Origin of the sequence: Paenibacillus foliorum (assembly GCF_013141765.1) — a bacterium.
Classification (GTDB): Bacteria; Bacillota; Bacilli; order Paenibacillales; family NBRC-103111; genus Paenibacillus_S; species Paenibacillus_S foliorum.
Genome location: NZ_WHOD01000020.1, coordinates 1 through 57671, shown reverse-complemented (window position 1 = coordinate 57671; position 57671 = coordinate 1). Strand labels below are relative to the sequence as shown.

Sequence of the window (57671 nt, the reverse complement as noted above, 5' to 3'; positions counted from 1 at the left end):
TTATGATCCAAATAACGTTGCCAAGTACCACTATGCCACTATGTTGGATTCGGAAGCAAGAGTTCAAGAAGTAAAGGAGATCGCACACTCATCCGCTACAGTATCAGGGCGCAATATCAAGCCTATTGTAACGGAATACGGTCAGCACGATGCTGAGTTTAAGACATATCAGGAAAATGGAGTAACCAAAACCGCCCTTTTATATGAGGGGTCTTTGGGAGCAACCCTGCAAACCGCCAATATGCTCATGCATTTCATCGATATGGATTTGGAATACGCGTTGAGGCATTCTCTAATTGACAGATGGTTCGAGAACAAATCGGCCGTACCTATGGCACTATTTGACACGTACACCTTCTTGCCGTCAGCTTCCGCTTACATGTACAAAATGTTTACGCATATGAGCGGTGCGAACGAAGTGAAGTCCACCATCAATAATAATCCGGTAAGAACCGTAAACATTGACAACAAAGATCAAAATATTAACAAATTGATGACGGTAGCTTCCAGAACCGATAATGATCTGTACATGATTGTACTGAATCAAGACGCAACCGATGCAGTAACCTCCGCTGTGGAACTGTCGGGCTATAAAGCACAATCAGCCGAGGTATGGACCTTGAACTCAGATAAGCTGGAAGACATCAATACCAATGAAAAGCCGAATACAGTGGACATTGATACGAGTGAGCTTACTATCAACTCCAGTACTTTTAACTACACGTATCCTGCTCATTCAATCACCGCATTTAAGTTTACACCTGCAAAATCCATCAGCTCAAATTCATCCTCACATCGAGGTGGCGGCGCATCCGTGTCTACGCAAGCTTCAAACAGTGTATCGATTGCTGCGGGAGGTTCCGGGAAAGTCAGCTTAGGGGATGAAGTATCCGTTGTGATTCCTGAGGGAGCTCTGAATGAAGCAGCTCAAATCAGCATTCAAAAGATTGAACTAACGGAAAGCTTGAAAACCGATAAAATGAAGCTAATTAGTCCGATTTTCGAAATCTCAAAGAATATCAATGGTAATTTTAAAAATCCGGTTACTCTTACGCTCCAGTTAGATACTGCTTTACTAGGAGACAATAAGGCGTCCATCTTCTATTATGACGAATCGGCAAAGAAATGGATGGAAGTAGGCGGTACTGTTAGCGGCACTACCATTACGGCAACCGTAGACCACTTTACTAAATTTGCAGTTTTTGCAACGAGCAAAGAAGCTTCCAAGCCTAAAGATATGTCGAAGCCATCCGAAAGTATGGCTTGGAAGGATATTAAAGGGCATTGGGCACAGGTACAGATTGAGGATGGTGCAAGCAAGGGAATCATTAACGGGTACAACGATGGAACCTTCCTTCCGGATCGCACGATTACCCGATCGGAGTTTACGTTAATGATGTCCAGAGCCTTGCATTTGCAAGGAAAGGCAGAAGATCTGACTTTCTCTGATGCGAATCGGATTCCAAGCTGGGCATTAGAGGGCGTCAGCAGTGCTGTTAACGCGGGTTGGATCACTGGCTATGAAGATAACACCTTCCGCCCCGACCAGCCGATCTCCCGAGCCGAGATAGTTACCATGATAGGTCGGGCATTGAAGCTGTCAGATAAAAATCTGACTAAACCAAGCTTTGCGGATGATGCTGACATTCCTTCATGGGCCAAAGGCTATGTAGCTGCCGCAGCAGCAAAAGGAATCGTTAATGGACGAAGCTCTGATCTCTTCGCACCTAACGAAAGAGCGACTAGAGCAGAGGTTGTCGTCACTGTGCTTAGAATGCTTCAAGCCGCTCCACAGTAGCGGTAAGTGGAAATAAACGATGAAATGAGAAAAGAGGAGTCGAAGAAATTCGACTCCTCTTTTCCATGCCTTCCGCAGGGCTTCATTATTTATTGTACAATTTGCTATACTCGGAAGGCTTCATGCCGACTACTTTTTTGAATACTTGACCGAAGTAGCTCGGATTTGAATAACCGATCGCTTGGCAAACCGTATAAATGTTAGAGTTGGACTTCCTCAGCAGTGCTTTGGCTTCATCGATTCGCAGGTTTATCAAGTAATTATTGAGAGTTTCTCCCGTCTGCAATTTAAATAACTGGCTTAGATAGCTTTTGTTAAGGTGGAAGTGAAGCGCGATAGATTGCAGAGAAATATCTTCGCTGTAATGCTGTTGAATGAAATGGATAATGGATTTCACCGTAGGATTGTAATTCCCATTCCGGCTGTCCTTCAAGGACGTTTCGATTTCGCTCAATATATGCTCAAGCACCTGTAAACAGTCTGCCACATTCCCAGTATTCTCGATCAATTTGAAAAAAGTAATTTTCCGCTTATGAAGCTCGTCAATCTCTAATCCCATCTCATCAAGTCTATGGATAATATAGTAGCATACTTCAATAAATCCATTCCGAATGGCATAGGGATCTATATAATGCCTATTTTGAATGCTATCTGTAATGATGTGCTGCACCTGTTTGTAAAGTCCAAGGAAGTCTTGTTTATCGATGTAATCGTTAAAGTTTTTAAATGGCAAATCCAGGCTGGTTTTCAGCTCTGTAAGCTCAGCTTCATTTATTACAGAACCCGAATTTATGTAAAACCGATACGGGGAGAGGGCTAGTTGTCGTTGATGAACTGCCGGAATATCGCTAAATTCGGAAAAAGGTTCACTCACGCACAGCCAGTACTGCACATCGTAGGATGCAAGGACAGGGGCAATCTGATCTCTATATGTGTCTTCTGACGTGTTCATAATGACGATAAGCTGCAGTGGACTAACAGCAAAGCAGCAGCCATTCTGATGCTGCTGCAGCATGGCTTGCAGTTCGTTAACTATAGTATTTGTGAGCTCTCCCTCTTGGGAAGCCTCCGAAGCAGAATCGGTTTCCGGAAGCTCAAGTTGAATCCATATTAAACGCATAAGACCTGGCTGCAGCGGTAGACTAAAAGCAGAAATTTGATCCAGGATCGCTTCATCGGATTGATTAGGCTCACACAGGAGGCTTCTAAAGAAGCCTAACAGGGACTTTTTCCTTTGTTCGCTTTGAGTGTCCTTAGCCAACTCCTGATGCTGTTTGTTCGATTTGGCTTTTTCCATGGCGTTCACCAAGTCGGTATATTGCATGGTAGGCTTCAAAATATAGTCTAGCGCTCCTAACTGCAAAGTTTCCTTCACATATTCAAAATCGTTATAGCTGCTTAACACAATGACCTGAATGTCCTTATATCTTTGCTTAAGGATTCGAGTCAATTCAATCCCGTCCATTCCAGGCATGCGAATATCCGTTACAACAATGTCAGGCTGATAACGTTCTACAAGCTCTAAGGCTTCAATTCCGTTGGATGCGTCACCAACGATTTCAAAGCCATTTACGGACCAGTCCGTCATATGGATAAAGCCTTGGCGTAAAAGCTTTTCATCATCTACAATGATGACCTTATACATGTGCTTGCACCTCTTTTAATATCATTGTACTTTAGGTAGTGTTAGGGTAACCGATGTCCCCATTCCAGGCTGGCTATTTATCGTTAAACCATATTGTAATCCGAAATTCAACTTCAATCGTTCATCGACATTACGAATTCCTATTCCACTGAAGCGTGAAGATGATTGGTTACCTGTTTCGTTAAAAATGCGATCGATATCTTCCTCGCTCATTCCAATGCCGTTGTCGATAATTTCAATTTTTATGCCGCCTCTGTATTGAGATCCATACACAGAAATGGTGCCCGTTGTCTTATTCGGTTCGATCCCGTGGAAAATTGCATTTTCAATGATGGGCTGTAAGAGCAGTTTTGGTAGCTTGTATGGCATTAGCTGTTCATCAATTTTGTAATTCATCGTGATCGTATGGGACGTTCGTATTTGTTGAATATAGATATAGTGATCGATATTATCGATTTCATCTTGGATGCTGATAAGCTCATCACTACGATTAATCGTTTGTTCGAGCAAATTGACGAGCGCGTTGATGGTAGGTTCGATTAGATGCGTTTTTTGAACCCAAACCAAGCATTTAATAGAATTCAGTGTATTGTACAAAAAATGTGGATTAATCTGCATTTGTAGAGCCTGTAGTTCAGCCACCCGCTTCTCTTCCTGATTTTTTACTAAATCGCCAATTGTCCGATCAAGTTTATTGATCATGTTATCGTACTCGGTGGTCAACAAATTAATCTCATTTACCGAAGATGGCGATTTGATGGATTGGGTATTTCCTTTCAGCAAATAGGTTTGAATCCGTCTGGATAATTTCCCAAGCGGCATGGCGATCGTTCGGGAGATGAACAAAGCAGCTGCCAAGGACAGCAGGATACAAATAAAGGCAATAAGAAAAACTCTCGATTTTAACACATCGATGTCTTTGTAAATAGCGGACATCGGGATCTTCTCGACAATGTACCAATCCACTCGGCTTATTTTTTTATATAAAGTAAGGTATTTCTCATTGTTGATCGTGGAGATTTTGTAGCTTTCATCGTTATCGGATAACCATTGTACATAAGGCTCGCCTTCCATCTTTCCGCCAACCCGTTCCCTATTGCTGTGTGAGATGATGTTCAAGTTGGAATCCAGTATGAAGATTTCCTTCCCATTGTTCAGCAGGTTCTTATAAATATTATATAGATTATCTTCTTTGACGCTTAAGACGAATACCCCATAAGACTTGTTCGTATTAGCTGTCTGTAACAATTTGGATGCTGTAAATACATTGGTTCCTTCATTGTTTTTCAAGAAGCTTTTGTGGGTACTAAGCCAAGTGATTCTATCAGGCATATGAGACAGATAATCATCCCACTGATAGCTTAACAGACGGTCAGGATCTACGATATTGTTCTGGTAATTTTGTGTATAGATAAGCCCATTTTGACCGATGAGAAAGGATTGGAAATTAAGCCAATCAAAAGCAAATGAGTAGCGCAGCATACTGTTCTCCACTTTGGCCTGATCTAGAAGCTGGTCGTAGATATTGCTATAAGATTTGGTTAGCATCGACTCGAGCTCATTATTCATATTGTAGATGTTGACGATTGCACTGACTTGATCGAGAAGTACACTTATATTTTTGTCGATTTGCTCTAGTGTATCAATATTTGATTTGCTTACCTGTGCATCCAGCAGCTTCTCAGAAACTTTAAAAGACACCAGACCAACTACGCTCATTGGGATAATACTTAATAGAATAAAAGTTGCCAGAAGTCTTCCAAAAATGCTCTTGTTGAATGCAAAAAGTTTCCCCATCATGTTCTCAATTCCTTTATTAAATGATAGCGATTTCAATGGATGGGAGTATTGTAGAACGAATCGCTGCATAACGCAAGCGTTTGCAGAAAGATACAACTCTGTAAGGGCAAGCCTCCTTAATAGCTAATTAACTCGCCCTACGATCAATCCCCTCCACAGTATATACGTATACTTTGGTGAGGAATACATCTCCGCAAGTAATCACTCTTTCCGGCCGCCAGCCGGGCAGCGCGAAGCAAATGCTGACAATCCGCGCATGCGGTGCCAACCTGTCACCGAGAATTACACTAAATCGCTTCATCGCACCGGGATATAAGTAGCACACGACAACATCGGCGGTTTCATAGGGATAGTCGTAGATATCACCGTGGATATATGTAATAGGGGCACCTGTAACTGCCGAATCTCCTGACCTTTTAAGAAAAGCCATCCTAGCCAATAATCGCGAAATCCACAACGGAATCGGCGAATTTTCAACCCCTATGATCCTCCAGCCCGGACAGTGTCGTAGTAGATGAAGCGCCAGCGTCCCCCAGCCTGAACCCGCTTCTACTATTGTACCTCTACCTGAGAACTGGTTGATCTCTTTCGCCACCGCGTGGCGCGTCGGAGCCGAAGAAGGCATCGGCGATATGCCATTCTTCCAGCTGGCATACACAATGGACAGCATCGCCAGAAACACGATTCCTGCCAACAAGAGAGATGCAGTGTTATAAATGTCGATGATTGCCGCCTCCTCTCTTTTTGCATTCCAAACTAATCTACCACCTCAACAAGAAAAACCCTTTTAGCAAAGCCGCCTCTTTCAGCTGCCTTCTTTATTCGCTTGGTCTCTGCACCTTCGATGCTTACTCCGTGAACGGCTGCATAAGCATGGATGACCTCTAGAACGTCCGCCAGTTCTTCAGTAGCCTCCTCCAAATTGCCTGCCTTCATATATTCTATGATTTCTTCATCTAATTTTTTGCGTAACTCTATTACATAATTATCATTATCTAAAATTTCGAAGACGCATGTTTCCCCTTTAGACTCGATTATTTGCGGAATTTTATCACGCACCAGCTTCTTATACAACGGCATTAGTCCACCTCATGATTACTTATGTATTTTATTTACATCTATGAGATTATCGGAACATGCATTCCCTTGTCAATGATCTTATTTACCCTGTCCATAAACCATACCCGTCCGCCTTGAATGGCGTGCTCGTTTGGCGAACTCCTACTTGCTTCCCACACACTTGACATTTAGTTAGGTTTGGTATATCTTTAATTCAAGACAATTATCTTCAGTTAAAGATATTTTAGATTAAGATAAATTAGACAATATGGATAAGCTGGAGAAAAAGCAATACCTGAAACGTATACCCTGTGACCAAGACCGTAGAGTGACTTATGCGGAGCTGATCGATAAAGGAAAACAATTGTTTGATGATATTTTCCCCCAGCATACAGCAAATATTCACCGAATGATGAACGGCTTGACACTAAGCCAGAAGCAAGAGGCCATTGATCTATTAAAAAAATTAGGCAAAGGAGCTCATTCCTATGACAACAACATTACGAACAATTGAAGGTATTTATAAAGGTGCTCCCTTTCACATGGTTGGAGACGGCTTTCGCGTATCGAATTATTTCCCATCTGGAACGAACTTCGGACAACGCTTCAGCCCATTTATTCTGATGGATTACAATGCACCGTTCGTCTTCCCGCCCAGTGAGCAAGTAAAAGGGGTAGGCGCGCATCCGCATCGGGGCTTCGAGACGGTAACGATTGATTATGAAGGCTACGTGGAGCATCATGATAACCATGGAAATCATGGAATTATAGGACCTGGGGACGTACAATGGATGACGGCTGGCTCTGGACTATTGCACAAGGAATATCATGAAAAGGAATTTTCCAAGCGCGGCGGTTTATTCCAAATGATTCAATTATGGGTGAATCTTCCCCGCGCCAACAAAATGCATGCACCCAAATACCAGGAGCTGCTCAGCGGCAATATGGGAAGAATAAAGCTGCCAGACGATGGAGGTGAGGTTCGCGTCATTGCTGGTGAATACAACGGCGTTCCAGGACCTGCACAAACGTTCACGCCGATTCACTTGTTCGATATTTCCTTCAAAGCTAATGGTCAAGCACAATTCGAGCTTCCTTCAACCTTCAACACTGCTGCGTTGGTTCTAAAGGGGACTGCCCAGCTGAACGGCACACAGCTTGCTCAATCCGGAGACTTCATTCTCTTTGACAATACCCCAGGGAACATTGTCATTGAAGGTCAAACCGATGATACACTTGTCATTATCCTGAGTGGAGAACCTATCGATGAACCAATTTATCAGCATGGACCATTCGTTATGAACAGCAAAGAAGAAATCATGGAAGCCTTTAAAGACTTTCAAGCCGGTAAAATGGGCCCTACAGACTTCTAAAAAAATCAGCAGCCCAACGCCATAAAAGGCGTTGGGCTGCTGATTTTCGGTTTCGAACAACCTTCCACTTCCATCTAGCATACCTCTACTCGCTGCTCTTATATTAGCTTTATGAACCATCAAATAGGCATCCGCATACGATAGAAATAGAAAACTCAAACAAATCGTAAACGGAGGTTCTTGCAATGAGCTGGCAATACCCAGGATACCAACAACAAATGTATAGACCGAATACTAACTCTAATAACCTGTTTGTATTGGACATGAAGCAAGCTGATGTAACTGGAGACGGAATCCTTGATAACGTGTACTTATATGGTAATAAACCTGATGGACAATCAGGATTGTTTGCAGATCATATAACCCTCGTCATCCAAGATGGATATTCCAAGAATCGAACAACAGTCAATCTTCCGAATAACGCTGGATATAATAGCAGACTGTTTCTTGGAGACTTTGATAAGGATACTATAGCGGATATATTAGTAACTATCGATTCAGGAGGAAGCGGAGGCTATATTAGCTCTTATATCTATTCGTTTAGAAATAAGGTTCTACGTAAATTATTCGATGTTGAACAATTTAATAGTCACTTTAAGTTCAATGTGAATTATGAAGACTATTACAAGGTAAGTGTGGGGAGCCCTCAGCTTGATGTGCTTTTTACCCTAGACATAAGCAATAAGGGCTATGATTATTTATCCCAGTATTACAATGAAGATGGAAAACTTAAAACTCCAACCAAGGGCGAGGTTCTTGCTCTGGGAGCGCTGTATCCAATTGTTACAGATGAAAAAAGCATGAGCTATGATTTACTTGCTTTGCAGCGAATCATCGGTACCTTTAATGCGGACACATTAGGATATGTCGAAAACCTTTTGACATGGGGCGGCACTCATTTTATTTCCAGCAGACTCTCGGTTTCCATACCTGCATCGAAGCTAATTGCGCTTTATTAGAGTTATTCCTCTGCAACTCCGAACCTCTTAGCAGATCTAGCGCGAGCACGTTCGATTTCGACCTCGCGGTTGCGAGGCTCAGCATTCGTTACTAATGAGTCTAACAAATTCTTAGCAACCGCAGCCACCTCCTGGATAGCGTGATTGAACGCCTCCTCGTTTGCCTTCGAGGGCTCGTTGAAGCCCGTGAGCTTTCTCACAAATTGGCGCGCTGCTGCCTGAATCTCATCATCGGTAGCATGAGGGTCAAAGTTGAATAGTGTCTTAATATTTCGGCACATAGCTTTCTCCTTTTGATTACCATTATGGTACCAATTTTACTACATTCTCCCCCTCCTCGCCAGCCAAGTGTTCTACGCTATTTGTAAGCTCTTGGCTTCTTATTTCTCATTTTTTTCTATGCTAAAAATACCTTATCACCAACGCTAACTTGTCCTACCTTGTTAACAGAAGCGTATACCCCGAAATTTAAGTTCATCTCCTCATTTACTTTCTTCAACAGAGATTTATCACGCTCCAAGGTGTCTGGATCGATTGTAATCATAGAACAACGCTCACAATACATAGTAACTTCTAATTCTGCACTCCCTATTATTAAACGTTTTCCTATCCAGTCACTCTCACTCAATGAGTTGTCGGCTACAGCTACCAGTAAGTTTGCTCTAAAACGGCGCTTATCCAACCTCTTTCCCCATATTTCCTCAAGCTTGCGTAACGAAGCATCTGTAATTATCAATATACTCCCTGTATCCATAGCCAGAAGGTCTTGGTTATTCGGTTTATAGCTAAGCATGGACATTTTTGTATTCGAATACGCCTGTAGCTCTCCTAATAAGTCTTCATCCCAATTCAAACTGCGCCCATTCGGTGCAACTACATTCACTTTAGGAAACTCTTGTGCAGAGCCCTCGCCAATGAACATTGCCTTGTAACTAAGCAGGTCAGGGATCTGTCTGGCCGTCATATAACTAGACCATCCTTCTTTGGTTTCATCAATAAATGCATGGCTGCGGTCACCGTATAACCCATAGGTCTCGATTCTGCTTGTCTCTAATCCCTCTCCAGCCAAAGACTTTACAGGATATCTATTAATATTCTTTATTTCCCCAATAGGTATCATGGCTAAATCCGTCCCTCTTCCCCCATAAGTTTGATTGAGATACATTCGCCATTCACCCTATTTTTTCCTTTTGCACAATCCTTTCTGTTAATTGATCTTAAGACAAAAAAAAGGGCAGCTGCCGCGGTGGCCTGCCCGTTGTCACTTATCTATCAGCAGCTAAAATAGGTTCTCTTTTTCTTATCTGGAGTTCGGGAAAATTCTATACACTATCTCATTAAACTGGTCTATAAAACCAGTAACAGGCCTTCCTTCTTTAACATCCATTACATAAGTATTGAAGCGGTTCACCAAATCCGGATTCGTTGAGACGTAAACATTCTGGATATTGGGGTCGGTTGCTCTAACTTGATTCGCAATTTTTTCTTCTACGTCTCGCGTTATTTGTTGGTTGTTATTTAGCACAGCTGCAACATAAGCTTTTCTTTTGGTTACCAATACATTAACTTGCTTTGCGATGCCCAGCTCAGTTATTTTAGCTGCGGCTTCATTCGCTATTTGGATACGACTCTCCGTATTTCCTGGTTGTTGCACCTGTTGCTGTTTTATTGGTGTGCTTTGCTGTTTCACATTATTGGCTTTAGGTGTCGAGCATCCTGATATCAATATCGACATGGCAGCTACAGTTACGATCAAAAATTTCTGTGAACCTTTGTTTATTACCATCTGAAATCATGCCCCTTATCTATGTTTGTGATTAGTATGCTTTACCAATCATTTTCATATTCGTTGAGGATCATTCTCTTTTGGTCATTTTAATTTTTTCCAGTTTTTTTTTATGGAGATGGGATATATTATGTTCGTTACTTCAAGAGGAGGTGAAACCAAATGACCGTAGCAGCCCAAGTAAAAACATGTCTGGCTTCTTTAAAAAGTGCCCAAGCAAATCTTGAACAATTTGCTTTGGATACTCAGAATGAACAAGCAAAAACCCTTTATACAAATGCTTCTCAGCAAACACAACAAATCCTAGCACAAGTAGAGGCCCGCGTTCAGCAATTAGAGAACGAAGAGCCTCAATATAAGGGATTCTAAAATTATTTATCCGGATGGGGGAAAATCAGATGGCACAACAAATCGATACAAACCTGTTAAAAAAAGCAGAAGCATCCTCGTCGATTGCCAAAGATATGATTGCTCAAGCGATCGAACAATCGGCTGCAAACCCAACATTATGTCAAGAAGCTTTAAAAGCAGCTTCTGCTGAAATAGCTCAGGCGCAAACGATGGTAAGCCAAGTGTATTCTTCACTTCAAACCGCCAGCCAACCATCTTAATAAGAACCCTTTTAAGGACTCCAGAAATGAGAAAAGGATGGCATATGCCATCCTTTTTCATTATTTACGCGAGCTCCATCCACGCCTCGAACAGCGCATTGAGCTGCTCCTGCAGCACTTCCCGCTCGCGCCACCGAGCCTCCAGCTGCGCCGTATCGCCGCCGCTGTCACCTAGCTGCTGCAGCTTCGCGTCCGCAGCGGCCAGCTCCGCCTCGAGCGCGGCGATCTGCCGCTCGAGCTGCTCGCGCCGCCGCTCAGCTGGCGCGGAAGATTGCGGCGCGGGAGCTCCCGCGCTTCCCTGCGCTCGCGCTGCTGCGCCAAAGCGGGCCGGCTTGCCTTCGGGCCGAGCTCCGGCAGCTTGCCTCGCACCGCCTGCGGCTGAGCCCCTGGAGCCAGAATCCGCCGCGTTCCTGGCGGAAGCCTCCTCCTGCTGCCGCTTCTTCGCCCGGTACTCGTCAAAATTACCGAGATAATTCGCAAGCTTGCCCTGCTCCAGCTCCCACACCCGCTGCGCCAACCGGTTAATGAAATACCGGTCATGCGATATGGCGAGCACAGTACCTGGAAATTCCTCCAGCGCTTCCTCCAGTGCCTCGCGCGAAGCGATATCCAGATGGTTGGTCGGCTCATCGAGCAATAGCAGGTTCGGCTTCTTTAGAACGAGCAGCGCAAGCCGTAATCGCGACCATTCGCCTCCAGATAGCATACTTACCGGCTTGAATACATCGGAGCCATAAAACAAGTATTTGGCGAGAATCCCCCTCGCTTCGCCCTCTTCTACGCCTCCCTCCAGTCGGAAGTATTCCAGTGCAGTCTGCTTGCGGTCTTGTATCCCCATCTGCTGTGCAAGGTATCCAACCTCGACACGTGCGCCCAGCTTTATTTCCCCCTTATCAGGTGTTTCTTCACCAAGCAGAAGCTTGAACAATGTTGTTTTGCCGGAACCATTATCGCCCAGCAGCATAACCTTTTCCCCGTATTGAAGGCTTCCGTCAGCACCGGACAGCACGCTTCGCTCACCATAAGCCTTAGAAATCCGTTCGAAGCCAACAACCCTGTTCCCCGAGCGATCAAGCGGCGAAAGCTCGAAGTCAGCGGTTCTAGGCTCCAGCACCGGCCTCTTCACCATCTGCATACGCTCCAGTGCTCTGCGGATAGACGCTGCCCGCTTGAAAAACTTCTCATTCCCTCCGATACGCCCCCATTCCTCGAGCTGCCGAATCGTCTCCTTCATTTTCTTAATGACCTTCTGCTGCTCTTGAAATTGCGCGAACTGCTGCAGCAGTCGTTCTTCCTTCTCTTTCATATATCCGCTGTAGTTGGTAGTATACGTATGAGCCTCCCCATCCTCTAGCTCAATCATTTTGGAGGCCACCTGATCAAGAAAATATCTGTCATGCGATACGATAACGTATGCGCCTGTGTAGCTCTGCAGAAACTGCTCCAGCCATTCAATGCCCTTAAGATCCAGGTGGTTCGTCGGCTCGTCGAGCAGCAGCAAGCCCGGGCATACAATCAGCTGCGAAGCTAAGGATACCCTCGTCTTCTCGCCTCCGGAGAGAGTGCTGAAGCTCTGTGCGTAAACGCTCTTTGAAATTTGCAGACCGCCGGCCACCTTATCTATATTCGCATCCATTTCATAACCGCCGCCACGTTCAAAGCGTTCCTGAACAGCTGCGTAAAATTTCAAGAGCCGTTCAAGCTTCTCGGGACTCGAGGCAACCTCGGGGTTAGACATTTCTTGCTCCAAATGGGACAATTCCTTCTGACATGCGATTAATTCCCAGTAACCGTAGGTAAGCACTTCGTAAACCGTAAGGCTTTCGAATTCGGCCGGAATTTGCGGCAAATACCCGACCTGCATATCCTTCTTCAGAGTCAGCATCCCCTCATCAACATGCATATGCTTGGAGATAAGCTGCAGCAGCGTCGATTTACCGCATCCATTGCGGCCGATCAGGCCAATCTTCTCTCCATCGTGAATTTCAAACGTAACCCCGTCCAGTACAAGATGGGCTCCCAAGTATTTTTTTATGTTTTGACCGTTAACAATTATCATGTAAAGATCCTCCTAAAGATGAAGATCCTATCCGCTATCCGAACGACAAAAAAGAGCCGCAGCAGCAAGCCGCGACCCTTCGAATGATACAACAATCCGTATCGGTTAAGGTAGGCATCTTCTCGCGAATGGTAACAACGTATAGGTACTAACGGACAGACTTCTCCCCTTGTATGAAAAAGCATGAACGAGGCCAGCCATAGCAATCGGCAGCTGGCTAATACGGTTGTTCACCATCTCGTGATTCACCTACCTCACCTCCTTGTAAATAATTACCTTAACTTTAGCATGAAACATAGGTCCTTTGCAATCTCCAACAGTATTTCACAAGGAATTGGTTTAGCTGTCAATCATTTTAAACACCGGGCTGCTGTCCGCCGTCAATAACAATTTCCGTACCTGTAATCGAAGGTACTCGATTGGAAACGAGCAGGAGCGCCATCGCCGCAATCTCAGCCGGATCTACCATGTGTCCGAGCGGAATAGCTGAATTCATCTCCGCTTTTTGGGTATCGATGGTAACTCCCTTAGCCTCTGCATGCTGCTCGGCCAACCTCTCCGCCCGCTCTGTAGCAGTCACCCCAGGTGAAATCGCGTTAATTCTTACATTAGATTTAGCTAATTCCTTCGAGACCCCTCTTGTGAAGTTGAGCAGAGCCGCGTTGGCCGTACTGCCTGCAAGGAACGTTGGGTTCGGTGTACGCCCTGCCCCACCAACAATGTTGACGATGCGGCCATCACGCTGTTGAATCATATGGGGCGCTGCTTCCTTTACCATACGAATGTATCCAAGCAGCTTCAAGCTCCATGCATCCATAAATGCTTCCTCCGGCAGCTCGAAAAACGAACCAGCCCTCGCTGACCCTGCATTATTAATTAATATATCAATGCGGCCAAAACGTTCCAACGCAGTGGATACCACTTGCTTAACCGTCTCCACCTCGCGCATATCGCCATTCACTGTGACGATACGTGAAGGATCCCCAGCAGGATATCCCTCACAAATTGCTGCAGCAGCTTGCTGCATGCGGTCAGCATCCCGCGCAACCATTACGACAGATGCCCCCTCCTCGAACAGTGCTTTAGAGCAGGCAAATCCAATCCCTGCACTTGCCCCTGTGACAATAGCTATTTTACCGGCAAGTCCTAAGTTCATTCAACTCTCCTCCTTTTAATGGTTAACATTTGGTTTGACCTTCTTGAATGCTTGCTCTTTCAACATATTCGAATAGAATAGGCTTTTTTCCTGTGCAATCGCCTTTACCGTTTCCAGATGCTTGATTTGCTGCTCCAATTGATCGACATGCTCGGCAAGCATATTGATTCTGTCCTGTAGCGAGCCGCTAATGTCTATATCCTGATCGTTAAGGGAGAGAATACAACCGTCCTTTGTAAAAGCTACAATGCTCTCCAAGCTCATCCCCGTCTGCTTTAGTCCGTGAATGAACCTAATAAATACGAGATCCTGATCGTCATAACGTCGTATTCCGTCTTGACGACTAGGCTCAGGAAGAACGCCTATCTTTTCGTAATATCTAAGAGTAAATGCCGTAATCCCCGTCAGCTTCGATGCTTCTCCGATTGAGTACATGAGGGATTCCTCCTTCCTTTTTATAAACCAATAAGAACAACCTTCCCAATAGATAACGATTTTTCAAGCAGCTGCTGCGCATATGCCGCTTCAGACAACGGAATTCGGTGAGAAATCGCTGGATTTATTTTCCCTTGCTCCAACAACGAGAAGAGTAGACCCACATCCTCCCTGAACCAATCTGGATTCTCTTTTCTTAAAGCTGTAATACTATATAAAAAAGCAGGGTTTCCTTTATCCGTTTGTTTAGTCTCCGATAAAACAGACCAATCGTTCACCCAATTATCGCGATTCGCATTTCCCAAAACAGAGGTGTAGCCGTAACCGACAAACCGCCCCTTCTTACCTAAGGTTTGAAAGGATCGCTGCCAATTCGCTCCCCCTACTGGATCAAACACTGCATCCATTCCTTCAGGCACCAAACGATCGAGCACTTGGACAAAATCGTCATTTCGATAGTCGATCGGCGTTGCTCCAAATTGTGAAACGCTAGAGTGCTTGCCTAAGGAGGCTGTGCCGAACATATTTACATTTGCCAGCTTTCCAAGCTCTAGCAGCGCGGATCCTACACCACCACTTGCTCCATGGATCAGAATGTTCTCCCCCTCGGAAACCTTGGCAATACGGTGAAGCATTTGATAAGCTGTTACATAGTTGAGAATAACCGCAACAGCTTGCGCGGCATCGATAGACTCAGGGACAGGGAATATATCCTTCGGCGTTGCATACACATACGCTGAATAACCGCCTGTGCCATCAAAAAAGGCACCGACCCGCTCCCCTTTGGAATACTGTCGCATCCCTTCTCCCAATTCGTCCACAACTCCAACAATATCATATCCCGGTGTGAACGGAGGCGTTGGCGATAGCGGATATACGCCCTCTCTTCTCATAATATCAGCAAGAGCGACTCCAGCACTCTGAACCTTAATGCGGAGTTCTCCCTTTTGCGGCATACGAAGCGGCTCCACTATTGTATTAAGAACTTCCGAACCTCCATACTGGGTTACAACGACACGTGTGTTTAACATAAGCCATTCTCCTCCAACTGGATACCTGATAATGGTATTGTATCGGTTAGAGTAAACTCTAAGTCAAGCACATTTTTCGGGCTAGTCTATTTGTAATTTAACTATAAGAAACCGAAATGCAAAGCTTGCGTAATGAAAATAAGGCTATTTACAAAAAAAGAAAATGGAGGATTCCCCATGCCAGACTCATTGCACTACCGATTAATGGATGCGAAGGAACGGAAATTCCGCCTTCACAAGGCGGAACGCCGAAAAGAGGAGCTGCTGAAAGAATCTCGCAAGCAGGAGCGGCTCATCATACAGCTCGAGCTGCAATTGGAATCGGAGCAATTGGATGTGGACAAATTGACGCGGATGTCTCTTGCGAACCTGTTTCACACGATTCTTCGCAGCAAAGAAGAACAGCTGGAGATGGAGCGTCAGCAAGCGCTGGCTGCCGCACTCAAGCTGCAGGAGGCGAAGCAGGTGCTCACGGACCTGGAAGCTGGCTTGGAACAAGTCGGCAACGATCTCACGGACTACCGCAACGCAGAGCATGAGTACGAGAAGCTCATGGCTGAGATAGAATCCGTCCTGCGCAGCGAATCTTCATCCTCCGCTAACCTGCTGGCAGAGATGGATGGGCAGATCTCGGATCAGACCGTTCTTGTCAAAGAACTCCTTGAAGCATTGACCGCCGGACGGCGTGTGCTGACTTCCCTGGAGGATGCTTCTGCAAGTCTGGAGAAAGCGGAAAATTGGGGGAAGTGGGACATGCTGGGCGGCGGTACTATCAGTACACATCTGAAACACAACCATGTGGATGATGCGAAACAGTATATTCATAATGCAAACCGTCTGTTGCTGAATTTCCGCGATGAGCTGGCTGATTTGAAGCGAAGCGTGGACATTGAAATTGAAATAAGCGGACTGCTGAAGATGGCCGATTATTGGTTCGATGGACTGATTACCGATTGGGTCGTCCAAGGTCGAATCCAAAAAGCTCAAGATCAAGTTCTCAAGGCGATTCATCAGATACGCATCATTGTGAGCCAGCTCCAAACGGAGTGTTCTGTCGCCGAGTCGGCACTAGCAGGAATGAGAACGAAGCGCACCCTGTGGATTGAGCAGTGCAACCTTGACTAGCCACCCCTATGCAGGGTGAACTGTCAATATCCCTCACCTCTCTTAAGGCAATGATGCCTCCTATTAATGCGAAACGGCAGCACAATTTGCTTGAACATTACCATTTTTACATTGCGCGATCCTTGTTGTATATTATATGATAGGAACTAACGTTCTGGATCTGGGATGATTTGCGTTGCAAATCAAAAATATAACAGCAGGTGATACCATGGAGACCAATAACTTCTACAATGAACTACGAGTAAAGTACCAAGATGAAGACCGCGCCAAACTCATCATGCAGCAGCTAAGAACCTACCAAGAGAATAAGCGTCAGCGAAAATGGTGGCAGAAAATAGATTTGCGCCAGAATATCAAAGTGAAACCAAAATCATGGAATGAATAATGCCTGCTATGCGGCCATTTTGTTTATTTTATCGGATAAAGGCAGTCACCTTTAACATACTGGATTCCCCCTACCCCAATCTCAGACGACCCGATCTCAGCCTTAATGGATTGCAGCTTACTTCCTGCCTATTCTAATATAGCCATCATTTACATTCCCTTTTTATTCCATATGAGATAGGATAACGATGCACTACCCCTTTAGTGGCTGAAAGGAAGATACAACCATGGTCCATATTCCTGCTCTGCATACCGTGTTCCGAAAAGAGGAGCTATTCAACATCATCGCTAAGCTCTACGACATAGGGACTCCCATCTCAAGCCGATTTGTTTTAAACGGCCTCAACGATACCTACATAGTCGAAACAGATCGAGAGTCATTCGTTCTACGCATCTATAAACATCAATGGCGCTCGGAATCGGATATCCTCTATGAACTGGATTTCCTGGTCCATTTGCATCGCCGTAATATTCCAGTTTCAATACCGATTCCACGACTTGACGGCGCGTGGCTGACAGAGCTGGAAGCGCCGGAGGGATTGCGGTACGCGGTATTGTTCACATTCGCCCAAGGAAAGACGAAAGTCGATACGGATACGAGTCGAATGTATGGACGATCAATCGCCCTCCTGCACCGTGCTGCAGACGAGTACGTGCCGCTTCACAGTCGTTTTTTGCTCGATACGAAGCATCTGCTTGACGAACCTGTTCAGCACACCCTCCCTTTTTTGCGGCATCGCCCGGATGATTATGCATTTGTACAGGAAGTGTCCAGCCGTTTAAAGGGCTATCTCGATGCATTTCCTGAAGATACCCTCGATTGGGGAGCTTGTCACGGAGATTTACATGGCTGGAACGTTCATTACACAGATGCCGAAACACTGACACATTTCGATCTAGACTGCTGTGGCAAGGGATGGCGCTCCTATGATCTCTCTGTTTTTCTATGGTGCCGAGTCGAATCCCGCACTAAGCAGGAGGAATTTAAGGATGAATGCTGGGATGCTTTTCTCGATGCGTATGTGAAGGAACGTCCTCTAAAAGAGTCTGATCTCGAAGCGATTCCAATCTTCGTAGCAGTAAGGCAAATATGGTTGATGGGGCTGCATACGGGGAACAGCGCCATCTGGGGCGCTTGGCAAGACGACAGCTATTTTGACCGAAAGCTCAAGTTTCTTGACGCTTGGGTTAAGGCTTATAAGTTATAGTACCCTACAACGCCTCAGTACGTAAAAATTTCAAATTTTCATATATGACAAAAAAAGCTGCGTCACGGCAGCCCTTCCCTATAATTCCTGCTATATTGTTTTTAAGCGCGTCCCTTGCCTACAAGAAACTTTTTGTTACCTTTTTTATTTACAACCGGCACATGCTTATAGCTCCGTACCATCGGATTTTTACATAAAGGACAATCAGGCAATTCTTCCTTAATAAATTCCTTACGTGTCCATGCTTTGCACTCAGGCTGCTTACACTTCCAAATTTCTATTTGTTCCAATTCTTGCTTCTGTTCCTCATCTAAAGTCGTGGTTGCCATTTTTCAATCAGATCTCCCTGCATCAATTTCTAGACTACCTATTATGATACAGAAGATATCAATTAGCAAGCCCCAAGTACTAAATAACACTCCGAGAAAAAGAAGATGTGAACCTAACGTGAAAAGTTATGTTCAATGCCTCATACCCATCTTACCTGTGAACAGTGTCAATGAGTCCCCGCCTAGAATCAAGCAGGGACCGGCATCACTTATGGCTAAGCTATGTTTGCGTTAAATAACTTAATGGGACATGTCGGGCCGCTCCCTCATTTCATTAAGTAAAGCCTTTACGAACTCCCCCATCATAATGCTAATCCTGGATTTCACTACATCTCTCATGATCGCAAACGGATACTCGTATCCGCGGCACAGATATTTATAGTGCAGATCATCATCCGGACGCGCATCTTCAAACACCTTTATTTTCCTTGCCTTCAACTCATTCCTGTTCTTAACTATTTCCGAATGAATCCTTTGCATGAGAATTTGGGTGGCTGCTACATAATATCTTTTCAGCATGTTCGCTGATACCTCGAATTCTTTCCCATTCCTCTCCACCATTGTTAGCATCATCGGTAGAAGGATTGAATTCAGTATCATCTCATGTTCTTCAGCAGTTGGTTTTTGCACTGGCTTTGATTCTGGCTCTGGGTTTTGTCGGTTTATCAAAGCCTCCTTATGCTGCGGCAGCATCATTCTTGACGACTCCCAACGTCCGTTGCCTTCGAGCTTTTTACTCATTTATAGTGCCCTCCTATCTTGAGAGATCGGTGCTGTGCCTGCCCTGCTATCCCAGCAGACGAAGCCCTGATAATTGCTGCACTACCGAATCGGTCCTTGATGTAGTCAGTCGCCTTCTCTAATGCTCTCTGCCTCTCTTGATTATCAAACATGGTTAGTTGGTACTCTTCGTCCTTGACGAGACCGCTTATAGTCACCCCTGCCCGTCGAACGGGCATACCATCCCAGAACCGATAGAATAAAGAGCGAGCTGCTTTATAAACGGTATCGGTGTTGTTCGTAGGATCCGGCATTGTCATTTGCCTGGAGAAGCCTGTGGGGGCATCGAAAGGACTGCACATACATCCTACCGTCACGGTTGAACCCATATATCGTTTACGTCGTGCATCCCTGCATATTTCCTCAGTTAATTCCAAGAGTATCGTATCGATCTCTTCCCCTGTAACGTAATCTCGTGGCAGAGTCATCATATGACCTATAGATTTGGGTGCCACACGATGCGTGCTCGGGGTTACCCGGCTATCATCAATACCATTGGCCGTTTGCCAAAGCAGGTCTGCATGAATATCAGCATTTTTTCCGAATTTTGCCTTCAACAAGCTTCTCAGCCTCGGTAAAGGGGTTTGGGCCAGATCCCCAATGCTGTGTATCCCAAGCTGGAAGAAGTGCTTTTTCATCCGGCTCCCTACCCCGAACATCTTTTCAATCGGCTGCTTCCAAAGGTCTTCTGATATAGTTTCTTTGGGCATCATATAAATGCCCTCTGCGTTCTTCTTTGCAAAATTGTCACAGGCCATCTTTGCGAGCATCTTTGTTGATGAAATTCCCACTCGGGAAAAGACGCCTGTGGCGAGTTTAATTTGAGTTTGGATCTGTTTGGCCATTTCAGTAGGCGAACCAAACATCCCTACAGAGTTTGTTACGTCCAAAAACTGCTCGTCAATGCTGAAGGGTTCAACCAGATCCGTGAAGGATTCATAGATTTCTGTGATCCTAAGCGAAACGTCGATGTACATTTGCATCCTTGGCTTGACAATGATCAGCTCAGGACACTTGGAGAGTGATTCCCCAAGCCGCTCCGCGGTAGTCACGCCATAGTCCTTTGCAATAGGACAAGCCGCTAAAATAATTCCGGAGCGTCTAGCGGGATCACCGGCGACTACAAGCGGCTTATCCTTGTACTCAGGGTGAGCTGCTTTCTCTACGCTTGCATAAAAGCTCTGACAATCCGCTAAAAAGATCACTCGCTGTTGTTTGCTTCCCATCGGTCATCATCCACCATCCGTTAAAATAATCCTCAAATACTGACTCTTGATACCGCGCTTCCGCAGCTCTGCGTTCCATTCATATAACAGACTTTTCTGTGGGCGCAACGGCCAGAATACAGCTTATTTTGAATAGACGCGGCGCTTTCCGCTCATAACAATAAGCAACGGCATGTTCATTGCTAAGCGAACGAAGCTTAATTAACCGTTTGGAGAACTTACCGTAGCGGTCCACATAGATAATCTCCACCATACAGCCCACATGCTTTTGTAAATCAATGCTCATACAAAACCACCTCAAATTAGGAACTGATGTTCGTATTTTTATTATATACCGAACAGCCCGTTCTTATGCAAGTGGAATTTATATACATTTTCTAACAAAGCCCCCGGTCATAAAAAAATCCCATCCCGATTGCGGTTCGGGATAGGATAGGACAGAGAAAGGCATTAAGCGGCAACGGGCTATCTTGACAGGCCCGCCACCCTTCAAAACTCGGAAGCTGCTATAAAACCTAAGCCAGATATACGGATTGGCCTGAAGCAGCCGACGAATTCGCAGCCAGCGTGACTTCCAGCGTTTTGACACCCTCGCTGTAGTCGGCTTTGATCAAACTGCGGTTGCCTGTATCGATCGCTTCGATAAACGCATCATCCTGGGCCTTGCTGTAATCGTCATCACCTTTGTAAACGATCGTTTGTTTACCTTCGATGATAGTCAATGTCTTACCCTCTATGGTCAAGAGGTAATTGGGACCCATCACCTCCAGGATCGAGCGGCCAACCGGCTGCGGGAAAAATGTCGTGTCGATATGGCCTACGGCCCCGCTGGCAAAGACGAAGCTCGCGGAGGTGACATCGGGGACGTCCACACCCGGCGTATCCTTCATGACAAGCAAATTCATATCTGCCGATACCTTCGTAATATCTCCGGCCAGACAGCGCATCATATCGACGTTATGCGTGGTCATTTCGACCAGCTGTCCGCCGGATTTATCCATAATTCCCCACCATGGCATTTCCGGCATTCCGCCGGAACGCAGGGCGCGAACCATAGCAATTTGCTTATCTTGCAAATACTCCTTCGCTTTATTCATTGCCTCAAGATAGCGCAAACAATACCCGGTGCCAACGATGACTCCGGCTTCCCGCAGAACTTCCGCTTTTTTCCTTACCGTATCCATATCCAGTCCGACAGGCTTTTCGACCAACATATGTATACCTCGGCTTGCTGCCGCCTCCTCCACTTGACCGTGAGCAAACGGCGGGACACAGACGATCAATCCATCCGGCTTCTCCCGGTCCAGCATAGCTTCATAATCGGTATACGCTTGACCGCCGTTAAGATCGGCCATTTTTTGTGCATGTTCACGAACCACATCGCAGATCCCAACAATCTCTACCTTCGGATTAACAGTAAGCGATTTCATATGATGCGCGGCAATACCGCCCGCACCGATAAATGCAATTTTCACCATAATTCATTGCACTCCCTCGAATGTCATCTATAAATAATATGAGTCAATCAACAAATTACCGAACCGTTTGGCCTGTACTTTAATGCGGCTTATCGCCCATGATTACGCCAATGTGCCTTGCTGTATCAAATACGAGCTGATCCGGCGCACTCGCGTAGGCCGTCAACTCGGCCGTCAATACATCGTTATAGCCGATCTCATTCAGTGCTAAGCGTACTTCCTTCCAATCGACGTCACCTGCAAGCAGTGGAACGAAACCGTTGCCGTTGCCTACGGCTGACTTGAAATCTTTGACATGCACCTTGCGGATCCGATGGCCGAGAATTCGGATCCATTGCTGTGGCAAACCGAACAACAGCGTATTGCCTACATCAAAATAAGCGCATACCAAAGGTGACCCGAAGTCATCAATGTACTTGGCCATTTCCAGTGGAGACCACATAAATTTATTCCATACATTTTCGATACCCATATGGATGTTCCCGGCTTCTAACGCAGGCAGCAGTTTGGAAAGCTCTGTCCGGCTGCGTTCGTAGCATTGCTCATACGCGACCTGGTCGTTCACCCTGCCGGGCACGACAAGAATGGTGTCCATGCCAAGCCATACAGCAATTTCAATTTGCTTTAGCATTGCTTTAACGCCCAGTTCGCGAACTTCCGGCTCCGGCGAAGACAGCGGATATTGGCCTAACAGCTCAGAAGAAAGAGTGCTAAGAGTTAAGCCGTAATGTTGAGCCAACCGCCCAATAGCTCTCGCTTCTTCCTCACTTGTGTCCATGGTCAGGCCGACGCCTCCCGGCGCGTACAGGTTCAGTTCAACTTCATCAAAGCCCGCTTGGCTGCTCGTTTCAAAAATTTTCTCAAGCGGAGTGCCTTTGGGAAAGCACCACTGATTAATTCCTTTTCTCATCGTGTATTCTCCCTCCCACCTATTTAAGGTGCAAGCCTTTGCATGCTTTCCCTTTATTTTGGGGTACATTAGAAGAATAATCGATTTGGGCTTGCTTGTATTTATTGAAATCGAAACACAATTTACACAAAACGTCATTATGCTTATCCTGAGAATTCATCCGTCTTTCTTTGCTGCATTTTGCGCCATTCCGATGGCGGCATACCTTCGACTTTTTTGAACCATAAGGAAAAAGAATGCAATCGGACAAATCCGATTTGCTCGGCAATTTCATTTAACTCTTTATTGGAAGAGCTAAGCAGCCACTTGGCCTCCGCCATTCGGCATTGCTGCAAGTACTGCTTAGGGCTCATATCGTATATCTCTTCGAATAACCGGCGAAACCCCGCTTCAGTCAGGCCAGCCAGCGTGGCCAAGTCCCCAATCTGCACCCCTTGACGCAAATTTTCCCGGATATAGTCCGCCGCTTTGGTGACGGTTAAAGCATGCTGATCGGTTTGCGAGTGCTCCAGCAGAAACAGAACGATCACTTCGACCCAAGCGATGTACGTCCTTATTTTTTTCTTTAACGGGCTAGCCAGAATACGCAAAAACTCGCGGAATAACCATTCGAACCGTTCCTTGTCGAGACGGGACAGGGCAATAACTTTGGGCATGGATCCGCTTTCAAAATCAGCTAAATGTTCCATGATTCGAGGCGGTATTTGCTCCAAATGCATGACGCCGTAGCGGTTTCTCTGCTTCCCTTCGAACCGGTGCAGCAAAACAGGGGGAACGATAATGACTTGACCCGCTTCCAAATTAAGTTTGCTCCCGCTCCATTCGAATACGCCTCTACCCTCCAGCAAAATGCTGATTTCCAAAGTCCGGTGCTGATGAAACCCGGCATCCGCCCAATCTGTATCTTTGGTAGCGACAAAACTTCGAACGTGAAAATCAGGTTTCATACGGATATCACCTACAGCCAACCTTGTTCACGCTCCCTCTTCTTTTACTGCAGCATGATTAACTCATCTTCATTTTAGCATGATTACCGGAACAAATGGCAAGGATGGAATGGTGGAATGACGGAATGGCAGATAACTGGGGGCAACTTGGATCGATTGGCCGTCTCTGGCCTGACAGGTAGCGGATAGCCGCATGTTTGACTTATACTAAAGTAAAAGGAGGGGTGTTCCATGTGCGGAAGGTATACGGTTACAGTAACAATTGAGGAACTCATGCTAAGGTTTCATCTGGAGCTGCCCACCCTCAAATATAACATGCCAAGGTATAATATAGCCCCCATGCAGCAGGTAATGGCGATCATACATGATGGGGAGCATAACCGGATCGGAGAGCTTCGATGGGGACTGGTTCCTTCGTGGGCCAAAGATGCGAAATCGGCCGCTTCCATGATCAATGCCCGCTCTGAAACGCTGGTAGAAAAACCGGCCTTCAAAAATCTTATTCATCGGAAGCGCTGCTTGATTCCTGCTGACGGGTTCTACGAATGGAAAAAAGAGGGCACAGCCAAGCAGCCTATGCGTATCGTGATGAAAGACCACCATATATTCAGCATGGCCGGATTGTATGATACCTGGATAAGCGATGACGGCACTAAGCTCAGCACTTGCACCATCATTACAACCGCACCGAACCGGTTAGTGGAACCGATTCACAATAGAATGCCTGTGATTCTGCGTCCCGAGGACGAACAGACCTGGCTGAATCGCAGCAATCAAGATGTCGGACAGCTAATGTCGCTTCTGAAGCCATATGATGACCGTGAGATGGCTGCTTATCCCGTATCAAGCACAGTCGGCAGTGTAAAGAATGATTCGGAGGATTGTATCGAGGAAGTTCCCGCCTTATTCTAGGTTTGCCTGATAGCCGCTGCTTATCTCTTAATGAAGCCCCCTGACGCTCCGAATTCTTTAATGGACAACTTCACATCGATTGTGACTGGAGCCTCGCTAAAGGTTTGATCCCAGTTGTCTTTGACCTGCTTCCATACTTTGGGATGGTCTATCCGCAGCCGGTTGCCAAATCCTGCAACATCGACTTGGTATTCGCCCTGCATTTTTTTCAACACATGATTCATCAATTGCTTCACTTGGGCTTCTGAAATTTTTTCCGCTTTTTTTAGAAACTCCTCTTTAAAAGGATTCCCTGAATCCAGCGAGCTCTCCATCAGTCGTCCATCCGATTCGATATTGACATGGAAAGAGATGTCATTGCCCTCAATATGGGGGGTGATCCTGCTGGTCATCCCCAATATTTCATAGGTGATGAGCTGGCCAGTCTTTTCATCATAGCTTTTTACTAAACCACCTTTTCCTTTTCCAGTTATCCAGGTTATCCCTTCTAGTTCTTCCTCATTCAAAAAACCAAGCAATTTCTTGGTCTTTCCTTGGATTATGGCAGCCCCGGCAAATTTCACTTCTTTATCGGTCGAGGTTACATTCTGCACTAGAAAGCTGGAGCCGGATTGCATCTTCCCCTGCAGCCTTGCAAACGACATTGGAGGTAAAATTCGGGTCGTCCGATACTGGTTGTCTATCATCCCAAACAAACGAAACGATGGAATTTCGGCTGCTCCCTTGGATTCCAGCGTATCCCGGGCCAAGCCAGTGCTTATTAATGCAATGCAGCTCGGCCTAATATCATTATCCCGGATAAAAAAATCAAGCAATTTCTCCAAGCTCTGCGCGCGCGCAAGCTCCTCTCCGATAACCACGACTTTCAGGTGATGGCCAATGAGCGGACGATCTGTCCTCAATGAAAGCTCACGTATCATCTCAAAGGCCGAATCTCCTTTTTCAGACAAATTCGTGTATTTCTCCTGCTTCGCCGTCCCTTCGTGGCCACTCACCGGCGCTGCAGCTTGAGGGTTAACAATTTGTACGGTCGATGTAATCAAGTTTTTTTCGGCACTGCCATGTCCTTGTTTATTCAAATCTTTTTCAACCTTCAATTCCTTCCCTTTATCTAAAGCAACACCTACGAAGACACTTAGCTCTTCAATCTCATTGCTGCTCCAGCATCCCGTAAGACATAGAAGCAGAGAAGCTGCCAGCGGAATCAAGAGCAATCGCTTATTATCGCCTTTATGCACCAAATTTCCCCTTCTTCCATCTTGAGAGCATTAAAAGAAGCAGCGGCATGCAGCCAAATAAATAAAGGCCAGCATTGCTGACCATATCCCCTAGCGTGAATAAGTCAAGAATATTTTTGGGGAACATCGAAATGATGAAAATAACCGGTACAAGCCCGAACATAAACGGCTGAATCTTCTTTTTGAACAGCTGGGCCAGTCCTAAAGCAGCCGTATAATGAGTAAGCGAACACGTGGAAAAAATCTGCATAATCCAAATGACGAGCAGCAAAGATTCAAAGCGTTCAAAAATTAAACCTTTGATCTCAAAGCTTCTTACGAGGTCAAGAGTCGGCCAGGCTCTTGTTATTACACCATCCACCGATAAACCGCCGATGACCATCACGACAGTAAACAAGTAAAAGATCAGAGGAACCGTCGTTCCAACCAAAACGACTTTTACCGCTTTATCAGGATTTTTCATAAATACCAAGAGGATTAACATGATCTCAATTCCTGCAAAAGTAAGAGCGGTTGTTTTTACCCCCTTTAAAACAGGCATAATCCCCTCTCCCAAGACCGGACGCAAATTATCCAACTCAAATATGCCGAAGCTCATCAAGGTAACCAGCAAGAAGATAATGCCCGTGATGGGTAAAATGATCTCATACAACCGGGCCATCGGATTGATACCGCCTATAATCAAGTAAAGACTCACCCACATAAAGGCCATCGTAATAGCCCAAACGGGAGTGCCCTCCAACAAAAACAGCTTGGCTACTTCCACCATCGCTCTGAGTTCATAGGCAGATATGGTAAAAAAGTAACAAATAGCAATAAAGCTAAGAACTCGACCAAGCCATCTTCCAACCAGGTCCTGGCTGAACTGAAAAAAGGTTTTTCCGGGATGCTGCTGAGCCAGCTTCACCATAATGACCCCTGCCAGCATCGCAAGCAGTCCACCTATAATAACGGATATCCATACATCCGGCGTTTTCACCACATCCACAGCGGCTCGGGGCAATGTGAATATCCCTGCTCCAAGCATATAGTTGATAAGAACAACAGCTGCCTGCGGAGTAGTAATCCGGTCTAAGGGGTTGCTATTCATCCTGATTCTACTCCCCTTTCATTCTATCCCTTTCTCAAGGGATCTTTCGTATGCATCATTTTCGGCCGGCGCTTCATCATCATAAGCGGCATCCGAAGCATAAAATCTTTCCAATCATTTAAACGATAAGGGACAGCCGGACTCGCATAGGGTACGCCAAAGCTCTTGAGCTTCACCAAATGACTGCACAGCAGGATGAAGAACAGAACGACTCCGTACAAGCCAAACACCGCGGAGGAGAACATGGCCGCAAATCGAAGAATGCGAAGCGCTAGCCCGGCGTTATATTGCGGAATGGCAAAGGAAGAGATAGCAGTAACCGCCACTACAATCACCAAGACTGGGCTGACAATACCTGCTTGAACAGCCGCTTCACCAATGATCAAACCGCCTACAATCCCCATCGCAGGACCGATCGGCTTCGGTAAGCGCACCCCGGCTTCCCTTAAAATCTCGATAGCTATTTCCATGATAAGAGCCTCAATAAGTGCAGGAAACGGCACACCTTCCCGCGTGTGAACAATAGAAATGACCAGCTTGGTCGGAATCAAACCCGGATGAAACGAGATAAAGGAAATATACAAGGCAGGAAGCAGCAGTGAAATAAGTGCCGCCCCAAAGCGCAGTAGACGGATGAGCGTACTAGGAATCCAGCGTTCATAATAATCTTCCGGTGATTGCAGCAGCATACTGAACGTAACCGGAACAATTAAGGCGAACGGAGTCCCATCCAGCAAGACAGCTACCCGCCCTTCCATCAATGCTGCGATGACGCGGTCGGGCCGCTCTGTGCTTTGTACTTGCGGAAAAGGGCTAAGGTAATTATCCTCAATGAGCTGCTCGACATAGCCGGATTCCGGTACATCGTCGATGTCGATTTTTCCAATCCTTTTCTTTACCTCTTCCACTAGCTCCGTGTTAGCTACATCATTAAGGTAAGCAACGACAAGCTCTTTTCTGGCACGCTTCCCCACCTGAAATTTGATCAACGTTAGACTCTCATTTTCCCCATGTCTGCGTAGAAGAGCTGTATTATCGCTCAAGGATTCCGTGAACCCAACCCGCGGACCTCTAATCAGCGCCTCAGAAACCGGCTCTTCAATACTGCGTGTTTTTCCTTTCGTTGTACTGAGAAGCAGCGCATTGGAATATCCTTCGATGAATAGTGCAGTTGAACCAGCCAACACCTTCGGGATCAAATCCGCTATCGTGCAGACTTCTACTATTTCACTAATGGACAGAATATTATTTATAACAAACTCTTTCGAAACGTTTCCATTTATCAAAAATTGTGATTGATTAAGGGAGTCCGGAAAGGAGGCCATCAACGATTTCAAAATATGCTTTTCGATGAGTTCTTTATCTGACAGTCCTTCAACAAAAATGAGGGCCGCCCTCGTGTCCGTCCTCCCTATGTTAAACTCCCTGAAGTGCACATCTGAGTTATGTCCGATGGCTTGCCTGACCAACTCCAGATCCAAAGTGAAACTGTCCGATTGCGATTTCCCGCTCATGCCTATCACTCTTTCTCTGACGTACGGATCCGATTAAACAAGCTTGAGATACCGTACGGAATAATAAAGGCTATAAAAGCCTGCATCCAAACCTCCCAATCCGGAAGAATGGAAATCACCTTTGCCCACATTCTAATCACCTGAATTCGGCCCTGTCATTTTGGTTCAATAGAAACTTCGCTGATACGAGCCATTCTTTCCTTATTTGCCCACTTCCAAACTCGGATTCTCTTACCTTTAAACTACTACCCTACCAGGTATGTCGGACACTCACCTGCCATAACAGTCGATTTTCTGTGGAACAACAAAAAACAGATCTACCCGCGTACGAGACAGATCCGTTCAATATTTTTTCTGAATGCAATATGTTCAACAGCCCTCTAAAGTATCAGTCCGGGAGCCAGCATTTTACGGGTACTGAACCAGCAAATCCTCCAACAGCTTCTCCAGCTCCCGTAAGTCCATACTCCGCATCAAATAACGATGCCCCCTATCCGGCGATGCCACCCACTCGCTTTCCCCATCAACTTTTACTTCCACACAACCGGCAGGACTCGCCTCCCAGTACCCGGTAAGCCCGCGAACCCCATACAGCACAGCGGTTAAATCCCAGCTGTTTCGGCTTCCCTCGCGTCCCAAATACCACTCATACGATTGACGCACCGGATTGTGCTCGGGAGTTTCCAGAAATAGCCGCTCTCCCGTCATGATTTCATGTCCGATTTCAAAGCCGCTGAACATGATCGGCGTCGGCCATTGCTCCGCCACAAACCTCGCAGATGGAGCATCCATCTTAAAATTCCATTCCATCCCCGAAGGAAACGCCCCTCCCATGACAACGAGCTCCGAAACCTTCCGGGCAACCAGCTCCCTTCCGCTCAACGGGCATAACGAGTCAGGCTGGGATTGCAAAAGATGGCGCAGGTTGCGCAAAGGACCAATCGCAACAATTACGACACTGCCATCCGGCTCCGCCGCCAGAAGCTCCCGAAGCAGCACGGCCGCATCCTCCGGCTCCTGTCCTTCCCCGTATTGATTGGGGTGCGATTCGCAAACAGGGCGGTTGTATTTATGATACTGCTCACCATCCAGAAAACCCTGATCCTTCAGCGTTCCAACACGAATATCAGATCGGCGGTAATATCGGTTGATCGCGTCTATGCATCCTGCACCCCAGGGGCTGGAGGTACAATGGGTGATTCCCAGAATCTCAGCCTCTCCGCGGCGTGCCAAAGCGTGCAGTATAGCGAGTGCTGCAGCATCATCGCAATCCGGGCCTATGTCAGTATCCAATATAATTTTCACCGGTTTGATCATGAATCGGCCTCCTTTATCTTGGTATTCTTTATCCTTTATTCTTTCATAGCCCCGCCAACCAGACCTTTAATAATATGTTTTTGCATGACAATAAAACACACCAGAATGGGCAGCAGCACCAGAACAGTTAACGAGATAATGATGGCCAATCCACACTAAATTGTCCTCTCGCCTAATAAATCTCCATTACCGCACCCTTATCGTTTAGAGCAAGCAATTATTTTCCCGTATGTAAGATGAACTAAAGAAACTTTAATCCGCCATCGTATAGTGATTTCACTCCTCTTGTGACCATCCCCCAATAAAATAACTAGAAAAGATCCATCTATTTTTAAAATTATTGATATAAAATTGAATATAGATGGATTTCCTCCCTCTAATTCTACATGTAACCCCAACTAGAGGGGAAGGTGGAATATTAACATGAGGTTTTCCATCTAAGCTATGAATCGAGGCTTATGGAGCACAATTAGCAGGAGGATTTCCCGTTATTAGTTGGTCACTAGACATCATGCTTCCATTTGGTTACCGTGTTATGAAATCCAAGCCTATCATTCTATAGTTCGTCTTGCGGCACACTTCATGTGTGATTTATATGATGTGCGGGGGGAGGGTTGGATCTGTGGGTAAGCAGGGCACATGACTTCAAAACCGGGCTTATCGCACACCAAGCCGAAGCCTTCCGGTAAAGAACCGGAGGCTTCGGCTTGTATATCATTCCCTAGCTATATTCCTCGCTACTATTCCCTAGCTATATTCCTTGTTACATTCCCTTACTCTATTTCTTGCTACCATTCATTTCCCCAAAAAGGAATTCAACATCCATACATGCTTCTCAAGGCTGGCATGAATGCCGAGCAGCAAATCGCCTGTCGTCTCATCCTCCAACGATGCCGCCAGCTTCATGCCGACTTTCAATTCATTAATCACCGTCTGGAAGTCGTTGACTATTACTTCAACCATCTGCTCTGCCGTTTCACTTCCTGCAGCATCACGGACCGACGCCACATCCAGGTATCCCTGCAGGGTGGCTACTGGCCTCCCGCCCAAGGCCAGCAAGCGCTCCGCCAGCACATCCACATGGAGGGCTGCTTCCGTATACAACTCCTCAAACTTAAGATGCAATGTAAAAAATTGATGGCCTTTCACATACCAATGGAAATTGTGCAATTTGATATGCAGGACCGACCAGTTGGCAATTTGCCGGTTAAGAGTAGTGTTTAATGCTTCGCTCATTATAAGCTCCTCCTCGTAAGTCATCGAACAGCTCCATTTATTCAGCTGCAAGGACCTAATAATTTATATTTAGACTTAATCTAAATATATAATACCACCTCCATCCATATTAATCATGAAGATTACATGAAGAAATGGTGGCTCAACCTCAAAATTGGCGCTTGGCTCTATCACGATCATCAGCCTGCACAAAATCATGCAAACATGCAGTTATTTTCTACTGAAATTACTATTGAGTGGAAAAGCTGCGAAAGTACAGCCATTTTCATGTAAAAGGGTCCGATTAAGCCAAGAATGCACAGAAAGATGCACATTTACATGAATTCACGAACACCGCGAATAAAACTTCCAAAAGGCTGTATAGATGCAGGTTTTTGGAGTAGGCAGTGGCTTCGAATAATATCTATATGCTGCCAATGCCGTTCGTGAAGTCTTGTCAAGCGATGAGCTGGATATGAAGCTGAAATCGGATGATTTCTCCAAGCGCTGATTTCGGTCTTGAGCCAAAATGGTGAAAGTTAGCAGCTGAATTTTCCTCGCTGAAATATATCAGATTACTCCAATTATCACTGATGATTTCCTTGAATTGTCATCGAATACTAACCACAAATTAAGGTTAGTTTAATAGATAATGTCTATTCTTCAATGGTAGCTTAATAAAAAGGGAGTGATCGTCGTGGAAATAGATAACCTGTTAAACGAGCTCTTTAGTGCACAAGAGGATTGGTCCGTAACGGCCAGTGAGCATACTTATGTTGTTGTCCCTAATGGATACGAAGAAAATGAAGATGAAGAGTAAAGAAGAAGAAGAGAGAGCCCTAGGCTCTCTCTTCTTCATTTTTCACATAAATGGAAAGGAACTGTTGCTACTACAACGTCCTTCTCCCTTAACAGTCTAGATCGGATACGATAAGCGGACTGATTATGAAGCAGACGCTGCCACCATTTTCTGGCCACAAATTGGGGAAGAAGAACCATAACCGTCTGCTTCTCTTTGACATGCGTATCAATCCGTTCAATAAATTCAACCAATGGCTTGACGATAGTTCGGTATCTGGAGCGGAAAACGACCAACCGAACCCCAGGATTCCATTGCTCCCATTTTTTCTCCATTTTCTCCTCATCTTCATCGGAAAAAGATATATAGAATGCCACTACGTTGGGTGACAGTGTCTTGGCATAGGAAATTGTGGACGCAACCACTCGATGAATCCCCGCAATCGGGATAATGATAATCGATTCTTTGTGGGGCAATGGCTCCTCCAAGTTGATTCGAAGCTGGTCCGCAACATCCTCGTAGTGATTGTATATTTTGGTAATAAACCATAAGAGGAGTGGGGTCAGGACAATAACAATCCAAGCGCCTTCCATGAATTTGGCCACACAAAAGATAATAAGAACTGCAAACGAAAGGATGGCACCCACTCCGTTAACAATCAACCGGCCCCGCCAGCCCTTTTGCTTTTCCTTCAGCCACTTACGCACTAAACCGCTCTGAGCCAGAGTAAAGGACAAGAAGACACCGATTGCATATAAAGGAATCAAAGCATCGGTTTTACCCCGAAAGGCAATAAGCAGAATGCTGGCCAAAACGCCCAAAGTGACGATCCCGAAGTGAAAAGACAAGCGATCTCCCCGGTTAGCAAACATTCGCGGGAAATTTTTATCCTGAGCCATAATCGATGCCAAAATCGGAAATCCGTTAAAACTGGTATTAGCCGCCAGCGTCAAAATCATCATTGTTGCAATCTGAGTTGCATAATACATGGTGCCTCGACCAAAGGCGCTCTCTGTAACCATGGATAGCACGGAGGTGTGTCCCTTTGAGTCCGGCGTGATGCCATAGGCCATCGTTAGAACCGTAACACCACCGAATATGATTGCGAGCAAAATGCCCAATGAAAGCAGCGTCCTTTTGGCATTCTCCTTGGACGGGGACTTAAAATGAGGCACTGCATCCGAAATGGCCTCAATCCCGGTAACGGCAGAACAGCCGGAAGAAAAGGCTTTTAACAAAACAAACAGCGTTAACCCCGATGGGATGGCGGGGGGAATCACATGAATTGGGGCTGTATGGCCAGCTCCGGTCAGCATATCAAACATTCCTTTCCCGATTAATACCAACACGCAGAGAATAAAGAAATAGGTCGGGAAAGCAAATATGGTCCCCGATTCCGAAGTTCCCCTCAGGTTTAACCAAACCATAAGCCAAACCAGGAACAAGGCAATCGGTACAATATAAGGAATCGCAACGGGAAAAGCGGATGTAATGGCCTGGACGCCCGCTGAGATAGAAACCGCTACCGTCAAGGTGTAATCAATCAATAATGAAACGCCTGTCAATCTTCCGAAGGACATACCCAAGTTTTCTTTGGAAACCATATACGCTCCGCCGCCTTGCGGATAGGCATCGATAACCTGTCTGTAGCTGATTACCAGAATCGTAATTAGCAGTATGATGGCAATGGCTATAGGCAGCGAAAAAGCAAAGGCCGCCACAGCTCCTACAGCTGCGAGAGCGATCAGGATTTGCTCTGTTCCGTAAGCTACAGACGATAAAGCGTCCGACGATAGAATCGGGAGAGCCTTCCAAACCGGCATCTTTTCATGCTCCAACTCATTGGATTTGAGTGGCCTGCCGAATATCACTCTTTTAAAAGAATCTGATGTCATCCTTGCGCCCCCGGCTAGAAATAATTGGTTTAAAAAAAACTTCATCTTTAATATGTCCGAAAAAAACAAAAAAACACAAGGCTCGAGTCTCGTGTTCCGCTCTCCTTCTCACTTTTCGCTTACGGGGTTAGCTGTCGGATTAGGGCTGTGAGAAGCTTGCCCTTCCCTTGCACATGCAATAGGATTCACCCCATTTTTACTGGGTCCCCCGTTTTTCTTAAAGAAAATTCAGCATATATCACAATACTGCTCTCATAATATTTTAGCCGATTGCTTTCTTTATTGATAAAAGTTGTATCTGCGAATACTCTCTCTTCCCCCTGCTACATTCACCTGTATAATTTAGGAAAAATCACTGTTGCTTTTTTCTAAAATGCGGGTATACTGATAAAAAGCTTTTTTTTCGAACACCAAAAATTCATAACCTTTCGATGATTGGGACAGTAATTATTGACAATAGTTCAAGCGAGCCGAGATAGTGAGAGCCGGTACGGAGTCATTAATGAAACGGACCCATGAGATGATCTTCTGAACGGTAAGTAGGAAGGTCCGGCTAAGACCGTTATCTTTGGAGTGGTTAAACCCCGGTTTAACAACAAGAGTGGTACCGCGAATGCTATAGCCTTCGTCTCTTATTAGAGATGAGGGCTTTTTTGCGTTAAAATGACCATCATTTAGGAGGGATATTATGTTAAGTCAGCTGTTAACTGTTCATGTTGAAGCAGCAGTAACCGGCCTGTTGGATGAGCTCGGCCTTCCCCAGGCTTCACCCATCAAAGTTATCATCGAACAACCGTCCCATATGGAGCATGGCGACTATTCTACCAACATAGCGATGCAGCTAGCGAAGATACTGCGTAAGCCGCCGATGCACATAGCTAAGCTCATACAAGTTAAACTGGAGCAAGACGGTTTCATTGAAAACAGGGTATACAAAATTGAGATAGTCCCACCCGGATTTATTAACCTGTTTATAAATTGGCGGCAGTGGGCACACCACCCTCTTGCCGCAGCAGAAGCTACCGCAGGACATAAGGTAGTCATTGAACATACATCTATTAATCCGAACAAATCAGCGCATATCGGGCATTTAAGAAACTCCTGTATTGGCGATACCATGGTCAGGCTGCTGCAAAGAGTCGGCTATCAGGTCGAGGTCCATAACTACATCGATGATCTGGGCAATCAGCTTGCGGATACGGTTGTCGGTATGCTCCATACGCCGTTGCAAAAGGAGCATGTGCGTTTCGGAGATTTCTGCTGGGATATTTACTCTGCAATTAATAAGGAATACCAAGTGAACTCGAAGCTAACGGAGCAGCGCTCGCATGTGCTTCACAACTTGGAGGAAGGCAATAACAATTTAGCATGGATCGGCATGCTGGTAGCGGAACGAATTGTCCGTGAGCATATTGAGGAAATGCAGCCATTCGGAATCGACTATGATTTGTTAGTGTGGGAAAGCAACATTGTTAGGGAAGGCTTCTGGTCCGCTGCGTTTGAGCTTTTGCAGCAAACCTCATTATTTTATCAAGAAACGGAAGGAAAATTGGCGGGCTGCTGGGTGTTGAAACAACCGTCTTCGACGGAGGGTAGTGAGGAGTCCGAACATAGCGCGGATAAAGTCCTAGTCCGTTCTAACGGCATTTTGACCTACACGGCCAAGGATATTGCTTACCACCTATGGAAATTCGGACTTCTGAAGAAGGACTTCTCCTATACAAAGTTTGCTGAAGGCCTGTGGACAACACATGCAGCAGGTTCTAGGGAAGCTTTCGGTAACGCGGATATCGTAATCAACGTAATTGACCACAGGCAAGAATACCCGCAGATGATGGTGAAGCAAGCATTGGAGGCGCTCGGCTTCTCCGAGCAAGCGGCCCAGCTGCGCCATGTCAGCTATGGGGTTGTTTCCCTAAGTCCAGGTTCGGCCGCTGAGCTAGGCATCGATACAACGGATAAGAAAGCATCCTACGCCATGTCCGGCAGACAAGGAATCGGCATCAAAATTTCGAATCTGCTTGATTTAATGGAAGGAGTTGTGGAAGACAAGCGTTCGGATAAAACCGGCATCTCCAGCAGAACCATTGCAGCAGCGGCGATCCGGTACTACTTGCTTCGTTTTAACCTGCACACCGAGGTTGTATTCGATCTGCAGCAGGCTACTGAAATTTCGGGTAATTCAGGCGTATATTTGATGTACTCGTATGCGCGGGCCGTCAGTCTTATCAACAAAGCGGGGCAAGAACTGCATATCGTACCGGCCGTGCCCGAGGATTTCCCTGAGATGGAGAAAGCAGAATATGCTCTGCTAAGACATATTGCCAATTGGCTGGATACATTAACTGCCGCCAGCCGCGAGCTGACGCCTAATTTGATATGCAGCTATGCCTTCGATTTGGCAACACTGTTTAATAACTTTTATGCGGTGTGCCCGATTCTTAAAGCGGATGATGAGAGGAAGAAATTTCGCGTGTGGTTGACCTCAATATTCAAAGAAACACTGGGCGATGCTCTGCACGTCCTTGGCTTACCCGCTCCAGACCGTATGTAGACGGCATTGAACCTAAGATGCCTGCCTTCTTAAGGACAATAAATTTACAATCCTAGTTCACTTGTGCCATAATGATATTCGCTCAACATGCTCTCAACAAAACAGGCTGTGGATAACCCTGACTGTGGATATGTTAGTAATATTTCCAAAGATGTACACAATAACGGATGGTGCTATGTTGATAGTGTGGATATCCATGTGGATAAATGATTCTGCCCCATCATGTAGCACCCTTCACTGAAGGAATCCTATCTATTACGTAGAATATTGTGGATGAGGTGAGTCTTAATGTCTGAATCCAGGGCTCTTCACTCCGATACAGAGCTATTCGCTGCAGCGCTGTTCCAGCTAGAAGTATCCGTCTGGGAGCGAACTGCTGATGATATCCCTGTTAGAGTAGAGGATGGCGCAATCATTGAGCGAATTACGCCAATCAGCGTTAAAATAAATGGGGTTTATTATGTGCGCAGCGAATGCGAATTTCGAGTGGGCAGGAGTGGGGTTAAATCGTAATTAGGCGAGGCGAGCTGACTAAGAATTGCACATATGGCTATCACGCCAAGCCTTTATTTTAATTTTATGGTGCGATAGATATAAAAAATAGTAGTAAAAACTATAATCCCCAGCAGAACGTATAGGAAGATCCCAGCATCATTTACCTTTTTCTCTGCTATATCTGTTAATTTCCATGATAGGAAACCGAACAGTGAAATTATTTCGACCTTCAACCAGCTTACTAGCAGTCGCGCGTTGGTATACTGTCTTTGCGCGTTCTCTTCAGTAATCTCACTAAGATAATTAAAAGAATGGGGATATCTACTTAGAATCGTGAGTCCAATATATACGACAATAGAAAGAATGGGCAGCAAGAATAAAGTTCCTTTACCACCCCAGCCATTCACTTCACCAGAGACATTAAAATGAATGGGTACTTGGGCCGGAAGCTTCGACCACTCTAAACATAAATAGATTATTGAAGTTAGGATTACAGCAATCGAAATAACCTCATGCAATACCTCTATGTTTGTTTTTGGAATTGAAAGTATAGGCCGACTCATTTATTCCACTCCTTTTTTAGACAAATCTACCCTTATTGAGACACAAGTATCCCCCAATCTCATAGCATTATAACATATAACCGAAGCTCTTAATCACCTATATTTTACATTTATTGCCACTTTGATTGAGTTGCTCATGAAAAAAAGGCCGCTCTACTTCAGCACAAACGTGCGAGCAGAACGGTCTCCATTGTCTAATCGGCAGTATGGGGGATGTCTTTCAAGAAATCCACCGTAAGTCGAATAGCTTCCTCCAATTGTTCCGTCGTTCCAGCAAAAGGATGCACAGCGCCGAACGTGTGCGTTCCCCCTGTAATCGTTACAGAACGATGCTGAGGAGCAGCTTGCCGCAGCGTTTGGAATCCAGCCTGAAGCCTCTCGGAATCCTTATTTCCCTGAAGCTGCAAAACAGGGATCCCCAAGGCTGACAGCCTTCCCGGAATATGATAGCGCGACGGATGCTCCGCCAAATCCTCATAAAAGTCACGACGGATCGGCATCTGCTGTTTGGTTCTCGCATTAGCTACATAAGCAATACCATGCTCGGCAATAGTAGCCTTGAAGGCTTCGTCGAATAAATCTGCATTCCCATTACCGTTCCAGGTAATAACTGCCTTAACCTCAGAATGCTCGCTCGCAAAGAGAATGCTATTCCCTCCTCCACGGCTGTGCCCAAGCAAATACACACGCTGTAAGTCCGCTCGCTCCGATTCCGGCAGCTGCTTAGCCAATAAAGCCTGAAGCAGCAGGCTCAAGTCGGCCTGTTCACGGGAATACGTGTTGAATGAGAATTTATCCAGCTCGTCGAAATCAGTCTCATTAACCCCGTTGCATGAGAAATTAAACGTTACAACATAGAAGCCTTGCAGTGCAAATTGTGAAGCCGCATAGGGGAAAAATCCCCAATCTTTAAACCCTTTAAAACCATGACTTATGATAAGTACCGGTTTCAGCGATAACAAATTATCGGCCTGCTCTTCTAGTACTCTAACTTCCCCCCGTATGTACAACTCCTCCCCCTTCTCGGTAGGCAGCTTTCCTGCATTCAGTTTAAAAGAATGTTCTTCAATAGCTCCGGTTGGCATAACATCACTCCTCACTATTTTTAGACGAAATGTAATTTTAATATTTAAATTGTTTTGACGATGACCCGAAGGTACAGTTTATATGCAAATAAGACACCGCGTATAACGTACGCAGTGTCTCCCTCCATTTATCCGTTAACCTTCGGCAGCTTTTGTATCATACCGGATGCAGTCACTGGTTTGCCGCTGCTTGCCTCTGACTTCTCCTTTTTAAATCCTGTCGCCAGCACGACTCCTCCCACAATCAGCAGAGAACCGACTATTTGAACCATAGTCACTGGTGTGCCAAGGAGCAGGAAGCCGACAACCATGGCCACAAAGGGCTGCAGGTTTAGAAAAACCGATGCTTTCCCCGCTCCAATTCGTTTTAGCTGAACATTCCAAATCAAGCCGCATAACCCCTGCATTAGAATGGCCGTTACAAATAGCAGCACCCAAGCCCAAGGATGTGAGCTCACGTGAGTTATAGGCTCCTTAATTAAAGCAACCGGTATAACCATACTCGAGCCAATTACTGTGGAATATACGGTAGCCGTCAATGGATCGATCCGTTCTGTCAGCTTGCGCATGATAATAATTGAGATTGCGAAGGAAACCATAGCCAATAAAATGTAGAGCATTCCTATTGAGGGCTTGATCCCCCCAGATTTACCAACCACAAAGAAAATACCGACCATCGCTATAAGCGATCCAATGACCATCTTTCTCGTAATGGTTTCCTTCAGAAACACCGCAGCCAGCACGGCAACGGTAATCGGTGCGAGTGATAGAACGAGCGACGCCGTGGTTGCATCGATGGTTTCCAACCCTGTAAAAAAAGAAGCTTGATTTATCAGCGTTCCCACAAAACCAAGCGGTACGAGCAGCAGGAAATCTCTGCGTGTCAATTGCCCCATCTTTTTAAAATACCATCCGTACCCAATCAAAAATAAGGAGGTTGCTGACAGCCGCATCGCTGAAAGCAGAATAGGCGGAAATTCATTAACCAATATAGAACCGAATACAAAATTGCTCCCCCAACAGCAAACACAAAAAAGCAGGAGTATATATGACCGTACCATGAACCGCCTCGTCTCCTTACATCCCCAACATATACTCATCTACAGATATTACTCCTCCGAGATGATTCTGTCGAACAAGAGAAAGGGCCTTAGAAAGCGGATACAGCACGAGGTTTATACGACACGCTTCATTATCTTACTATCCCGAAGTTTTACGCGGTTCTTCGCTGATATCCAGCTTTCTTCCGCAGCGGCCTACCTACATGTATTAGCTGCTTTAAATGCTCAAAGATCTGCTTTCGTTGCCCATACATGATAATTATAAATTTCGAGCTGCTTCTTCATCATAAGTATGCTTCCCTATAAAAAAGCTTCATCCTAAACTTAATTATCACTTTCCAATCTTTTCATAAAATCCTCAACTGCGCTGTAGCCCTGCTGTTTTAAATACCAGTTATTCGCAGCCGCTTCTACAAGTCCTGCCACATCTCTTCCGGGTTGAAGCTGGATTTCAATATGCGGGATGCGAACGTCTAAATAATCGGTAAACTTCGGCTCCAGCTCCAAATCATTATTCAGATCGTTCTCCTGCCATTTGGTCAGCTCGATATCTAGAACGATGCGGGTTTCATCTTGAAACGCTCTTCTTCCGTAAAGCCGGGACACATTAATAAGTCCAATACTGCGGAGAGCCAGAAACTCTTTGCTTTTACCGTTGTGCGAGCCAATAATCGTTTCGGGACTCGTTTTTTTCAGCACCACGATGTCGTCAGCTACAAGCCGATGCCCGCGGCGGATCAAAGTATGCGCAGTCTCGCTCTTTCCGACGCCCGATTTGCCGCGAAGAATAATTCCGATGCCGGACACGTTAACACATACGCCATGGATCGTTATCTCCGATGCCAACGCTTTAGCCAAGTAATTATCCATCAGGTCCGAAAACTTCGACGTCGGCTCGGAAGTCCTTAACAGAGGTATTCCCTCTTCTTCACAGTACTTTTTCAAATATTTAAGACCCTCTTGACTTCTTGTAACAACAAAGCAAGGAGGGTGATATTTCACAATATTGCCGATACTTAGATTTCGCTCTTCCTCACTATGCTTATGCAGATAAGTGATTTCTTTTCTCCCCAGAACTTGCACATGCGCCTGCGGAAAAAAGTCAAAATACCCGACAAACTCAAGACCCGGACGATGAGTCTTAGGCTTGGTTATCACCCGGTGCAGCTCCGACTTGCCGGCCAGCACTTCCAGTGAGAACCGATTCACTAAATCTTGAACGGTGACAGTCTTGATCATCATCGCCTTCTTCCCTTATAAATGTATTCTTAACTACATTAACATTCTACATGTCGAAGCATTTTCCCTTCTCAGTAATCAGTTCAGTCATTCGCGATTTCTCCATTTTAATGGTATAATTACCCACTATTGTTAATGATACCGCATTCATATCGACGGGTAAACCGTTAGTTGATTAGGGATTCGAGCTATCTATATCGACGGTATATTCTATACGAGGAGTGACACCTATGAATGACCAGCTTGAAATGTTAGCAACCGCTATTAAAGCCTACGGCCTTGATCCGAAAACACTTATCCTTGAAATGGAATTGCCGCAAAATTATCATGGAGACCGCCATTTTAAAATCAACATCGACGGAGGTTGCTTCTCTGCAAGATTTATCAGCGACAATCGTTATCAGCATGATGTATTTGTAAAACTAACGGAACCCGTACTTGCAGAACAAATGAGGTTTATTGATTTCTTGCATCAAAACAATATTCCTTTCATGCGCAGAAAAGCTACAGCATCCGGCAGCAATTACATTCAGCTTATTTGGAACGAAACGGAATATCGCTTCTTTTTGTTTGAATGGATGGATGGACGCCACATTACCCACTGCACCGAGACGGTAGCCTATCAATTCGGACAATTGGCCCGAAAACTTCATACTGTTTCTTCGACTTATCAATCCAAGCTTCCGAAGCAGTCACACCTTGAAGGCAGTAAGAAATACCTGCACATGCTTAAAGAAGCCGCTGCCACATCTAACCTATCCGAACAAAATGAGTCCATTCTTAGCAACTATTTGAACCAGGTAGAGGAACATATTCAAATCGCCTATACAACTAATTTGGAATTTGTTATGCAGTCCGATCTTAATCCGCTTAATATTTTATGGGATGAACAAGAAACTATAACGGGTATTATTGATTTTGAGCACATAGGCTACACGGATCGGATTGAAGGCTTAGCCTGGTTAATTAAATGGTACTCACGCACAGATGGACTCGGATCACATAATGTATCGCCCAAACTTGCACAATGCTTGTTGGAAGGATATGAAGCAGAGGATTTTCTTACATCAGAGAGTTGGGACCGCTTGCGGTCATTATTATGGTTAACAGGCTGCTTGAACTGGGGATTCACCGGAAAGGCTAGAACATTAATTACGAATCCGGAGGCGCACGCTCAACTCACAGATCACCTGAATATTTATCTGCAGCGCGGCGAAAAATTAATGGCTCTCGTTTCACAATAACTTCAAAACCTCTTGGAGCTGACTTAGGCTCGTTATCACGGTTATATCTGGAGCTAGCGAGCTTGCTTCTTCCCGGCGGTTTAACCAAATGCCCTTCATATTTATTTGTGCACATGGCAGAATATCCGTACCAAGATCATCACCGATATACACGCATTCATGCGGCTGTCGGCCCCCCTGGCTGCACATACCATTAGCTATTCCTTCCGAACTGGATATCCTGGAAGGATGTCCGGATTTATGCGCCTGACCATCTCAATAATCCACTCGTTCAAGCTGTCTGTATCTATGTTCGAATCGTATCTTATACGATCCATCTGTAATTCGCTTCCGTAACGGGCCGTTTGTTCTCCATCATACAAGTCCATGAAGTACAGGTAACCAGCCCTTAACTGCTGATCATAGGACTTAACAAGCTTCATTGCCTTCAGCCTTTTCACAATTTCAGCAATAATGTCCGCATCCTTAATAATGACCTGTTTGCCTCCTCCAAACGTGATACTGATCTGAATAATGTGATTCAAATCATGGTGTAAAATATCGGTTACTTCCACAGCTTGATCCGCTGACGGCGAGTCCCAGACGGCAAACTCCAGCACTCTTGCTTCCGGCTCATCATTAGATCTTACCTTTGTTCTTGACCCTGTGCTCCATCCATCAATCCTCTGTCCATCCTTCAAGTCCTCAAATTTAAGGGGCTGCCTGCCATTCTTTTGGTACAATTCAGCGTCATTCGCGAAAGAAACCCAATACACCCCCGCCATGCCCCCTTCGTTGTCCTTGAACTTTTCCTGGTTCACTACTAGAATTCGGCGTTCCTGCTTGCGAATCATACTAATAACGCCCTCAATATCCGGATGTTCAGAGATTGCAAAAGATTCAATGTGCAGAGGAAAAGAACGGTCAACAGCATCAAAAACGGCTTGTTGAAGCGTTAGTTTCTCTCCCTCGGTCAGTGATTCTCGGTGCTTGTTCAGCTTTCTTATCTGCATATGAACAGCTCCATCCTGTATGTAGCTATTCATAAGCTCTACGGATAAACGAAGGTACACCTCAGTCAGCTTAGGGATTTGCTCCTGAATGTTCAGAAGCTCCAAGGACGGCTGCGATACTTGCACTTCTTTTTTGGAATTAGTTGAAGAGGGTATATCTGACGGAAGCACAGCACCCCATCCCATTGTTAGTGCAATGACAATAACAAATAAACTGTTCAAACGAATCACCCGCCTCTTAAACTAAGATATATACACGAAATATTAGACATGGGGAACGCAAAAAAGTTTCCGAAAATTCCCAAATTGGACAGAAGACCCTGAATAAGTCATTGAATTTTTGAACATACCTGAGGTATACTACTTAAAAGAAAAATGACAACCTGCCTATGAAGAGCATCCAACTCGGAGGCGTTCTCGTCAAGGAGACTGTTAATCTCCCTAAGTTAACCGGACCCGCCCGTTATCGCGGAACCAAAGTGGATCAGACAACCTTGTTGTTTGGTCAAGTTGGGTGGCACCGCGAGCCGAAGCGCTCCTCGTCCCAAACGGATGAGGGCGCTTTTTGTCTTTTTTACTAAAAAGGAGCGTGGTGGCATGTTAGACATCAAATGGATTCGTGAACACAAGGAAGAGGTACAAAGGGCGGCAGAACAGAAGGGAATTTCGCTTTCCATCAAGGATTTGCTTGCATCCGATGATCGGAGACGCTCACAGCTGCAAGAAATTGAGCTGCTCCGGCAAGCCCGAAACCGACTAACCCGTGAAACAAATGAGCTCATTAAACACGGAAAACGCGACGATGCTGATACAAGCAAAGCGAAAGTAAGAGAAGTCAACAGGAAGCTGACTGTGCTGGAGGATGGGCTATCCGAATTAGAGGCTGAGCTCCACAAATTATTACTTCTGGTCCCCAATATTACTTCATCCGATACCCCTGACGGGCGCTCTGATGAGGATAATGTGGAAATACGTCGGGTAGGGGAGCCTGCTGCTTTTGGCTTCGAAGCCTTAGATCATATTGCGCTTGGGGAGCTTCATCAGATCATCGACCTCCCGCGTGGGGTGAAAACAGCCGGTTCACGCAACTACTATCTTAAAGGGGCAGGCGTACAGCTTCATCGCGCCGTACAGCAGCTTGCTGTCGATTTGCTTATAAATAAAGGCTTCACTCTGCTCGAGGTTCCTCTATTAGTCCGTACAGCCGCGATGATGAATACTGGTTTTTTCCCGGCAGGTGAAGAACAAACTTACCGCATTTCTGACGAAGACAAGTGGCTTGTGGGTACATCGGAGGTGCCTATTGTTTCCTATTATAGCAATGAAATTGTAGATGTATCACAGCCACTCAAGCTTGCAGCCGTTTCCCAGTGCTTCCGCAACGAAGTCGGCTCTGCTGGAAGGGATGTACATGGCCTGTATCGGGTACATCAATTCGCTAAAGTAGAACAGGTTATATTATGCCGGGCTAGCCTGGAGGAGTCGGAGCGGATGCTTCAGGAGCTGACGCAAAATGCGGAGGAGCTCTTGCAGCTGCTGGAGCTGCCATACCGTGTGATGGCCGTCTGCACCGGCGACATGTCCCAAAAGACTTACAAGCAGTATGACCTCGAAAGCTGGATGCCCAGCCGCCAAGCGTATGGCGAGACTCATTCGTCGTCCAATATCCTTGACTTTCAGGCGCGCCGCTCCAACATTCGGTACCGCGACGATCAAGGCAGCCTGAACTATTGCTATACGCTCAATAATACAGCCGTTGCTTCACCTCGCATATTGATTCCTTTGCTTGAGAACCATCAAGAGGAAGACGGAGCTATACGCATCCCTCTTGCTCTGCGGCCCTACATGAATGGCATGGATCGGTTAGTCCCGCGTATTTAATAAATAGAGGAACCTACAAAGCATGTAGGTTCCTCTTTTCTCTGGATTCATTTAATAAATGAATAGATTAGCAGGAAAACATCCAGTTAATGGTAGGTCATAATTCCAGCTAAAGCGTTCGCCACTGACCTTTCATCTCAGCCACCACAGCCATTACGCCTTGCTATTCATGATATTTCTAGCTATCCATACTCCAGCAGCGCCTGCTTGTGCCAGACCTCTCGTGATTCCCGCACCATCGCCTCCGCAATATAAGCCCCTGATCTCAGTTCAACAATCAAGTGGATGTAGGGGTGCGTGTTGAGACAGGCCGGAAGGATTGCTGCAGAACGTTCGGACCTGAGTGCCGACTGACGTATTGAAAATAAATTTACCCTCATACAGATGCTCATTAATCTCTCTCATGACGACATCTGAAAAATATCCCCGTATTTCTGAACGATAATACCGCCGCTAGACAGAGCCACGCCGACCCTTCCGTTTAACTATCGAATTTTAAAGGTATTGTAAATGGGTTGATTGCCGCTTTCATGAACTGGTAGCATAGTAGGGAGCGACATCTGGACTTTAGCTGCCGAGGGAGGAATCACAGTGAGTCGCATGAAACTAAAGCGCAAGTCGCTCCTCTTACGAATCTTTCTGAGCTTTCTAGTGATCATAGGATTGCTCTCTACCTTTAATGTGATGCTGTTTTCATTTTTCCAGCAAAACCTCCGTGAGGAAATTATCCGGTCCAACCAACTCCTGCTGGATAAAGGAGCCGAGCGCTACAATGCTCATTTCGAGCGGCTTAAAGCAGTACTATTCCAAACCTATTATGATCAATCCATTATCAAATTCAATAAACAGCTTGTACCTTCCAATCGGGAGTCTATTAATTATTTATTTGTCGTTGATATTGTCCGAAAGCTGAAGGAAACCGCAAATAACCCGTTTTTTTACATGGAAAATTTGTTGGTACTATACCGTTCCGATCTGTTTATGGTCGACAAAGAGGGCAGCAGCAGCAAGATGGGATTGGATGGCGTCGTTTATTTTAATCCGCCATATACAGCATCTTATTGGGATGCCCAATTCGAATCAGTCAACAATTACCGGCTCCACCCGGTACAAAACTACCCCAAAGAACATGCTGTACTGGATATGAAAAGGATCATTCCGTTTTCATTGAAGCTCCAGGGAAGCAATTATGAGCTAATTGCTATGCTGGATGCGGATAAGATGGATCAAGCTTTTCTGGGGAACGTCCCTTTTTTGATCCAAACCGATCAGGGAGAAACGTTGTACAACTCGCTTTCCGCCAGTTCTATCGGGGAATTTCCTGCCTTTACCCAAGGGGAATCATGGAAGCTTTATCAAAACCAATACTTCTTTCAGCATGTAGATCCGCAGAACGGGCTTCGTTACACAATGGCTGTTCCTTACTCGAATATTGCGAATCAAATATCCAAGCTTCAGGTGACACAAACCGTTATACTGCTATTATCGATAGCCGTTGCGCTTGCTGTTTCCTACGGGCTCAGCAGACGCTTGCACTCCCCGGTTAAGCGCATCATCGCTTCGCTGAAGCTGCCTTATGAACATCATCCTCGAATGGAAACAGCCATTGAAGAATTTGATACGATTAGCAATCACATTGGCAAGCTGATCGAGGAACGGTCACAGGTTCATTACGAGCTGAGGAACAGCAAGTCATTGCTAACCAATTACAGCTATATCGCAAGATTAAAATCTTTGCATACCGGTATTTCCGAATGGCAGGATTTTCTTCAGTCCGAGGGTCCTTTTTTCCTTATCCTGTATCAATTGAATAATAGGAGCTTAGTCGCTATTGACGACGGGATTAAACGCTGGATTAGGGAATACGCAGAAATTGTGCTGTCCGAGCACGGGCACCGTGCCTATACCTTTCAAATCGAGAATAATCAAATCATCTCTGTTGTTTTCCGGCAGGATGGTCCTGAAGCGGTAAAAGATGCGCTGGAGCAGTTAAAGCACACATTGGACAGAGACCGGCAAACCTGTCTGGTTCACCTGGTGGTAAGCCCGCTGTTTGACCACTCCTCCAAGCTCCATCAAGCTTACGAGCAGGTGTCCGCAATGCTGCTCCAAGCTTGTCTGTTGGACGAGACGCAGATCATCACGAAGCACGACGACAGCGTCTCTTCCATGTTTGCCTTTCCTGCGGACCAAGAGCAAAATTTGTTGGCCCATATTGTAGCCGGAAACGATAAAGGCAGCCTGCACGCTATTCAAAGCATGCTCGATTGCATGGAAAAGAAGCAAGCAACGCTCGCTCAGTTCCGGCAGCTTGCATTCAGTTTCGGTTCACGTATGGTGAAAGCTATGGAGCATAGCGGAGTGGAAGCCTCCTTTCTAATGGAAGCCGAAATAGCCCTGAAGCGGTTTACTATTTGCTATACGGCTCAACAATTTAGAAGCTGCTGCGAGGATTTCATCCGTTTCTGTGTAGCCCAAATCCGCGCTAAGAAGGAAATCAAGGACGATGTGATTGGGTTCGTCTTGAAAACTATGGAAACCCGTTATTCCGAGGAGCTGTCATTGGATCAAATCGCTGATCAGCTCCATCTGTCGAGCGCCTACTTGTCCGTTTATATCAAGGAGAAAACCGGAGCGAATTATATTGAGCATATGAACCGGATACGCATCCGGAAGGCGAGAGAGCTGCTTACCGACTCAGAGCTCAGTGTTCGGATGATCGGTCAGCAGATCGGCTACCGGAACGTTACATCGTTCATTCGAATGTTTAAGAAGCTGACAGGGGAAACTCCAGGGGAGTTTCGGCGGTATCAGGCTTTTTCTTGCTCGAATAATTGATTTCGTCGAAACTCTCCCGGCGGCATGCCAGTCATTTTCTTGAACATCCGGATAAAGGAGGTCACGTTGCGGTAGCCGATCAGGGAGCTGATATCCTGCACACTCAGCTCGTTCAAGGCTAACAGCTCCTTCGCCTTGCGGATTCGGACGGCGTTAATATGCTCGCTGAAGTTGACTCCTGTCTTTTCTTTAATGTAAACGGACAAGTAGGCCACGGACATATTCAATTTATCAGCAAGCAAATCGAGCGATAAATCATCTGCGAACCGGTTCTCCACGTAGTCCATGACAAATGAGATTACGGAGTCCTGTCCGTCCTTTCTGGACTGGATGATTGCTGCACTGGTATGAAACAGCTGGTTATAAAATTGTTTGAACTGGCTGAGCGTGCAGCATTCCTGCATAAGCTCCGAGTGCAGCTGTTGCATGGAACCGTCCGCGTCAGCTCCGTAAGGCTCCAAAATTTTGACAACCCTCGCAATAATCCCTACTGCCAGCTGTCGCAATTGTTGAATACCTGCCTCTTTTTTATCAAATTGATCCAGCATACGCTCCATGAATGAAATGCAGAAGAGATGGTTGCCTGCTTGCAGATTCGCATACAATTCCTGCTCTTGCTGTACGGTAAGCACGACCTGGGCTGGCACATTCCGGAGCTCCCAAATGATTTGGTTTTCATCCGCCGGTCTGGCCCGTTGAGCCATTTTCAGGACCTCACGGTATGCAGTGTTAAAGCTAGCCGAATGTTCATACACAGGACTAATGGCAATAGTCACCAGGAAGAGAGCTTTATCTCGGTCCAATATCGTTTTCAGCTTCATCAACGCGCTGTCTAATTCCTCCTGCGCATCGTTGTCTCGAATCAGTGACAGTATTTGGTTGTTCTCGATTTGAAACGTTTGCGAGGAAGGCATGCATTCAGACATGACCAGATTGATGTATTCCTGAATGTAATACGCCATCCGGTCCGTTTCCATCCCCCTGTCCGCCACCTGCTTCGTTTTGAAATGGAGCTGAAACAGCACAATGAAGAACGGATCGTCCAATTCCGCAATATCCTTCCACTCGTTAATGCTAGATGTGATTGCCTTCAACTTATTGATATAGGCAAAGCTGGTCAGAAGCGACCGCTTGTCGAGCAAATCCTGATGAATGACCTCCTTCTCCTGCATCAAGTCGCGGATGTTTTGGTGAATCAGGTCGAATTCATGGATAGCGCTTTCAAGTTTGGCCGGATCCCGACGCAAAATAGAGGTAACCATTTGTTTGATCGGCCGATTGATTTTTCTGCTCAAGTATAACGAGGCCAGTATGCCAATCACAATAGATACCGCAAAGATCAGGAGCAGCGTCCAATTGGCGTTCCGTACCTTGGAAGCTATATTCGAATACGGTACAGCCGTCACATACGTGAGCGCGGCATCAGCATCCTTTTCAAAGAAAAAGTAATAATCGCCGGACAAGCTGTAGCCTATGTCTTTATCGAAAGCGACGATGTCACTTGCTGACAAATCTCCTGAACGGTACAGCAGCGTCCCGTCTTCGTGCAGGATCATAAATTGCCTGTTGTCCGATGTGCCGTAGAACGCTTCCTTCAACAAATTGGCGTCCAATAACGCAATCACCTGATAATTGGCCCCGGTCATCCGGAAGGAGTACGGGATAAGCTGAACATCCTTTGAATTATTCAGAGTAGATACTTTAAATCGGTTTTCCGAATGCAGCACATAATTGTCAGATCGGTGAAACTGCTCCTTCCAGAAGGCCAGCGGGTAGCTATCACTCGCGTAAAAATGGGTAAATAGCATCTCTGCTTCAACCGTTCCTTCTTTTTCAATAATAAGCGAGCGGGAATCGAAATAGATTAGCAGATTATTGAGGTAAAACATCGGATTGTACGCCTGTGAACGAAGATCCTTTAGAACATCGGATGCTTTATAAAACTCGATCTGGTTTTCGTCCTTCTTCAGCATCTGACGATTGAAGTAAACCACCTTTTCATTTGTATAGATATCAAACATCAGGGTTCGAATCCGTTCAAAATGGGTCTGATACCGTTCGGCTGTGTTCTTTAGCATTAAGCGGTTGTATTGGATGATTTCGTGCTGCACGAATTTGTTGAACAAATGAACGGACAGTAGATTAAATACGGAAAACAGCAAAATAATGGCAAGAAAGCTGAAAAATATTTTAAAGACTAATGTATGTCGGTTTAAGGCAGCCCATTTCAAGCGCAACATGCTCCTTTGGAAGGTTTAGCTTCATTATTTAGGTTTTCTCATTGTACCTTAAAGTACTTCCGGGGGACACTAAACCTTTTTTTAGAAAGTTATCTTTTTTTTAGCATGACAATGAGTTGGAAGGGAACATAAAAAGTGTAAATTTCATTTGCCGCCGTCCTCTGCTACGATCCGAAAAGAACAGAACGAAAGCAGGTGGGGAATTGTCGAAGCAGCAATCTTCAATGTCGGCAATTGCAGGAGTGAAGGCTGAAGTTATACCGAAGCGTCCTGCAGTGTTGAAACAAATCAGGAAAAATTGGGACTTATATGTACTCATTTTGCCGGTAATAGCGTTCTTTATTATTTTCGAGTACGTTCCCATGTACGGCGTGCAAATCGCTTTCAAAAATTTCATCGCTACAAAAGGCATCTGGGACAGCCCTTGGGTAGGGTTCAATCACTTTGAGCGTTTTTTCAAAAGCTTCTACTTTTGGCGGCTGCTCAAAAATACTCTTGGTATTGGGCTGTATCAGCTGCTTGTCGGATTTCCCGTGCCGATCATTCTCGCTCTTCTTATTAATGAGGTGCGCTCCAAAAAGTTCAGCCGGTTTATACAAACGATCACGTACGCGCCGCATTTCCTATCAACCGTCGTAATGGTGGGGATCATCTTCATTTTCCTGTCTCCGCAAACGGGGCTGTTGAATAACGTTATCGTTTGGCTTGGAGGAGAACCCGTTTCATTTATGACCGAGCCGGCATGGTTCAAAAGCATTTACGTCCTATCGGGCGTATGGCAGCAGATGGGCTGGAGCTCGATTATTTATCTCGCAGCCTTGACAGGAATTGATCCGCAGCTTCACGAAGCCGCGAGAGTGGATGGAGCGAGCCGCTGGCAGCGCGTTTGGCATATCAATTTGCCAGGCATAATGCCGACAATCACCATCCTGCTCATCCTAAATATGGGCTCCTTGCTTAGTGTGGGCTTCGAGAAGGTGTTCCTGATGCAGAATTCGCTGAATATGGCCGCTTCTGACATCATCTCAACCCACGTCTACCATAAAGGCATTATTGACGGACAGTATAGTTATTCCGCTGCCGTCGGACTGTTCAATTCTGTCGTTAACTTCATCCTGCTGGTGCTTGTGAATCGCATAGCCCGCAAAGTCAACGGCACCAGTTTATGGTGATATTTACGAGGCAAGCTTTCCTTAACGAAATTCCTTAGGAGATGAAAAAATGAATTTGCAAAGCACAAGTGAAAAGATATTTGACGCACTCGTTCACACGGTGTTAGCTCTTGTGTGCGTCATCGTATTGTACCCGCTGCTCTTTATCCTGGTCGCCTCCTTTAGCAGCCCGGAAGCAGTCATGCGCGGAGAAGTATGGCTTTGGCCGAAAGACATCACTTGGGTCGGCTACCTGAGAATATTTCAGAACAATGAGATTTTGAGCGGGTATCTGAACACGATTATGTATACGGTAGTAGGTACAGCCATCAATTTGGTTATGTCCGTTGCAGCGGCATATCCGCTTTCACGCAAAGACTTCTACGGACGCAATGTGATAGCAGCGATGATGGTATTTACGATGTTTTTCAGTGGCGGGATGATCCCGACCTACTTGCTGGTGAAAAATTTAGGGATGTTAAACTCAATGTGGGCGCTCATTATTCCGGGAGCTGTGTCGGTTTACAACATATTGATCATGCGTACTTTTTTCCAAAACGGCATTCCGTATGAAATGCAGGAAGCCGCATCGATTGACGGTTGCTCCAATATGAGTACGCTTATGCGGATCGTCCTTCCTCTATCGATGCCTATTATTGCCGTCATGATTTTGTTCTACAGCGTCGGTCATTGGAACGCTTATTTCAGCGCCCTCATTTATTTAACGGACCGTGATAAATATCCGCTGCAGCTGTTTTTACGCGAAATACTAATTCAAGGACAGATGCAGGAAATGCTTGGCGTCGGGGACGACACCCAGGCCAAAATCGTCATGGAGGGCGAGGCGATTAAGTACGCCGTCGTTATAGTAGCCAATTTGCCGATTTTGATGCTGTATCCTTTTTTGCAAAAATATTTCACCAAAGGCGTCATGATTGGAGCAGTCAAAGGGTGACTGGACTTAGCTAACCAAGGGGTGACACCCTTCTAGCCAATAGATACAATGGAACTACACTAAGGGAGGATATTCATCTATGAAAAGTAAACGTTTAGCATCCGCGACATTAGTCGTCGCGATGGCCGGAAGCCTTTTGGCGGCTTGCAGCAGTAATTCTGCAAATGATCCAAAAAGCTCTGAAGGTAAAAAGGAAGAAGTCTCCAACTTGAATAGGTCGGGCATGCCTATCGTCAAAGAGCCCGTTACGCTTACTTTCTTCACAGGGAAAGCGGCAACCAACGGCAACAATTTTGAGGAAACGACAGTATGGAAGGAATATGCGAAGCAATCGAATGTCAATGTTAAATTTCAACTGGTACCATTCGACAATTTGACAGAAAAGCGTAATCTTGCTTTAGCGGGGGGCGATTATCCCGACGCGTTCTATTCCGCCCGTGTGCCTGCTTCCGATTTGATGAAATACGGTGCGCAAGGAACCTTCGTCAAGCTGAACGATTACATCGATAAGTACGCCCCTAACTTTAAGAAGCTGATGGACAAATATCCTGACTTGAAAAAAGGACTGATGATGCCGGATGGCAACATCTACTCGTTTCCGTCCTTCTATAGCCCTGACTTCTTGCCAATGCTGATCGGATCTCCGTTGTGGGTCAAGCAAGAATGGCTGAATAAGCTTAATATGAAGGAGCCGGTAACGACCGAGGAGTTCTACCAATATTTGAAGGCGGTCAAGGCAAACGACTTGAATGGAAACGGTCAGGCGGATGAAATTCCTTATGCCGGCGAGGGCATCAATCCATTGATCGAACAAATCAGGGGCGCATGGGGCTTCGGCAACCGTGGCTTGGGACATAAATTCGTCGATGTTGATCCGAAAACGAACGAGCTTCGTTTCTTCCGAACTGATGCCAAATATAAAGAAGTTATCGAATACGTGCGCAAGCTTTATACAGAAGGCCTGATTGATAAAGAAATTTTCACGGTTAAAACGAGTGCTTTGTATGCCAAAGGGCAGAAGGGTGTTTTTGGCTCCACCATTAACCCGAATCCAATGACCCAAATGAATCAGCCGGGCTACATTGGTCTGGGTGCTCTGAAAGGGCCTACCGGTGAACAGCTCTTTACGCAAGTAAAAGTGCCTGTTGTATGGCCCGGAGCGTTTGTCATTACTAATAAAAATAAAAATATTGAAGCGACTATCCGCTGGATTGACCATTTCTACGGTGACGAAGGAGCTACATTCTATTTCATGGGTCTCGAAGGTCAAACGTACCGCAAGGCAGCAGACGGTAAGCTCGAATTCGTGGATGATATTATGAAGAACCCGAACGGCTTGACCATGGATCAGGCATTAGCTAAACATATTACTTGGTTGGGCGGCAGCTATCCCGGCTATGTGCAGGAGAAATATTTCAAAGGATCGGAATCGCTACCTGAGTCTATGGCAGTCGGCAAAAAAGCGGAGCCGTTCAAACTGAAGGAGCTTTGGAACAACTTCAACTTTACGGAAGAAGAAACCGAGTTCAGATCTACAGTCGGCACAGATATCCATACTTATATCGGCGAGATGGAAGCTAAATTCATTACAGGCGCCCAACCTATGTCCGATTGGGACAAATACACGGCAGATGTAAAGAAATTGGGCGTAGATGAGTACATGAAAGGTTATAAGAAAGCCTACGAACGTTATAAAAACAGCAAATAAGCTGGGTTATGCAACGAATTTACAGGAGGATGCAGGCAAGTTCTGCCCTCCTGTCTTAATATCAAAATTTATTAGTTTTCAGCTAAGCTGAATAATTCTGATATTGCAAGAAAAGCATCCAATAAGGCACGAATGTATCTTCGTCGAAAGGGCTTCGATAAGAAGCTTTCTTATTATTTATGCACAGAAAGGGGGATGACGACAGGATGTACATCAAACATTGGGCCGCCGTCGCTGCAAAAGGATGGCGCATCACCGCTGCCCTTTCTCTGCTGCTCATGCTCGCAGCATGTTCGGAAAAGCCGTTGCAAACGAAGCCTGCCGTAGGAGGGCCTGACCCGGTACCACCGAAAGCGGCAGTCGTACAGACGGAGCAGCTGTTTGACAAGCAGGCGTACAAGGGCCAGCTGACCATTCGCTACTTTCACTTGGCAGGGAAGGACTTGACCGGAGACAGCTTCCTCATTACAACGCCTGACGGTAAAACGATGCTGGTTGATGCAGGCTTGCCGGAGGTCGGGCAGCAGGTGGTAGACTATTTGAATAAGCTCGGGATCGATACTTTGGACATTGCATTAAACACGCATCCGCATATCGACCATATCGGCGGCTTTGCCACCGTTGCTAAGGAAAAGCAAATAAATACATTTTACATGGTTAACTTGCCGTACACAAAATCATCCGCTTATAACAATGCCATTGCTCCGCTTGATGCGAAGCAGGTACCAAAGAAAACGCTAGAGGAAGGCGACGTGTTTCAACTAGGTAATGATGTCCGGTTTGAAGTGCTCAGTCCGCCTAAGGGGGAACTGCCCGATTCCGTGAAAACATTCTCAGCCCAAGAAATCAACGATTATTCGATGGTGCTCCGAATGACCTACGGCGACCGTACGTTTCTGTTTACGGCCGACATTTACAAGCATCGTGAAACCGAGCTGACTTCCTCTAAATGGAAGGAAAAGCTGAAATCCGATATGATGGACATTCCCCATCACGGCAGCGAAACGACATCCTCGTCGGAAGCGTTTCTGCAAGCCGTGTCACCGCAGATCGTCATCATGAGCCAAAACAATTTTCAAAGCCCGAACTTGAAGGAACGGCTTGAGAAAAAAGGAGTAAAGGTTTATTCAACAGGACTGCATGGTAACATTTTACTTCATTCGGACGGAAAAACTATTGAGGTGGATACGGAAAAACGGCAAAAACCCGCTCAATGAGCGGGTTTTTTACAACCGCAGGAATACTTCCTGTGCTAAATCCTCAGCCGCTGCCTCGACTCGAACTAAAGCAATCAGCTTGCGTCGAACCGTGGGATAATGGGTGTAAAATATTGGTTGAAATAATTCGCGATTTTTGTATCATTTCCTGAAAGACTTCTCTTTTAATGAGCTGCTACATAATCTAGGGGTAAATATTCACTAAGCTGGGATGTGTATACCATGATTACTAACGGACCTCTTTCGCACCAACGTGAAAAACCTAATTTTCTTGTAATTTTGGTAGATGAAGAGCGATACCCTCCTATGTATGAAAACAAGGAAATCAAAGAATGGCGCCGACAAAATCTCGTGACGCAGGAGCTTTTGAGATCCTCGAGCATCGAATTCCACAGGCATTATATTGGCAGTGCCGCCTGCTGTCCAAGTCGAGCCACGATGTTCACGGGCCATTACCCATCGCTCCATGGCGTCAGCCAGACGAATGGAATCGCCAAGGGAGCCTTCGACTCCGATATGTTCTGGCTAGGCAGAAGTACGGTGCCTACAATGGGGAATTATTTTCGCGAAGCCGGGTACCAAACGTACTATATAGGGAAATGGCATATATCGTATGAGGACATTATTATTCCCGGTACGCATCAAAGCGTCCTTAGCTATCATCCCCAAACCGGTGTACCTGACAGAAAACAAGAAGATCTGTACCTGAACGCCGATCCGCTGGACAGCTTCGGGTTTTCCAGCTGGATTGGTCCAGAGCCCCATGGAAAAAATCCGCGAAACTCCGCTTCTTCCGCTGCTTTCGGGGTAAGCGGCAGAGATGTCGTCTACGCCTCAGAAGCGGTTGGACTCATCGAAGCCCTCGATCAGGAGAAAGCCATCAACAACGATGCGAAGCCGTGGCTCGTTGTAGACGTGAACCCGCATGATATTGTTTTATATGGGGCGCTCACCGCGCATCTTCCTATGTTTAATTTTGATGTGGAGCCTATGCTTCAGGTCGCTCCCCCACCTACAATAAATGAACCCTTAGATACCAAGCCCCGTTGTCAAGCAAGCTATCAGCACATATATCCCAGAGCATTGCAGCCCATCATCGACCAGCAGCATTACCGCAAGCTTTACTATCAGCTGCAAAAAAATGCCGACCAGCAAATGCTTAAGGTTTTCGAAGCCCTTACCCGCTCTTCCTTCTATGATAATACAATTGTTATTTTCACATCGGATCATGGGGATCTGCTCGGCGCTCATGGCCATCTTCACCAAAAATGGTACTGCGCTTACGAGGAAATGCTGCATGTTCCTTTTCTCATTCATAATAAGAAGCTTTTCCCGGAACGAAATCATTTTAACACACTTACAAGCCACGTCGATTTGCTACCCACCATGCTAGGACTCGCCAATGCCGATGTAGCAGACATTCAAAGCCGCTTACAAAGTAAATTCAGTGAAGTTTATCCCTTGGTTGGACGCGACCTTTCCCCTTACCTCTTAGGGCCGAACAAATACGATCCCGTTGAAGAACCGATTTATTTTATGATTGACGATGATGTTACGCGAGGCCAGCACCAGATCAATCCTTTGGGAGAGCCCTACCCCTCCGTTGTACAGCCAAATCACATTGAAACCGTTATCTCCAGCATACAAGGGAATACCACGAAAGAACTGTGGAAGTACTCCCGTTATTTTGATAACGATCAATTCTGGACCCATCCGGGAAAAAAAGATGTCACCGTCCAAACAATGGGGGTGCCTCCGGCAGGAATACAATCCTCACTATATGCTGCGAATTGCGTCACATCCGTTAAAACCCAGCCTGTCCCCGATGAATATGAGCTGTATAATTTGACCGATGATCCACTCGAAACCCGCAACCTCGCACATCCCGCTTATGCCTCGGAGCAATCGGGAATTATTCAAGAGCAGATGGCTTCATTACTCAAGGAACAGCGGCGGCTAAAAAGATTGGTTAGTCCGAATACAACGACATCCCAGCGCTGAATATCACAGTCTCTTACGACGAAAGCACCGATAAGAGTAGGTAAATTGCCTTTCTTATCGGTGCTTCCGTTGTAAGCTGCCTCCTCTTGCTTGCCGCTATTATTGGAATATGTCAAATCCTCCCCTGAAAACACAATGGAATAGCTAGGTTCTAGGTTCAGCCTGTTATCGTTACCATTGCGCCGCGGCTAAGTAAATCCTTAAATCACCACCGCGTGATGCTGTGGATTGGATGCTTCTTAGCCAAAAACGCTCCATCTCCTGAGGAGACGAAGCGTTTCTGGAACAAACATTACATTTATTCCATCCCTTTTCCTTTTCCGTTGTCTTGGCTCTGTCCATTGTCTTTGCCTTGCTCTGGGCTTTGT

At 45.8% G+C, this 57671-nt stretch carries 56 protein-coding genes, 1 pseudogene, 1 riboswitch and 1 other annotated feature (1 of these 59 running past the window's edge); of the genes and pseudogenes, 22 read left to right on the top strand and 35 right to left on the bottom strand.

Features of this window, described 5'->3' with window-relative positions; genetic code table 11:
* Positions 1-1798, top strand: partial view of an S-layer homology domain-containing protein gene (locus GC093_RS05710; RefSeq protein ID WP_171650907.1) — the 3' portion only. 1274 nt of this gene lie to the left of the window's left edge; only the last 1798 of its 3072 coding nucleotides appear in the window; the start codon falls outside the window, past its left edge; the stop codon is at positions 1796-1798.
* An 85-nt stretch (positions 1799-1883) separates the two neighbouring features.
* Here GC093_RS05710 and GC093_RS05705 read toward each other — a convergent pair whose 3' ends face one another.
* From GC093_RS05705 to GC093_RS05690, 4 genes are all read right to left on the bottom strand, one after another.
* Complete coding sequence (locus GC093_RS05705) at positions 1884-3443, bottom strand: response regulator transcription factor (RefSeq protein WP_171650906.1); 1560 nt, start codon at positions 3441-3443, stop codon at positions 1884-1886.
* 21 nt (positions 3444-3464) lie between these two features.
* Positions 3465-5243: a sensor histidine kinase gene (locus GC093_RS05700; RefSeq protein ID WP_171650905.1), complete on the bottom strand. Its 1779-nt coding sequence runs from the start codon at positions 5241-5243 to the stop codon at positions 3465-3467.
* Between the two features lie 127 nt (positions 5244-5370).
* A complete protein-coding gene (locus GC093_RS05695) occupies positions 5371-5940 on the bottom strand; it encodes a class I SAM-dependent methyltransferase (RefSeq protein ID WP_246313613.1) in 570 nt (189 codons plus the stop codon).
* A gap of 59 nt (positions 5941-5999) precedes the next feature.
* Entirely contained in the window at positions 6000-6323 is a 324-nt protein-coding gene (locus GC093_RS05690) for a nucleoside triphosphate pyrophosphohydrolase (protein WP_171650904.1), read from the bottom strand.
* 247 nt (positions 6324-6570) lie between these two features.
* On the opposite strand from GC093_RS05690, the gene GC093_RS05685 reads away from it, so the two are divergent.
* The 3 genes from GC093_RS05685 (at position 6571) to GC093_RS05675 (ending at position 8634) form a co-directional block, all read left to right on the top strand.
* Complete coding sequence (locus tag GC093_RS05685) at positions 6571-6816, top strand: MarR family winged helix-turn-helix transcriptional regulator (protein ID WP_171650903.1); 246 nt, start codon at positions 6571-6573, stop codon at positions 6814-6816.
* Positions 6791-7675 (top strand): pirin family protein, encoded by an 885-nt coding sequence (locus GC093_RS05680; RefSeq protein WP_171650902.1) that lies wholly within the window; start codon positions 6791-6793, stop codon positions 7673-7675. Before GC093_RS05685 ends, GC093_RS05680 begins: the two co-directional genes overlap by 26 nt.
* A gap of 185 nt (positions 7676-7860) precedes the next feature.
* A complete protein-coding gene (locus GC093_RS05675; protein WP_171650901.1) occupies positions 7861-8634 on the top strand; it encodes a YybI family spore inner coat protein in 774 nt (257 codons plus the stop codon).
* 2 nt (positions 8635-8636) lie between these two features.
* Here GC093_RS05675 and GC093_RS05670 read toward each other — a convergent pair whose 3' ends face one another.
* The 3 genes from GC093_RS05670 to GC093_RS05660 form a co-directional block, all read right to left on the bottom strand.
* On the bottom strand, positions 8637-8915 hold the full coding sequence (locus tag GC093_RS05670; RefSeq protein ID WP_171650900.1) for a DUF2277 domain-containing protein: 279 nt from the start codon (positions 8913-8915) through the stop codon (positions 8637-8639).
* A gap of 116 nt (positions 8916-9031) precedes the next feature.
* On the bottom strand, positions 9032-9799 hold the full coding sequence (locus GC093_RS05665; RefSeq protein ID WP_246313611.1) for an MOSC domain-containing protein: 768 nt from the start codon (positions 9797-9799) through the stop codon (positions 9032-9034).
* Positions 9800-9934: 135 nt separating this feature from the next.
* A complete protein-coding gene (locus GC093_RS05660; protein WP_171650899.1) occupies positions 9935-10420 on the bottom strand; it encodes a YhcN/YlaJ family sporulation lipoprotein in 486 nt (161 codons plus the stop codon).
* 162 nt (positions 10421-10582) lie between these two features.
* On the opposite strand from GC093_RS05660, the gene GC093_RS05655 reads away from it, so the two are divergent.
* Both GC093_RS05655 and GC093_RS05650 read left to right on the top strand, forming a co-directional pair.
* Positions 10583-10789, top strand: a complete 207-nt coding sequence (locus tag GC093_RS05655) for a DUF1657 domain-containing protein (protein ID WP_171650898.1) — start codon at positions 10583-10585, stop codon at positions 10787-10789.
* Positions 10790-10818: 29 nt separating this feature from the next.
* A complete protein-coding gene (locus GC093_RS05650) occupies positions 10819-11031 on the top strand; it encodes a hypothetical protein (protein ID WP_171650897.1) in 213 nt (70 codons plus the stop codon).
* Between the two features lie 64 nt (positions 11032-11095).
* On the opposite strand, the gene abc-f is transcribed toward GC093_RS05650, so the two are convergent.
* The 5 genes from abc-f to GC093_RS05625 form a co-directional block, all read right to left on the bottom strand.
* Entirely contained in the window at positions 11096-13090 is a 1995-nt protein-coding gene (gene abc-f / locus GC093_RS05645) for a ribosomal protection-like ABC-F family protein (RefSeq protein WP_171650896.1), read from the bottom strand.
* A gap of 105 nt (positions 13091-13195) precedes the next feature.
* On the bottom strand, positions 13196-13339 hold the full coding sequence (locus GC093_RS05640) for a hypothetical protein (protein ID WP_171650895.1): 144 nt from the start codon (positions 13337-13339) through the stop codon (positions 13196-13198).
* Between the two features lie 106 nt (positions 13340-13445).
* Positions 13446-14246 carry an SDR family NAD(P)-dependent oxidoreductase gene (locus tag GC093_RS05635; RefSeq protein ID WP_171650894.1) on the bottom strand — a complete coding sequence of 267 codons (801 nt, stop codon included), beginning with the start codon at positions 14244-14246 and terminating at the stop codon, positions 13446-13448.
* A 15-nt stretch (positions 14247-14261) separates the two neighbouring features.
* The gene (locus GC093_RS05630; RefSeq protein ID WP_171650893.1) at positions 14262-14681 is read right to left on the bottom strand and encodes a MerR family transcriptional regulator; all 420 of its coding nucleotides are present in this window, start codon (positions 14679-14681) and stop codon (positions 14262-14264) included.
* Between the two features lie 20 nt (positions 14682-14701).
* Positions 14702-15712: a medium chain dehydrogenase/reductase family protein gene (locus tag GC093_RS05625; protein ID WP_171650892.1), complete on the bottom strand. Its 1011-nt coding sequence runs from the start codon at positions 15710-15712 to the stop codon at positions 14702-14704.
* 177 nt (positions 15713-15889) lie between these two features.
* On the opposite strand from GC093_RS05625, the gene GC093_RS05620 reads away from it, so the two are divergent.
* From GC093_RS05620 to GC093_RS05610, 3 genes are all read left to right on the top strand, one after another.
* Positions 15890-16837 carry a hypothetical protein gene (locus GC093_RS05620; protein WP_171650891.1) on the top strand — a complete coding sequence of 316 codons (948 nt, stop codon included), beginning with the start codon at positions 15890-15892 and terminating at the stop codon, positions 16835-16837.
* Between the two features lie 175 nt (positions 16838-17012).
* Positions 17013-17222: a hypothetical protein gene (locus GC093_RS05615; protein ID WP_171650890.1), complete on the top strand. Its 210-nt coding sequence runs from the start codon at positions 17013-17015 to the stop codon at positions 17220-17222.
* 226 nt (positions 17223-17448) lie between these two features.
* Positions 17449-18429 carry a phosphotransferase gene (locus GC093_RS05610; RefSeq protein ID WP_171650889.1) on the top strand — a complete coding sequence of 327 codons (981 nt, stop codon included), beginning with the start codon at positions 17449-17451 and terminating at the stop codon, positions 18427-18429.
* Between the two features lie 101 nt (positions 18430-18530).
* Here GC093_RS05610 and GC093_RS05605 read toward each other — a convergent pair whose 3' ends face one another.
* From GC093_RS05605 to GC093_RS05575, 7 genes are all read right to left on the bottom strand, one after another.
* Positions 18531-18758: a cold-inducible protein YdjO-related protein gene (locus GC093_RS05605; RefSeq protein WP_171650888.1), complete on the bottom strand. Its 228-nt coding sequence runs from the start codon at positions 18756-18758 to the stop codon at positions 18531-18533.
* 240 nt (positions 18759-18998) lie between these two features.
* Positions 18999-19499 (bottom strand): YhjD family protein, encoded by a 501-nt coding sequence (locus GC093_RS05600; RefSeq protein WP_171650887.1) that lies wholly within the window; start codon positions 19497-19499, stop codon positions 18999-19001.
* Positions 19496-20764: a DNA polymerase IV gene (locus tag GC093_RS05595; RefSeq protein WP_171650886.1), complete on the bottom strand. Its 1269-nt coding sequence runs from the start codon at positions 20762-20764 to the stop codon at positions 19496-19498. The genes GC093_RS05600 and GC093_RS05595 overlap by 4 nt, the downstream gene beginning before the upstream one ends.
* 79 nt (positions 20765-20843) lie before the next feature.
* Positions 20844-21050 (bottom strand): WYL domain-containing protein, encoded by a 207-nt coding sequence (locus GC093_RS05590; protein ID WP_171650885.1) that lies wholly within the window; start codon positions 21048-21050, stop codon positions 20844-20846.
* Positions 21051-21279: 229 nt separating this feature from the next.
* Positions 21280-22242: a Gfo/Idh/MocA family protein gene (locus GC093_RS05585; RefSeq protein ID WP_171650884.1), complete on the bottom strand. Its 963-nt coding sequence runs from the start codon at positions 22240-22242 to the stop codon at positions 21280-21282.
* 79 nt (positions 22243-22321) lie between these two features.
* On the bottom strand, positions 22322-23152 hold the full coding sequence (locus GC093_RS05580) for a sugar phosphate isomerase/epimerase family protein (RefSeq protein ID WP_171650883.1): 831 nt from the start codon (positions 23150-23152) through the stop codon (positions 22322-22324).
* 143 nt (positions 23153-23295) lie between these two features.
* Entirely contained in the window at positions 23296-24099 is an 804-nt protein-coding gene (locus tag GC093_RS05575) for a helix-turn-helix domain-containing protein (protein WP_171650882.1), read from the bottom strand.
* A 231-nt stretch (positions 24100-24330) separates the two neighbouring features.
* On the opposite strand from GC093_RS05575, the gene GC093_RS05570 reads away from it, so the two are divergent.
* Complete coding sequence (locus GC093_RS05570) at positions 24331-25011, top strand: SOS response-associated peptidase (RefSeq protein WP_171650881.1); 681 nt, start codon at positions 24331-24333, stop codon at positions 25009-25011.
* 20 nt (positions 25012-25031) lie between these two features.
* Here the strand turns inward: GC093_RS05570 and GC093_RS05565 are convergent, their stop codons facing one another.
* From GC093_RS05565 to GC093_RS05545, 6 genes are all read right to left on the bottom strand, one after another.
* A complete protein-coding gene (locus GC093_RS05565) occupies positions 25032-26252 on the bottom strand; it encodes a Ger(x)C family spore germination protein (protein ID WP_171650880.1) in 1221 nt (406 codons plus the stop codon).
* Entirely contained in the window at positions 26242-27339 is a 1098-nt protein-coding gene (locus GC093_RS05560; protein ID WP_171650879.1) for a spore germination protein, read from the bottom strand. Before GC093_RS05560 ends, GC093_RS05565 begins: the two co-directional genes overlap by 11 nt.
* A 23-nt stretch (positions 27340-27362) precedes the next feature.
* Positions 27363-28853, bottom strand: a complete 1491-nt coding sequence (locus GC093_RS05555) for a spore germination protein (RefSeq protein WP_171650878.1) — start codon at positions 28851-28853, stop codon at positions 27363-27365.
* Positions 28854-28858: 5 nt separating this feature from the next.
* Entirely contained in the window at positions 28859-28984 is a 126-nt protein-coding gene (locus tag GC093_RS36295; protein WP_281365160.1) for a hypothetical protein, read from the bottom strand.
* A 277-nt stretch (positions 28985-29261) separates the two neighbouring features.
* On the bottom strand, positions 29262-30170 hold the full coding sequence (locus GC093_RS05550; RefSeq protein ID WP_171650877.1) for a nucleoside hydrolase: 909 nt from the start codon (positions 30168-30170) through the stop codon (positions 29262-29264).
* A gap of 795 nt (positions 30171-30965) precedes the next feature.
* A complete protein-coding gene (locus GC093_RS05545) occupies positions 30966-31406 on the bottom strand; it encodes a Dps family protein (RefSeq protein WP_171650876.1) in 441 nt (146 codons plus the stop codon).
* A 676-nt stretch (positions 31407-32082) separates the two neighbouring features.
* On the opposite strand from GC093_RS05545, the gene GC093_RS36290 reads away from it, so the two are divergent.
* Complete coding sequence (locus tag GC093_RS36290; protein WP_281365159.1) at positions 32083-32205, top strand: hypothetical protein; 123 nt, start codon at positions 32083-32085, stop codon at positions 32203-32205.
* Positions 32206-32240: 35 nt separating this feature from the next.
* Here GC093_RS36290 and kimA read toward each other — a convergent pair whose 3' ends face one another.
* Positions 32241-34079, bottom strand: coding sequence for a potassium transporter KimA (gene kimA / locus GC093_RS05540; protein ID WP_171650875.1), 1839 nt, complete (start codon positions 34077-34079; stop codon positions 32241-32243).
* Between the two features lie 102 nt (positions 34080-34181).
* A riboswitch (cyclic di-AMP (ydaO/yuaA leader) is annotated at positions 34182-34323 on the bottom strand.
* Positions 34324-34501: 178 nt separating this feature from the next.
* Positions 34502-34715: a binding site (T-box leader), on the top strand.
* A 52-nt stretch (positions 34716-34767) separates the two neighbouring features.
* On the opposite strand from kimA, the gene GC093_RS05535 reads away from it, so the two are divergent.
* The gene (locus tag GC093_RS05535; RefSeq protein ID WP_171650874.1) at positions 34768-36633 is read left to right on the top strand and encodes an arginine--tRNA ligase; all 1866 of its coding nucleotides are present in this window, start codon (positions 34768-34770) and stop codon (positions 36631-36633) included.
* Positions 36634-36921: 288 nt separating this feature from the next.
* The gene (locus tag GC093_RS05530; protein ID WP_171650873.1) at positions 36922-37146 is read left to right on the top strand and encodes a hypothetical protein; all 225 of its coding nucleotides are present in this window, start codon (positions 36922-36924) and stop codon (positions 37144-37146) included.
* A 53-nt stretch (positions 37147-37199) separates the two neighbouring features.
* Here GC093_RS05530 and GC093_RS05525 read toward each other — a convergent pair whose 3' ends face one another.
* From GC093_RS05525 to hprK, 4 genes are all read right to left on the bottom strand, one after another.
* Positions 37200-37691, bottom strand: coding sequence for a DUF1648 domain-containing protein (locus GC093_RS05525; protein WP_171650872.1), 492 nt, complete (start codon positions 37689-37691; stop codon positions 37200-37202).
* Positions 37692-37885: 194 nt separating this feature from the next.
* Positions 37886-38776, bottom strand: coding sequence for an alpha/beta hydrolase family protein (locus GC093_RS05520; RefSeq protein ID WP_171650871.1), 891 nt, complete (start codon positions 38774-38776; stop codon positions 37886-37888).
* Between the two features lie 128 nt (positions 38777-38904).
* Positions 38905-39837, bottom strand: a complete 933-nt coding sequence (locus tag GC093_RS05515; RefSeq protein WP_171650870.1) for a DMT family transporter — start codon at positions 39835-39837, stop codon at positions 38905-38907.
* Positions 39838-40161: 324 nt separating this feature from the next.
* Positions 40162-41073 (bottom strand): HPr(Ser) kinase/phosphatase, encoded by a 912-nt coding sequence (gene hprK / locus GC093_RS05510; protein WP_171650918.1) that lies wholly within the window; start codon positions 41071-41073, stop codon positions 40162-40164.
* A gap of 233 nt (positions 41074-41306) precedes the next feature.
* Here hprK and GC093_RS05505 point away from each other — a divergent pair, with 233 nt between their 5' ends.
* Complete coding sequence (locus GC093_RS05505; RefSeq protein ID WP_171650869.1) at positions 41307-42320, top strand: phosphotransferase enzyme family protein; 1014 nt, start codon at positions 41307-41309, stop codon at positions 42318-42320.
* On the opposite strand, the gene GC093_RS05500 is transcribed toward GC093_RS05505, so the two are convergent.
* Together GC093_RS05500 and GC093_RS05495 are read right to left on the bottom strand one after the other, a co-directional pair.
* Positions 42312-42509 carry an HAD family hydrolase gene (locus GC093_RS05500; RefSeq protein ID WP_171650868.1) on the bottom strand — a complete coding sequence of 66 codons (198 nt, stop codon included), beginning with the start codon at positions 42507-42509 and terminating at the stop codon, positions 42312-42314. The two genes, GC093_RS05505 and GC093_RS05500, sit on opposite strands and share 9 nt — an antisense overlap.
* 8 nt (positions 42510-42517) lie before the next feature.
* Positions 42518-43534 (bottom strand): hypothetical protein, encoded by a 1017-nt coding sequence (locus GC093_RS05495; RefSeq protein WP_171650867.1) that lies wholly within the window; start codon positions 43532-43534, stop codon positions 42518-42520.
* A gap of 167 nt (positions 43535-43701) precedes the next feature.
* Between GC093_RS05495 and GC093_RS05490 the strand changes: the two genes are divergently transcribed.
* The 3 genes from GC093_RS05490 (at position 43702) to GC093_RS05480 (ending at position 48031) form a co-directional block, all read left to right on the top strand.
* Positions 43702-43893, top strand: a complete 192-nt coding sequence (locus tag GC093_RS05490; RefSeq protein WP_171650866.1) for a hypothetical protein — start codon at positions 43702-43704, stop codon at positions 43891-43893.
* A 16-nt stretch (positions 43894-43909) separates the two neighbouring features.
* Positions 43910-45193 carry a serine--tRNA ligase gene (serS, locus tag GC093_RS05485; protein ID WP_171650865.1) on the top strand — a complete coding sequence of 428 codons (1284 nt, stop codon included), beginning with the start codon at positions 43910-43912 and terminating at the stop codon, positions 45191-45193.
* 600 nt (positions 45194-45793) lie between these two features.
* A complete protein-coding gene (locus GC093_RS05480; protein ID WP_246313622.1) occupies positions 45794-48031 on the top strand; it encodes a helix-turn-helix transcriptional regulator in 2238 nt (745 codons plus the stop codon).
* Here the strand turns inward: GC093_RS05480 and GC093_RS05475 are convergent.
* Positions 48004-50271: a helix-turn-helix domain-containing protein gene (locus tag GC093_RS05475; protein ID WP_171650863.1), complete on the bottom strand. Its 2268-nt coding sequence runs from the start codon at positions 50269-50271 to the stop codon at positions 48004-48006. The two genes, GC093_RS05480 and GC093_RS05475, sit on opposite strands and share 28 nt — an antisense overlap.
* A 224-nt stretch (positions 50272-50495) precedes the next feature.
* On the opposite strand from GC093_RS05475, the gene GC093_RS05470 reads away from it, so the two are divergent.
* The 4 genes from GC093_RS05470 to GC093_RS05455 all read left to right on the top strand — a co-directional run bounded on the left by GC093_RS05470 (position 50496) and on the right by GC093_RS05455 (position 55302).
* Positions 50496-51443, top strand: a complete 948-nt coding sequence (locus GC093_RS05470; RefSeq protein WP_171650917.1) for an ABC transporter permease — start codon at positions 50496-50498, stop codon at positions 51441-51443.
* A 49-nt stretch (positions 51444-51492) separates the two neighbouring features.
* A complete protein-coding gene (locus tag GC093_RS05465; RefSeq protein WP_171650862.1) occupies positions 51493-52377 on the top strand; it encodes a carbohydrate ABC transporter permease in 885 nt (294 codons plus the stop codon).
* Positions 52378-52456: 79 nt separating this feature from the next.
* Complete coding sequence (locus GC093_RS05460; RefSeq protein WP_171650861.1) at positions 52457-54085, top strand: extracellular solute-binding protein; 1629 nt, start codon at positions 52457-52459, stop codon at positions 54083-54085.
* A 206-nt stretch (positions 54086-54291) separates the two neighbouring features.
* The gene (locus GC093_RS05455; RefSeq protein WP_171650860.1) at positions 54292-55302 is read left to right on the top strand and encodes a ComEC/Rec2 family competence protein; all 1011 of its coding nucleotides are present in this window, start codon (positions 54292-54294) and stop codon (positions 55300-55302) included.
* 12 nt (positions 55303-55314) lie between these two features.
* Here the strand turns inward: GC093_RS05455 and GC093_RS05450 are convergent.
* Positions 55315-55416: pseudogene (locus GC093_RS05450) on the bottom strand (sigma factor); the annotation flags it as partial.
* A 108-nt stretch (positions 55417-55524) separates the two neighbouring features.
* On the opposite strand from GC093_RS05450, the gene GC093_RS05445 reads away from it, so the two are divergent.
* A complete protein-coding gene (locus tag GC093_RS05445) occupies positions 55525-57303 on the top strand; it encodes a sulfatase family protein (RefSeq protein ID WP_171650859.1) in 1779 nt (592 codons plus the stop codon).
* Positions 57304-57474: 171 nt separating this feature from the next.
* Here GC093_RS05445 and GC093_RS35450 read toward each other — a convergent pair.
* Positions 57475-57671 (bottom strand): hypothetical protein (locus GC093_RS35450; RefSeq protein ID WP_216624516.1); only part of this gene is annotated, 197 nt, incomplete at its 5' end.

Coding starts and splice junctions, on each gene's coding strand:
- GC093_RS05705 (WP_171650906.1), bottom strand. CDS start 3,443: ATGTATAAGGTCATCATTGTAGATGATGAAAAGCTTTTACGCCAAGGC.
- GC093_RS05700 (WP_171650905.1), bottom strand. CDS start 5,243: ATGATGGGGAAACTTTTTGCATTCAACAAGAGCATTTTTGGAAGACTT.
- GC093_RS05690 (WP_171650904.1), bottom strand. CDS start 6,323: ATGCCGTTGTATAAGAAGCTGGTGCGTGATAAAATTCCGCAAATAATC.
- GC093_RS05685 (WP_171650903.1), top strand. CDS start 6,571: ATGGATAAGCTGGAGAAAAAGCAATACCTGAAACGTATACCCTGTGAC.
- GC093_RS05680 (WP_171650902.1), top strand. CDS start 6,791: ATGACAACAACATTACGAACAATTGAAGGTATTTATAAAGGTGCTCCC.
- GC093_RS05675 (WP_171650901.1), top strand. CDS start 7,861: ATGAGCTGGCAATACCCAGGATACCAACAACAAATGTATAGACCGAAT.
- GC093_RS05670 (WP_171650900.1), bottom strand. CDS start 8,915: ATGTGCCGAAATATTAAGACACTATTCAACTTTGACCCTCATGCTACC.
- GC093_RS05665 (WP_246313611.1), bottom strand. CDS start 9,799: ATGTATCTCAATCAAACTTATGGGGGAAGAGGGACGGATTTAGCCATG.
- GC093_RS05660 (WP_171650899.1), bottom strand. CDS start 10,420: ATGGTAATAAACAAAGGTTCACAGAAATTTTTGATCGTAACTGTAGCT.
- GC093_RS05655 (WP_171650898.1), top strand. CDS start 10,583: ATGACCGTAGCAGCCCAAGTAAAAACATGTCTGGCTTCTTTAAAAAGT.
- GC093_RS05650 (WP_171650897.1), top strand. CDS start 10,819: ATGGCACAACAAATCGATACAAACCTGTTAAAAAAAGCAGAAGCATCC.
- abc-f (WP_171650896.1), bottom strand. CDS start 13,090: ATGATAATTGTTAACGGTCAAAACATAAAAAAATACTTGGGAGCCCAT.
- GC093_RS05635 (WP_171650894.1), bottom strand. CDS start 14,246: ATGAACTTAGGACTTGCCGGTAAAATAGCTATTGTCACAGGGGCAAGT.
- GC093_RS05630 (WP_171650893.1), bottom strand. CDS start 14,681: ATGTACTCAATCGGAGAAGCATCGAAGCTGACGGGGATTACGGCATTT.
- GC093_RS05625 (WP_171650892.1), bottom strand. CDS start 15,712: ATGTTAAACACACGTGTCGTTGTAACCCAGTATGGAGGTTCGGAAGTT.
- GC093_RS05620 (WP_171650891.1), top strand. CDS start 15,890: ATGCCAGACTCATTGCACTACCGATTAATGGATGCGAAGGAACGGAAA.
- GC093_RS05610 (WP_171650889.1), top strand. CDS start 17,449: ATGGTCCATATTCCTGCTCTGCATACCGTGTTCCGAAAAGAGGAGCTA.
- GC093_RS05605 (WP_171650888.1), bottom strand. CDS start 18,758: ATGGCAACCACGACTTTAGATGAGGAACAGAAGCAAGAATTGGAACAA.
- GC093_RS05600 (WP_171650887.1), bottom strand. CDS start 19,499: ATGAGTAAAAAGCTCGAAGGCAACGGACGTTGGGAGTCGTCAAGAATG.
- GC093_RS05595 (WP_171650886.1), bottom strand. CDS start 20,764: ATGGGAAGCAAACAACAGCGAGTGATCTTTTTAGCGGATTGTCAGAGC.
- GC093_RS05590 (WP_171650885.1), bottom strand. CDS start 21,050: ATGAGCATTGATTTACAAAAGCATGTGGGCTGTATGGTGGAGATTATC.
- GC093_RS05585 (WP_171650884.1), bottom strand. CDS start 22,242: ATGGTGAAAATTGCATTTATCGGTGCGGGCGGTATTGCCGCGCATCAT.
- GC093_RS05580 (WP_171650883.1), bottom strand. CDS start 23,152: ATGAGAAAAGGAATTAATCAGTGGTGCTTTCCCAAAGGCACTCCGCTT.
- GC093_RS05575 (WP_171650882.1), bottom strand. CDS start 24,099: ATGAAACCTGATTTTCACGTTCGAAGTTTTGTCGCTACCAAAGATACA.
- GC093_RS05570 (WP_171650881.1), top strand. CDS start 24,331: ATGTGCGGAAGGTATACGGTTACAGTAACAATTGAGGAACTCATGCTA.
- GC093_RS05560 (WP_171650879.1), bottom strand. CDS start 27,339: ATGAATAGCAACCCCTTAGACCGGATTACTACTCCGCAGGCAGCTGTT.
- GC093_RS05555 (WP_171650878.1), bottom strand. CDS start 28,853: ATGAGCGGGAAATCGCAATCGGACAGTTTCACTTTGGATCTGGAGTTG.
- GC093_RS36295 (WP_281365160.1), bottom strand. CDS start 28,984: ATGTGGGCAAAGGTGATTTCCATTCTTCCGGATTGGGAGGTTTGGATG.
- GC093_RS05550 (WP_171650877.1), bottom strand. CDS start 30,170: ATGATCAAACCGGTGAAAATTATATTGGATACTGACATAGGCCCGGAT.
- GC093_RS05545 (WP_171650876.1), bottom strand. CDS start 31,406: ATGAGCGAAGCATTAAACACTACTCTTAACCGGCAAATTGCCAACTGG.
- kimA (WP_171650875.1), bottom strand. CDS start 34,079: ATGACATCAGATTCTTTTAAAAGAGTGATATTCGGCAGGCCACTCAAA.
- GC093_RS05535 (WP_171650874.1), top strand. CDS start 34,768: ATGTTAAGTCAGCTGTTAACTGTTCATGTTGAAGCAGCAGTAACCGGC.
- GC093_RS05530 (WP_171650873.1), top strand. CDS start 36,922: ATGTCTGAATCCAGGGCTCTTCACTCCGATACAGAGCTATTCGCTGCA.
- GC093_RS05525 (WP_171650872.1), bottom strand. CDS start 37,691: ATGAGTCGGCCTATACTTTCAATTCCAAAAACAAACATAGAGGTATTG.
- GC093_RS05520 (WP_171650871.1), bottom strand. CDS start 38,776: ATGCCAACCGGAGCTATTGAAGAACATTCTTTTAAACTGAATGCAGGA.
- GC093_RS05515 (WP_171650870.1), bottom strand. CDS start 39,837: ATGGTACGGTCATATATACTCCTGCTTTTTTGTGTTTGCTGTTGGGGG.
- GC093_RS05505 (WP_171650869.1), top strand. CDS start 41,307: ATGAATGACCAGCTTGAAATGTTAGCAACCGCTATTAAAGCCTACGGC.
- GC093_RS05500 (WP_171650868.1), bottom strand. CDS start 42,509: ATGTGCAGCCAGGGGGGCCGACAGCCGCATGAATGCGTGTATATCGGT.
- GC093_RS05490 (WP_171650866.1), top strand. CDS start 43,702: ATGAAGAGCATCCAACTCGGAGGCGTTCTCGTCAAGGAGACTGTTAAT.
- serS (WP_171650865.1), top strand. CDS start 43,910: ATGTTAGACATCAAATGGATTCGTGAACACAAGGAAGAGGTACAAAGG.
- GC093_RS05480 (WP_246313622.1), top strand. CDS start 45,794: ATGAAACTAAAGCGCAAGTCGCTCCTCTTACGAATCTTTCTGAGCTTT.
- GC093_RS05475 (WP_171650863.1), bottom strand. CDS start 50,271: ATGTTGCGCTTGAAATGGGCTGCCTTAAACCGACATACATTAGTCTTT.
- GC093_RS05470 (WP_171650917.1), top strand. CDS start 50,496: ATGTCGGCAATTGCAGGAGTGAAGGCTGAAGTTATACCGAAGCGTCCT.
- GC093_RS05465 (WP_171650862.1), top strand. CDS start 51,493: ATGAATTTGCAAAGCACAAGTGAAAAGATATTTGACGCACTCGTTCAC.
- GC093_RS05460 (WP_171650861.1), top strand. CDS start 52,457: ATGAAAAGTAAACGTTTAGCATCCGCGACATTAGTCGTCGCGATGGCC.
- GC093_RS05455 (WP_171650860.1), top strand. CDS start 54,292: ATGTACATCAAACATTGGGCCGCCGTCGCTGCAAAAGGATGGCGCATC.
- GC093_RS05445 (WP_171650859.1), top strand. CDS start 55,525: ATGATTACTAACGGACCTCTTTCGCACCAACGTGAAAAACCTAATTTT.